The organism is Paraburkholderia silviterrae (assembly GCF_004353915.1).
Classification (GTDB): domain Bacteria; phylum Pseudomonadota; class Gammaproteobacteria; order Burkholderiales; family Burkholderiaceae; genus Paraburkholderia; species Paraburkholderia silviterrae.
In genome coordinates this window covers 217430-274472 of sequence record NZ_SMRP01000010.1, presented here as the reverse complement: position 1 = coordinate 274472, position 57043 = coordinate 217430, and the positions used below count along the sequence as shown (strand labels likewise).

The following is a 57043-nucleotide window of genomic DNA, read 5'->3' as shown; positions in this document are numbered from 1 at the left end:
GGCAGCACGTCCGGTTTTTCTTGCAGACCCTTCCGCCTGCGCGTAGCGCGTGGCGGGAAGGATGAGCCCCTTGTCACTAAGGCTGAATGTGCGAGGAGACGGATGCCCCGGAGCCGCTCCGATTTACAGGGCAGTGGTGGACTGCGTCACACTGGCGGTTTGAGCCGCTTTCTTTTGCCTACTTTTCTTTGCGGCTGCAAAGAAAAGTAGGTGCCGCCCCGCACAGGGGCAACGCTTGCGGCCCGCCGCGAATACAAGGAAATGCCAACGCCGCTCAGAACCACCTTCAATCAGGCGTGGACGACCGCGCTCCACGTTCAATAGCACTCCAGATCACGCTCACGATCCCCGGCAATTCGCGTCGGTCAGCGGCGCCTGCACCGTTTCAATCGTCTCGATTTTTTCCCGCTCCAGCAGCGGATACGCAAGCGCACAAATATGCGACTGAATCCTTACGAGGTCGCGCAGCACATCCAGATGCAACGAGCTCGATGCAATGCTGTCCGGCAGCCCCTCGCGCAACCGATCGAGGTGCCGGTCGCGCGCTGCACGTTCGAGCCGCCGCAGCGCCTGCTTGTCGGCGATAAGCTGCTCGGCGGTCTGCGTGCGCCCGGAAACGAGCAGTGCCTGGGCACGGTGGAAGCTGCCGGTCACCGACCGATGCATCATGCGCAATTCCTCGGCCCCCTCGGGCGAAAAGCTCAACTGCATCTTGATCTTTTTCTGCGCGATTTCCAGCAGGTTCTTGTCGATGATGTCGCCGATATGCTCGAGGTTGATCACCGCCGTCATGATCGCCGAGGCCCAGCGCCGGTCTTCTTCGCCGAGCGGCTCGCGCGTGATCTCCGTGACATAGTGCTTGATCGCGTCGTGCAGCATGTCCACGGTGTCGTCGCGGCTCGCGAGGTCGCTCACCGCGCGGCGGTCGTTGGCGAGCAGCACCGGCACGCTCGAGCGCAGCATCGCCTCCACCACCTCGCTCATGCGGATCACTTCGCGCGCCGCGCAGGCGAGCGCCTGTGAGGGCGTCTCGAGCACGCCTTCGTCGAGGTAGCGGGGCGCGTCGGAATCGTCGGCAGTGCCAGGCGCGGGCAGCAGCCGTTCGAGCAGCCGCGCCACCGGGTCGAGCAGGCCGATGAACACGACCGCGATGGCCACATTCAGGCCGGTATGGAAGTTGGCAATCGCGCGGCTTGCGTCGCCGGGCAGGCCGTCAAGCCACTGCCCGAGCGGCGCGCAGGCGCCAAGCATCAGGATGCACACGCCGCCGCGCAGCAGCAGGTTGCCGGCCGGCAGACGGCGGCGGCTGCGGTCGTCGCCTTTAGCGGCTTCGAAATACGGGTTCAGCGCGCTGCCCACGTTCGCGCCCAGCACCATGGCGATTGCGCTGTCCATGGGGATCGAATGCATGTTCGCGAGCGACATCACGAACAGCACGACCGGAATGCTCGAATGCGCGGCCCACGTGAGCAGGCACGCGAGCGCGGCGTTGAGGACGGGCTCGCCGGCCAGTGCGCCAAGCACCGTGCGCAGCGCGGGTGCGGATTCGGCGGGCTGCACGGTCGAGACGAGCAGCGTGAGCGCGAGCAGCATCAGGCCGAGGCCGATCGAGGCGCGGCCGATGTCGCGGTTGCGCGAGCCCTTGCCCTTCTCGAACAGCGCCATGCCCACCAGCAGGCAGGCGGGCGAGATCCAGCTCAAGTCGAGCGAGAAGGCCTGGACGATGAGCGTCGAGCCCACGTTCGCGCCGAGCATCACGGCGAGCCCCGTGACGGGCCGCATCAGCCCACGGGCCGCGAACGACGACGCGATCATGCCCGTTGCCGTGCTGCTCTGCAGCGCGCCGGTAATGGCGAGCCCCGCGCAGAACGCGTTGAAGCGGTTGCCGAGGCTCTTCGCCATGAAGCGCTTGAGCGAGGCGCCGAACGCGCGCATCAAGCCCGACTCGACCATATGCAGGCCCCAGGTGAGCAGCGCGACGCCACCCGCGAGATGAAGCACGATCAGGACCATTCGGCGCCTCCTTGGAGTTGTTTGTTTTCGCCTGCGCAATCTGTGTTCCAGCCGCAATTGCCCTCCTGCAATTGCGGCCTCGAGTATCTTCAGCCCATTACCGCACCGCCGCCTTGTTCGAGATGCGCGAGAGCCCGAGCAGCACGAAGAGCGTGCCCGCGCCAAGGACCATCGTGAGCGTCGAGGCATCGAAGATCGCACCGCGGTCGGAGAGCGCGAAGATGCCCACGGGCAGCGTCACCCATCCCGGCGGATAGATCATCAGCGTGGCGCCGAGCTCGCCCATCGAGAGCGCGAAGCTCAGGCTGAACGACGCCAGCAGGTAAGGCGCGACGAGCGGCAGCGTCACACGCGTGAGCTCGTAGAACGGCCGTGCGCCAAGACTCTCCGCCACCTCGCCGTACTCGGGCGCGACCCGCGAGAGCCCCGCCGAGACGTTGCCGTACGTGAACGCGGAGATCAGCAGGAAGTGCGCGAGGAACACGATCGTCGCCGTGCCGTTGAGCAGCACCGGCGGCTGGCTGAAGGCCACGAGGAGCCCGAGGCCGATCGAGACCGACGGCACCGCGCTCGGCACGAAGAAGATCACGTCGAGCACGCGCTTGGGGATGCCCTTCATGCGCCGCAGCGCGAGCGCCGCCCACGTGCCGCTCACGAGCGCCGCGCCGCTCGCGAGCGCGCCGGTGAGCACGCTCACGCGCAGCAGGTCGGCGGAATCGCCGTGCAGCGCCCGCGTGTAGTGCGCGAGCGTGAAGTGGCTCGGCAGGATGCCGTTCCATTGTCCGCTCACGCTCGCGAGCGCGATCATCGCGACCGGCAGACCGTAGATCGCGCAGAACAGCAGCGCGGTGGCGCTCCACGTCGACACTCTTGCCCACTTAGCCCAGAGCAGCACGGCGACCTCCGAAAAGTGACACGACTGTGCGGTAGCAGGCATAGAGCCCGAGCGACAGTGCGATGTTGATGACGGCAATCACGCAAGCGGTGGTGTAGTCGAACTCCTGGATGGCCTTGCCGTAGATGAGCAGCGGCAGGGTGATCACGTCCTTCGCGCCGATGAACAGCACGATGCCGAACTCGTTCACGGTGAGCAGCAGGCAGAGGCTCCCGCCCGCGAGCAGGGCGGGCAGCGCGGCCGGCAGGATGATCTGCCGGATGATGCGCAGCGGCTTCGCGCCGAGGCTGCTCGCCACTTCGATCTGCGCGTTGTCGATCTGCGAAAAGCAGGCGAGCAGGGGCCGCATGATGAATGGCGTGTAGACCGTGATCTCCGAGAGCACGACGCCCCACTGTGTGTACAGGAAGTCGACGGGCGGCAGATTGAGGTGGAAAAGCGCCATCAACGATTGATTCAGGAGTCCGGCCGATCCGTACACGAACGTGAACGCGAGCGCGACAAGAAACGTCGGCAGCGCGATGAACGTGTCGATCAGGCGTCCTACGAAACGCGCCCCCGGAAACGGCACGAACGCGATCACGAGCGAGAATATGAAGCCGAGCACGAGACAGCCCGCCGACGCGCAGACGGCAATCGCGATCGTGTGATACAGGCCGCTCAGGAACTGCCGCGAATGCAGCACCGTCGTGAAGTTCTCGAGCGTGAGCGTGTGCGTATCGCCGCCGAGCGCCTGCGCCACGATGAGGCCGAACGGGTAGAAGAAGATCGCCGCGAGCACGACGAGCGGCGGCGCGATCCACAGGTTGCGCGAGAGCGCACCTGAGCGGCCGGCGCGCGCCGGCGGCGCCATCACCGGGGTAGCGATATCAGCCATGGCCTTCGACCTCCGGGACGAGCGTGACGTCCGCAGCGTCGAAATGCACGGGCAGCACGGCACCCGGTTCGGGCGGGCTCGAAATCGGCGCGCGCGTGAGGCGCAGGGTCTCGTCGCCCACTTCGAGCACGATGCTGTGCAATTCGCCCAGCCACTGCACGCTGCGCACGATGCCCGTCACGCAGTTGGTCTTCTTCGGGCTCGGCTCGAAATGCAGGTCGTGCGGGCGCACGCATACATAGCACTCGCTGCTGGCGGTCAAACCATGATGGTTGCGCCCTTCGACTACGAAGTCGCCGCAGCGCACCCGCGCGAAACCATCGGCGAGCGGTTCGAGCTGGCGCGCCGGCAGCACGTTCGCGCGCCCGAGGAATTCGGCGGCGAAGCGGTTCGGCGGATGCCGGTACAGCCCCTGGGTGTCGCCGTAGGCGACGAGCTTGCCGTCGCGCATGATGCCGATGTGGTTCGCGAGCGTGAGCGCCTCGGTCTGGTCGTGCGTCACGTACAGCACGGTCAGCGAGGGCAGGCTGCGGTGCAGCTTCGCGAGCTCGTCGAGCATCGAGCGCCGGATCTGCGCATCGAGTGCCGAGAGCGGTTCGTCGAGCAGCAGCACCTGCGGGCGGATCGCGAGCGCGCGGGCAATCGCGACGCGCTGCTGCTGGCCGCCCGACAGCTCGCGCGGATAGCGCTTCGCATACTTCGACATGCCCACGAGGCCGAGGCATTCGGGCACGCGGGCGCGGATCACATCGGCGTTTTCGCCGCGTGCGCGCAGCCCGAACGCGACGTTGTCCTCCACGCGCATGTGCGGGAACAGCGCGTAGTTCTGCACGACCATGCCGATGTTGCGCGCATAGGGCGGCAGGCGCGTCACATCCTTATTGCCGATCACGATGCGTCCCGCGCTCGGCTGCACGAAGCCCGCGACCGCCCGCAGCGCGGTGGTCTTGCCCGAGCCCGAAGGGCCGATCAGCGCGACGATCTCGCCGGGCTTCACGGTGAGTGTGAGCGAGTCGAGGATCGTCTGCCCGCCGTACGCGACCGATACGTTCTCGAAACCGATACCGCTCGCGCCTTGCGCGAGAGCGGCCGGCACCGGGGAGGCCTGCTGCTGAGGCCCCCGTTCCATGGTGAGGGAATTGGCCATGAGTTGCTCGTTCAGTTGCTCGAAATCGCGTGGTTGTACGTCGCCACGTCGGACTTCAGGTCGCGCATGACCTGATTCCAGTCGGGCACCCAGATGTCGACGCCTTGCAGCGTCGCATTGAGCGTCTTGAAGTTGTTGTCGGTGGGATGCACGTCGGTGCGCACCGGCATGCCGTAGGCGGTCTTGCTGACCTCTTGCTGGGCTTCGGCGCTCAGCAGGAAGTCGATCAGCTTCTTGCCGTTCGCGGCATGCGGCGCGCCGTTGACGAGGCCGACGTAGTAGGGCAGCGAGAACGTGGTGCGCTTGCCATCGGGGCCGGCCGGGAAGAACACCTGAATGTTCGGGTTCTCGCGCATCTGCGAGAGGTTCATCTGCAGGTCGCCGTTGGCGACATACAGCTCGCCCTTGTTCACGAGCGCCGTGAGCTTGCCCGTGGAGGCGGACGGCCCGAGATTGTTCACCTGGAGCTTGCGCAGGTAATCGAAGCCGCCGTCTTTGCCGCCGAAGGCATGAAACGTTTGCAGCATGAGCGCGGTGCCGTCACCCGCCTGGCCCGGCGTGGAGTACTGCACCTTCTGCTTGTATTGCGGCGCGAGCAGGTCCGCGTAGGCCTTGGGCGGCGCCTTGAGCACCGCCGAGTTGTAGATGAAGGTCGGGTAGTTGTCGACCATCGCGACGTACATGCCCTTCGGGTCCTTGTCGCGCGCATCGATCTTGTCGGCGCCGGCCGGCGTATAAGCTTGCAGCAGGCCATCGGCGGCCGCCTTCTGCATGAACGGCGGGAGCGTCACGAGCACGTCCGCCTGAATGTTCGACTTCTCCTTGCCGAGGCGGTCCACCACGCCGCTCGAACCGGCCTCGATGTATTGCACCTTGATGCCCGTTGCCTTCGTGAAGGCCTCGAACTCGTTGCCGAACCAGCTCGGCGAGCCGTCGTGAAGACCGTCCGCGCTATAGATGGTCACGACGTTGGATTGCGCGTAGACGGGGGCCGCTGCGAGGGCGAAAACACAGGTCACCGCGGCGATCAGTGGAGTCTTCATATCCATCCTTCCTTGCGTTGGGTTCGGATGCTGGAAAAAGCTCTTGTGGCCGCGCTTCTGGCGGCGTGCGTCGCTTGTCTGCAGGTGCTGCCGTGTGACAATGGCGTGACAATGTTGCCTGTTCGAATTATTTGAAACCAGCCAGGGTTACTGCGCGGCCGTGCATGGAACCCCGTCCAGGCACAGCCGCGAATGCCTCACTCCCACGGCATCGACCACGTCCTCACGTTGGTGTAGCTCTTCATTGCCTCGACCATGCCCTCCTTGTACCCATTGCCCGAATCCTTGATGCCGCCGAACGGCGACATCTCCGTGCGATAGCCCGGCACTTCCCAGACGTTCACGGTGCCCACTTCAAGCTCCTTGACGAAGCGCGTCATGTAGTCGAGCCGGTTCGTGCAGATGCCCGAAGACAGGCCGTAAGCCGTCGAGTTGGAGATGCGGATCACCTCTTCGAGGTTGTCCGGCACGCGGATGATCGGGATCACCGGGCCAAACGTTTCTTCGCGCACGAGCTCGCAGTCGTAGGGCACGTGATCGACGACCGTGGGCGCGAAGAGGGCGCCACGGCGCGGTGCGCCATACAGCACGCGCGCGCCGTGCGCCTCGGCGTCGGCCACGCGGCGCTCGAAGAGCTGCGCGGCGGCCTCGTTGATCACGGTGCCCACGTCCACGCTCGGGTCCATCGGGTCGCCGCACTTGAGCTTCTTTGCGTGCGCAAGCACCCGTTCAACGAAGGCGTCCGCCACGCTCTCCACCACCAGGATGCGCTTGACCGCCGTGCAGCGCTGGCCCGAGTTCTTGGTCGCGCCCGTGACCGCGAGCTGGGCGGCGCGCTCGAGGTCGGCGTCCTCCATCACGATGAGCGGGTCGTTGCCGCCGAGCTCCAGCACCGTGCGGCGGTAGCCCGCGTTTTGGGCGATGTACTTGCCCACGCGCACCGAGCCCGTGAAGGTGATGAGGTCGCAGCGCGGGTCCGTGATCATGGAGTCGCCCATGGTGCGCGGATTGCCGGTGACCACGCTCAGCATGTCGGGCGGCAGGCCCGCTTCGTAGAGCACGTCGGCGAGCGCGAGCGCGGTGAGCGGCGTGAGCTCGGTGGGCTTGAGCACGACGCGGTTGTTGGTGGCAATGGCCGGCGCGAGCTTGTGGCTCACCATGTTCAGCGGGTGATTGAACGGCGTGATGGCCGAGATCACGCCGAGCAGCGGCAGGCGCGTCGTGAAGATCTTGCGGTTCTTGCCGTTCGGGCTGATGTCGCACGAATAGACTTCGCCGTCGTCCTTGATGGTGAGCTGCGCGGCGAACGACCAGACGTCGTAGGCGCGGCTCGCCTCGTAGAGCGAGTCCTTCCAGCACAGCCCCGACTCCGCAGTGATAAGGCGCGCGAAGTCTTCCTTGCGGTCGCGCAGCGCCTCTGCCGTGGTCTGCAGGATGCGCTGGCGCTCGAAGCGCGTGAGAGACGGCTTGACGGCATGGGCTTTGGCAAAGGCTTCCTGCACATGCTCGGGGCGGCCGGCGGGCACGGTGCCGACCACCTCGTTCGTGTACGGGTTCAAGACTTCGATCACTTCGTCGGTCGTGACATGCCGGCCGGCGATGCGCATGGACTCCTGCTTGAATGCGGGTTTGGTCATGACATTCATCGCATACCTCGTTGCGGGATCGCGTGAGTTTCCCGGTGACTGTGCTGTGGCCTGGGCGCGCCGTCCGCGAAGGCGGGCGGCGGCACGCAGGATGTGTTCGGTGCGTTCGGTTCCTGTAGTGCGTGTGGTGCGTGTCGTGCGTTTGGTGCCTGCAGTGCTTGCAGCGCGTTCGGCGCTTGCAGCGCCTGCAGTGCTTGAGTCCGTTAAGCGATGGCGGTCTGCACCACGCAGTTCAGCGCGACGTCGAAGATGTCGAAGTTGCGCAGCGCGCGGGCTTGCGGCCAGTCGATCTTGCGGTTGACGAGCAGTGGCACGTCCTGCTCCGAGAGCCCGCCATGCGAGCGCAGCGGCTCGGTGAGGCCCGAGAAGTCGTGGCGCGCGGCGCTCGTGCCCAGCACCTTATGGCGCGTGCCGATCACGACGAGGTCGCCGACGCGGTCGGGCGGCAGCTCGAAGCGCTCGCATGCCGCCGCGCTTTCGAGCGCCAGCTCCACGCCTTCGATCTTGCGCAGGCGCTCGAGCAGTGCCGCTTCATCCGCGCCTTCGGGCAAATAGACGGTGGCGAACGAGCCAAGTGCGCCGTGGTGCGCGACGTACGGGTCGGTGATCGGCAGGATCACGCGCGCCTGGCCTTGGCCGACCCACTCGTCGAACAGGTCCTGGAGATAGAGCACGTCGGGCTCGCCGTTCGCGCGGTGCTTGTCGTTCATGCCGTGGTCGGCGGTGATCGCGAGCACGCAGCCGGCCTCGTCGAGCTGGCCCACGTAGCGGTCGAACATCGCGTAGAAGTCGTTGGCCTTCGGCGAGCCGGGCGCGGCCTTGTGCTGCACGTAGTCGGTCGTCGAGAGATACATCAGGTCGGGACGGAAGGTGTCGAGCAGCTTCACCCCCGCCGCAAACACGAACTCGGAGAGATCGGCCGAGTAGACGTCGGGCAGCGGCTTGCCGACGAAGGCGAGCACCTCGCCGATGCCATTGCCCGCGCGCGTCGCCTGGTCGGCCTTTTCCGCGGAGAAGGCGATCGCGCGGCCGCTCGCAAAATCGAGCCCCTTGCCGAGCAGCGTGCGCAGCTTGTCCTTGGCGGTCACGACCGCCACCTTCGCGCCGGCCGCGTGGAAGGTCTCGAAGATCGTGGGGGCGCGCAGGAAGCGTGCGTCGTTCATCATCACTTCTTCGCCGCTCGCGCGGTCGTAGAAGTAGTTGCCCGCAATGCCGTGCACCTTGGGCGGGCGGCCCGTGAGGATGGACAGATTGTTCGGGTTCGTGAAGCTCGGAATCACGCATTGGGCGATGCGGCTCGTGCCCGTGCGCAGCAGCCTCGCGAGATTCGGGGCGCGCCCGGCCTTGACGGCCTCTTCGATATAGGCGGGCTCCGAGCCGTCGAGGCAGATCACCACGACGGGCGCGGTCGGGAAGCGGTATTCGCGGCCATTCACGGCCAGTGCGTTGTCGTTCAGCGTACTCATTGCATTTCCTCTCAAGCGGTTTTGGCGACCGGACCGGTGACACCTACGCCGGCCGCACCCATTTCTTCCAGCACCTCGCCGATCGCGGCAAGCGCCGCACGCATCTCCTTCTCGCCGATGCGGCCGATGCAGCCGATGCGGAACGAATCCGCCACCGTGAGCTTGCCCGGGTAGATCACATAGCCGCGCGCCTTGAGGCTTTCGTAGAACTGCGGGAAGACGAAGCGCGGGTCCTCGGGCATGTGGAATGTGACGATGATGGGTGCCTGCAGGGCGTCGGGCAGCAGCGGCTTGAAGCCGAGTGCGCGCATGCCTTCGAGCAGGATCCGGCAGTTATTGCGGTAGCGCGCGCCGCGCCCGGCCACGCCGCCTTCGGCGTCGAACTCATTGAGCGCCTGGTGGAACGCCACGATCACGTGCGTGGGCGGCGTGAAGCGGTATTGGCTCGTTTTCTCCATGTTGGTCCACTGCTCGTGCAGGTCGAGCACGAGCGTGGTGGCGTTGCCCTGGGTGCGCGAGAGCGCCTCGCGCCGGCAGATCACGAAGCCGAGGCCCGGCACGCCCTCGATGCACTTGTTGGACGACGCCGCGACCGCATCGATATGCATGGTCTGCACATCGAGCGGCAGCGCGCCGAACGCGCTCATCGAATCGACGAGATAGCCCTTGCCGTACTTGTGCGCAAGCGCGCCGATCTGCGCGATGGGGTTCAGGATGCCCGAGGTGGTCTCGCAATGAATCGTGAACACATGCGTGATCGACGGCTTGCTCGCGAGCAGGGCTTCGACTTGCGCGAGATCCGGCGGCGTGTCCTCGGGCGTTTCATGGACCACGGTCTTGCGCCCGGCAATCTCGAGAATGCGCTTTGCGCGCTTGCCGTAGGCGCCGTTGATCAGCACCAGCACCTCGCCGTTCGCGGGCACGAAGGTGGTGAGCATCGCCTCCACGGCGAAGGTGCCTGAGCCTTGCATCGGCACGGTCACCCAGTCGCCGGCGCCGTTGGCGATGCTGGCCAGGCGCGTGAGCACCGAGCGGTTGATTTCGATGAAGTTCGCGTCGCGCGATCCCCAGTCGTGAACCATCGCGGCCTTGACGGTGCGCGAGGTGGTGAGCGGGCCAGGGGTGAGCAGAAGCGGATCGCCGGTTTCAGAGGTGGCGGGCGGGCAAGACGTGGAAGAAGCCGTCATGAGGTGTCTCCGTGAAGGTCGGTTCTGACACTACGTCACTGCATTGTTAAACCCACTTTACGACTTGCAACAAAAACAGTCAATACGCCATAAATTGCCACATACCCAGGAGATATACCGATACGCCGAAGGCGGCGCTTCGAGCGCAAACGGCCAGCGGCGGCGTGCCTGTGCGGCACGCTCGCCGTGTTGGGAGCGCAGAGAAAAGCGGGAATCGATGCGGGGGAGAAGAGGCAGGCGGCGCCGGCCGCCGCGAGGGATTGCGATATGCGAAGGCGCGTCAGCTTTGGCCGCTGGCGACGATCACGCTCCACTGGTTCTGCGCGAACACGCGGGCCATGCGCGCGGGCGGCGGCGCATCGACGATCAGCCCGGCGATGTGCGGCACCGGGGCGATCCGCACCGGCGTGCCTTGCTCGAACTTGCTGTGGTCCGCAAGCACGTAGACCTCTTTACCCGCTTTCATCATGAGGTGCCGCTGCTCGGCGGCCAGACGCGAATAGTCGGTGAATTCGCCTTCGGGCGAGATGCCGCCCACGCCGAGAAACACGAGGTCGCAGCGGAAATGCGCGAGCGCCGCCATGGTCTCGACGCCGAATGCCGCCTCGTCGTTGGGCTCGATGTCGCCACCGAGCATGATGACCTTCACGCCCGGCGAGCGGCATAGCAGCAGCGCGATCGGCAGGCTGTTGGTGATGACCGTGAGGTCGCTGTGGTTCGCGAGCGAGGCCGCGAGACCGAGCGTGGTCGAGCCCGAGTCGATCAGCACGACCATGCCGTTGGCTACGAGCCGTGCGGCTGCCGCGCCGATCGCCGCCTTGCCCATGGCGTTGGCCGCCTCGCGCGTGGCGAGCGACGGCTCGTCTTGCGGCCGCTTCGCGGCGCCGCCATGCACGAGGGAGAGGCGGCCCTGCTCGGCCAGGGTCTTCAGGTCGCGCCGGATCGTTTCGCGCGAGACCCCGAGCGTGGCCGACATGTCCGCGACGCTCACCGAGCCGCTCGCGTCGAGGCTTTGCAGGATGTAATCGATGCGGCCGACGGCGAGACGCCGGTTCAGCAGTGCGGCCGGCGCAACGGGCGGGACTGAGTGGTTATCGGCCATGGTGTCGGTTCTCGGGAAAAGCTCGGGGCCGCCTAGGTGGGGCCGCCCAGGCGGGGTCGGCGAGGTGCGGCCGGCCAGGTGTGGCGCGGCACGCCGTTCCTGGTGCCAGCACGTGTTAAGCCACAAAATACCACAAAATGCCGCGAACTTCGATTCCGCCTGGCGGCTTACGCCAAATGACAGGGGTGGAAAGCCGTGAAATCCGCCACATCGGGAGCAAGCAGCACACCGCGGGCCGACGCTGCCGCGCAGCGGAGCGTGGTCATGACACCACCCGGATAGACGGGATACGCGGTTTCGATGTTGTTTTTTGTTGTTTTATGTTGCATTCTTTGGCTTGTCAAAATTCACTGCCAGAATTCCTCGCCACGTCATTTCCTTTCGCATCGAGGCCCATCCCCATGTCCACTCCAGTTCCCACGCATGCCAAAGTCGTCATCGTCGGCGGCGGTATCGTCGGTTGTTCCGTTGCGTATCACCTGACCAAGCTCGGCTGGCGCGACGTCGTCCTGCTCGAGCAAGGCACGCTCTCGTGCGGCACCACGTGGCACGCCGCGGGCCTCGTCGGCCAGCTGCGCTCCCAGCAGAGCATGACCCAGCTGATCCGCTACTCGACGGCGCTGTACGCCGAGCTAGAAGCCGAGACGGGGCTGGCCACGGGCTGGAAGCAGTGCGGGTCGCTCTCGGTGGCGCGCACGAAAGAGCGAATGACGCAGCTCAAGCGCACGGCGGCCTCCGCGCGGGCCTACGGTGTGGTCTGCGACGTGATCGGGCCGCGCGAGGCCGGCGAGCTGTGGCCCGTGATGCGCACCGACGACCTGCTCGGCGCGGTCTGGCTGCCAGGCGACGGCAAGGCGAATCCGACCGACCTCACGCAGTCGCTCGCGCGCGGGGCCCGGCAGCGCGGCGCGCGCATTGTCGAGAACACGCGCATCACTGCGGTCCACACCGCCCAGACGCCAGCGGGGCGCGCCGCCACTGGCGTGTCGTGGCGCAACAAGGACGGCGAGGAGGGCACGCTGCATGCGGAGATCGTCGTCAACTGCGCGGGGCAATGGGCAAAGGCGGTCGGCCGCATGTGCGGCGTGACCGTGCCGCTGCATTCGGCTGAGCATTACTACATCGTGACCGAGCGCATTGCCGGCGTGCATCCCGATCTGCCGGTCATGCGCGATCCGGACGGCTTCATCTACTTCAAGGAGGAAGTGGGCGGCCTCGTGATGGGGGGCTTCGAGCCCAATGCGAAGCCGTGGGGCATGAACGGAATCCCGGAGAATTTCGAGTTCCAGTTGCTCCCCGACGACTGGGATCAGTTCGAAATCCTGATGGAAAACGCGCTGCAGCGCGTGCCCGCGCTCGAAACCGCGCAGATCCGCCAGTTCTATAACGGGCCGGAATCGTTCACGCCGGACAACAACTTCATCGTGGGCGAGGCGCCCGAGTTGCGGCGCTTTTTCGTGGGGGCGGGCTTCAACTCGATGGGCATCGCCTCGGCGGGCGGGGCGGGCATGGCGCTCGCCGAGTGGATCGTGGCCGGCGAGCCGACCATGGACCTGTGGCCCGTCGACATCCGCCGCTTCGCGCGCTTCAACGGCAACGACACGTGGCTGCACGACCGCGTGAAGGAAACGCTCGGGCTGCACTATGCGATGCCCTGGCCGAACCGCGAGCTCGACACCGCGCGCCCGTTCCGCCGCTCGCCGCTCTATGCGCCGCTCGCGGCGGACGGCGCGTGCTTCGGCAGCAAGATGGGCTGGGAGCGCGCGAACTTCTTCGCGCCGAGCCCCGACGAGGCGCGCATCGACTATGCGTTCGGCCAGCAGAACTGGCTGCCGTGGAGCGGCGCGGAGCACCGCGCCTGCCGCGAGGGCGTCGCGCTCTTCGACATGACCTCGTTTGCGAAGCTGCTCGTGAAAGGGCGCGATGCCGAAGCGGTGCTGCAGGGGATCGTCGCGAACGACGTCGCGGTGCCGGTGGGCTCCACCATCTATTCAGGGTTGCTAAACGAGCGCGGCACTTACGAGTCGGATCTCACGCTCACGCGCCTCGCCGACGATCAGTACCTCGTGGTGACCGGCTCAGCCCAGGCGACGCGCGATCTCGACTATCTGGAGAAGGCGATTCCTGCCGATCGCCATTGCGTGCTCGTGGACGTGACGAGCCAGTACGCCGTGCTCGCCGTGATGGGGCCGCAGTCGCGCGCGCTGCTGCAAAGCGTGTCGAAGGCCGACTGGGGCCCCGAGGCTTTCCCGTTCGGTCAAAGCCGCGAGGTCGACATCGGCTACGCGACGGTGCGCGCGACGCGGCTCACCTATGTGGGCGAGCTGGGCTGGGAGCTGTACGTGCCCGTCGAGTTCGCGGTTGGCGTCTACGAGACCCTGCACGCAGCGGGCAAGGCGTTCGGACTCGTCAATGCCGGCTACTACGCGATCGATTCGCTGCGGATCGAAAAAGGCTACCGCGCATGGGGCCGCGAGCTTTCGCCCGACTGCAACCCCTTCGAGGCCGGTCTCGCCTTCGCGTGCAAGCTCGACAAAGACATTCCTTTCCGCGGCCGCGAAGCGCTCCTGCGTTTGCGTAACCAGCCGTTGCAGCGCCGGCTCGTCGTGCTCACAGCCGTTGGCGCGAGCGAGTGCATGCTGTGGGGCGGCGAGGCGATTCTGCGCGACGGCGAGCCGGTGGGCTCGGTCACGTCGGCGGCTTTCGGCCATACGCTCGGCTGCCCGGTGGCGATGGGCTTTCTGTCGCGCACGGACGGCGCAGTGGACGCTGCCTGGCTCGCTGGCGGACGCTATACGATCGACGTGGCTGGCGAGCAGATCGCGGCAACCGTGCATCTGAGCGCGCCGTACGATCCGCGCGCGCTGCGCGTGAAAGGCTGAGTCGTAGCGCACTGCGGGCACGGTCGATGCAGGCGTGCGGCGGGCCCGCACGCCAAAGCCGGGCGGCTTGCCGATGCCGGCGTGCTTATTGGCCGCGAGTGACCTATTCTGGATAGACACCAGCGTTTCATTCCCTTCCAGGTTTTCGACAGGAGGTGTGCCATGTCGATGTCGCCTACCCTGCAGGAGCGCCTGCGCAGCAAAGGTTCCCGCTACGAAGTCGTGCGTCACCCATACAGCCATTCCAGCATGGAAACGGCGGCTGCGGCGCACGTACCGGGTGACCGTCTCGCGAAAACCGTGCTGCTCGAAGACGAAGACGGCTATGTGGCCGCCGTGCTGCCCTCGACCTATGCCGTGCAGCTCTCCGAGCTATGGAGCAAGACGGGACGCCGGCTCTCGCTCGCCACCGAAGTCGAGCTGCGCGAGCTGTTCAAGGACTGCGATGCGGGCGCATTGCCGCCGATCTGCATGGCTTATGGCATGAAAACCTACCTCGAAGCGAGCCTTGCGGAGCAACCCGATATCTATTTCGAGGCTGGCGACCATGAAGAGCTGATCCACATGGACTCGGATCAGTTTCTGGCGTTGATGGACGACGCCGAGCGCACGCATTTCTCGCGACGCATGCGCGGCATGGCCGCCATGAGTGGCATGAGCAGCATGAGCGGACGGCAGTGAAGTGAAGTTCAGGCCTGCGGCGCCAGTTTTCGACGACTGGCTGCCGCAGTGCGATAATGCGCTGCGCCGGGGTTCCGGCGACGTCCTCGCACTGAGCCGCGCCGGTCGCGCGCGGAGCACGCCTTGCTACTCATGAATATCGATTCCGCCATCGTCGAAGCATTCGCGCCCACCGGGACGCTGCGCGCGTCCATCAATCTCGGCAATCCCATCCTCGTGAATCGCGACCCGGAAACGGGCGAACCGTTTGGCGTGTCCGTCGATCTCGCGCGGGCTTTCGCACAGCATCTTGGCGTGCCGCTCGAACTGGTCGTGCTGGACACGGCGGCCAAGTCGGTGGAAGCCGTGAGCGAAGAGCGCGCCGATTTCGGGTTCTTTGCCGTCGATCCCAAGCGCGGGGAGACAATCGCGTTCACCGCGCCTTATGTGTTGATCGAAGGATTCTATCTGGTGCGCGATGAATCGCCTGTACGTACCAATGCGCAAGCGGATCAGCCGCACAATCGCGTCGCGGTCGGCAAGGGCAGTGCGTACGACCTCTTTCTCACGCGTGAGTTGAAGGCCGCGCAAATCGTGCGCGCGCCAACGTCGCCCACCGTTGTGCAGACGTTCCTCGAGCAGGGCCTCGAAGTGGCGGCGGGCGTGAAGCAGCAGCTCGAAGCGGACGCGCGCAAGACGCCCGGGTTGCGTCTGCTCGATGAGCGCTTCATGGTGATCCGCCAGGCGATGGGCGTGGCGAAGAGCCGGGGCCCGCGCGCCGCTGCCGTGCTCGGTGAATTCGTTGAGGTGATGAAGGTATCGGGATTTGTTGCGGCGTCGCTCGCGCGGCATGGTATCGGAGGCGCTTGCGTCGCGCCGGCTGCCTGACGTTAGGTACGAACGCGCTGCGTGATGAGTAATCTCCGGACTCTTGCTTTGCTAACCGCGCTAACTGTTAAAGATAGTCAGGCATTCGTCGGTAATTGCAATGAGCGTAACCGTCCTCAAGAATCGAGGATCTCGGGCGCAAGGCTCGATATTGTGGGCCGTTGGCGTTGATTTTGGCCTTTCCTTGTTTTCATGTCGGTCTATTAGTGTTACCCCTGTGCGGGGCGGCACCTACTTTTCTTTGCAGCGGCAAAGAAAAGTAGGCAAAAGAAAGCCGCTCAAACCGCCAGTGTGACGCAGTGGACCACTAACCTTTAATCGGAGTGGCTCCGGGGCGTCTGTCGCCACTCGCCCTCCGCCGGAGTGACAAAGGGCTCATCCATCCGGCGGCGCTTCGCGCGCCGTGGGGCATAACCAAAACCAGTGGGATGCACTCGTATCAGTAGGACTCCAGCGTATTATCCCGGCAGCATTCCTGCGCAATCGCCGCGCAGCACGCCCGGTTTTCCTTGCAGACCCTTCCGCCCGCGCGTAGCGCGTGGCGGGAAGGATGAGCCCCTTGTCACTAAGGCTGAATGTGCGAGGAGACGGATGCCCCGGAGCCGCTCCGATTTACAGGGCAGTGGTGGACTGCGTCACACTGGCGGTTTGAGCCGCTTTCTTTTGCCTACTTTTCTTTGCGGCTGCAAAGAAAAGTAGGTGCCGCCCCGCACAGGGGCAACACAAATATACCTACATGAAAACAAGGAAATGCCAACGCCACCAAGAACCACGCCAACCCTAAGGAATAGCAATCCAAAAACACTCGCCAAGCAACTGCGCGCATGCCGTCGCGACGCCCGACTTTCACGAGCCGCCGCGCCGACAGCGGCTTTCTCACGATAGCCGTCCACTTGCCTCCGCAAATCCCGGCGCCGCCCTATCAATGCGCGGCACGGTCATTGTGGCTCGAAACGAATTGACTAAAGCGCGCCGAGCGAAGCTCATCAAACACTTCGCTGGGCGTACCATCGACATCAACTTGCCCCTGATGCAAAAACATCACACGGTTGGAAACATGCCGCGCAAACCCCATCTCATGCGTCACCACCAGCATGGTCCGACCTTCTTCCGCTAGCGTTCTCATCACGCGCAGGACCTCGCCCACGAGTTCGGGGTCGAGCGCCGAAGTCGGCTCATCGAACAGCATGACTTTGGGATGCATGGCAAGCGCACGCGCGATGGCGACTCGCTGCTGCTGCCCGCCCGACAAATGCGCGGGGTAGTGCGCACACTTTTCCGCGAGGCCGACTTTCGCAAGCAACGCCTCGGCTTCCTCGATGGCCTCTGCGCGGCTGCGTTTCAGTACACGCACCGGCCCTTCAATCAGGTTCTCGAGCACGGTCATATGGGACCACAGATTGAAGTTCTGGAACACCATGCCAATCTGCGAGCGAACCCGGTCGACCTGCTGTCGATTACCCGCATGCAGCTTGCCGTCGCGCCGGCGTACGAGCGTCAATTGCTCGCCAGCGAGCGCAATCGAGCCGTCGTCTGGCGTCTCGAGCAGGTTCATGCAACGCAGCAGCGTGCTTTTGCCCGACCCGCTCGCGCCCAGGATGGAGATCACATCGCCTTCGCGCGCATCGAGCGAAATGCCATTCAGGACGCTATGTTTGCCGAATGATTTATGAATGTCTTTGACCGACAATGCAATGGGGAGCGGCTTGCTCATGGATATCTCCGAAGATAAATCGTGGGTCAGGATGCGATGCGTTGCGGATCAGTGACAGGCGGTCCAGGATTCTGGCCAATTGCCTGGGAAGACGAACGATTTGGCATGGGCCGAAGATGACGCGACAGGCGCGATTCGAGCAAGCCAAAACACCGGACGATGATGAAGTTCAAGAGCAGGTAAATGAGTGCGGCGCAGAGAAAGACTTCGCTCGTGCGATAGGTCTGCTGGATGATTTGTTGCGCGACGCCCGTGACTTCCCATACCGTGACGAGACTGGCAAGCGCGGTCGATTTCACCTGCAGGACCGCTTCGGTCGTATAGGCTGGCAGGCACTGGCGCAGCGCAATGGGACCGATGACCCGGCGCAGCAGCGTGAAGCCCGACATGCCGATGGAATAGCCGGCTTCGATCTGGCCGACCGGGACGGCCAGCAGCCCGCCTCTGATGATCTCGGCGGTGTAGCCGGCCGTGCACAGTGCAAGAGACAACACCGCGCACATATACGGCTCGCGCAGGAGCGGCCAAAGAAAGCTCTGCCGGATCACGCCGAACTGCGCGAGTCCGTAGTAGACGAGAAACAACTGGATCAGAATCGGTGAGCCGCGGAACACGAGGATGTACGCGCGAGCCAGCCGATTCGGCAGCCAGTGCCGCGAGACGCGCATCGCCACGATCACGAGCGATAGCGTGCCGCCGAGCGCAATCGAGCAAAAGAACAGACCCAGCGTCACAGGAACGGCGGCGAGCAGGCGAGTCAAGGTGTCGAACAGAAAATCGAATTCGGAATGCATGTGCAGCGTCTCCGTCAATGGCGAGCGAAATTGGTGCGAAAGGTTCGCCCGACGCGTGCCTCCGCATGATTGAAGACCCGGTTCGAGATCATCGTCATCAGCAAATAGAGCGTGCCGCCCACGATGAAGAACACGAAATACTGATGCGTCGAACCCGCGGCCACCTGACTCGTGCGCAGCAGCTCCGCCAGGCCCGTTACGGAAATGAGCGCGGAATCTTTCAGGCTCAATTGCCAGACGTTGCCAATGCCTGGGAGCGCGAAGCGAAGGACTTGCGGAATGAGGATGCGTCGCATCATGAGCAACGTGGGCATGCCGACCGCTCGCGCCGCTTCGAGCTCTCCGCGGGAGACTGCAAGCACCGCCGCGCGATAGACCTCGGCCTGGTAGGCGCCGGAAATCAGGCCGACGGCCAGCGCGCCAACCAGGAAAGGCGGGACCCCGATAAAGCCCTGGGCGCCGAACCAGTGGCCCACGGTCGTGACGAATGTCGACCCGCCGAAGTAAAACAGATAGATCACGAGAAGCTCGGGAACGCCACGAAACACGGTCGTATAGCAGTCGCCCGCGATTCGAAAGATACGGACTCCAGATAGTTTTGCAGATGCGATGAGCGCACCCAGCAATGCGCCTATGAGGAGCGCCGTCAACGTCACCGCAACCGTCATCGCAGCGGCCAGCAACAGTACGCCGCCCCAGCCATCGGCACCGAAACCGAGTAATTCAAGCATGGACATTCATCGTGCTCCTGTGGATTTGTCTATACAAGACTGCACATTTCAGAATTGCTGTGCAAGCCATTTCAGTGCGAATGTGCCTGGTCATCGGGAAATCCCTATTCGCTGATAATCGTGGCACGAAAATATGGGCTCCGGCTTTAGAAAAATTGAGCCGTTGCGTTAGATTTAATCGCTTGATCGATGCTTGTCTGCGTTCCTATTCTGTCCACTATCCGACAACGAACTACACATGGAAGAGGTGGCAATGTATTTGCGCAACGCGTGGTATGTGGCAGCCTGGAGCGATGAGATCGGCGAGCGGCCGGTGGGCCGTGTCATCCTCGGCGAGCCTGTCGTGTTTTATCGCAACGCGGATCGAGCCGTGGTTGCGCTGGAGGACGCGTGTCCGCATCGAAAGCTTCCGCTTTCAATGGGAGAGGTGGTGGGTGACCATCTGCGCTGCGGCTATCACGGGCTCGAATTCGGAGCGAATGGCAAGTGCACCCGCGCACCGGGTCTCTCGCGCACGCCGCCGAACGCGTGCGTGAAGGCCTATCCGGTTGAGGAACGTTACGGTCTGGTCTGGATCTGGATGGGCCCCGCCGAGCTGGCCGATCCGGACACGATCATTGCGGTTGCGCATTACGACGACCCCGCATGGGGCATCAATCGCGGCCCGGCCATGGACGTCGACTGCAGCTATCTGTACATGACGGACAACCTGCTCGATCCCTCGCACGTCACCTACGTGCACAAGACGTCGCTTGGCAACGTGGCGACGGCCGATGTGCCGGTCAAAATGTCGGTTCTCGAAAACGGGGTGCTCGCGGCGCGCTGGATGCTCGATTGCGAGCTCGCGCCGTTCTTTTTGCCGTACGTGAATTTCACGGGTCGCGCCGACCGTCTCCAGCATTACGAAGTGCAATATCCGTCTCACGCGATCATTCGGGACATCATTGCACCGGCAAATTCAGGCGCACCGCAAGGCACGCTTCATCCGAGCGTATTCCTGATGGACTCTTACAACTTCGTGACGCCGGTTACCGAGCATACCTGTCGATATTTCTGGTTCCAGGTTCGCAACTTCCGTCCGGATTGCACGGCGACGAGTCGCGCATTGACCAACGATTTCATCGCCGCATTCAAGGAAGATCTCGTGGTATTGGCGGCCGTCGATCGCGGCATGGCGAACAAGCGCACGCCGAACACGGATATCGAAACCGACGCGGCTCCGCTGCGCTTTCGCAGAGTGCTGAAAAAGATGATCGATGCGGAGCAGGCATTGCAACTGGTGCTGCCATGATATCGGGGAGTGTGAAGGCATGAACGCTTGGGTCGAAACGATCGAGGTCGTTGTCCATGAAGCCGCCGGCGGAACGGACGACACACGCGTATTGCGGCTGGCGCGCCAGGACGGCGCACCGCTGCCGGCTTATCGGCCAGGGGCGCATGTCGACGTCTATCTCCCGAATGATCTGGTGCGCCAATATTCGCTTTGCGGGCCGAACCCACAGGCGTCCGATTACCGGATTGCCGTCAAGCGGTCGAGCGAATCGCGAGGTGGCTCCGCATGGCTGTGCAGCCACGCGGGCAACGGCACGCAATTGCGGATCGGTTTGCCGAGGCACGCTTTTGGTGTGGACGAGACGGCGGCGCATCACATCCTGGTGGCAGGAGGAATTGGCGTCACGCCGGTTCTCTCGATGGCCTATGCACTTCAGGCCTCGGGCAAGTCTTTCCAGTTCGAGTATTTCGTGCGCAGCGAAGCCGATACGGTCTTTCGGGACGAGATCATGCGCTCGCCTCTGGCCGCGCATACGCGAATCCATCCTGCGCTTGCACCGGATGCGGTGCGCGAGCGCGTGGCGGCGCTGCTGGCCGAATCGAAACCGCAGTCGCACCTGTACGTGTGCGGTCCAGCTGCGCTGATGCAGATGACCGCTGAGTTGGCTCGCGCCGCACTCGGTGACGGCAACGTTCACATGGAGGCGTTTGGGCCAATGGCGCCAGCGGAAGCCGGCGAGCGCGAGTTTGTCGTCAAGCTCGGCTCGTGCAGCACGGCGGTCGTGGTGCCGCCGGCCAGGTCCGTGCTGGCGTGTCTTCGCGACGCCGGGCATGAGATCGGGTCGTCGTGCGAAGTCGGTGTGTGCGGGTCGTGCATGATGCGCGTGATCGAAGGGGAGCCGGATCATCGGGACAGCTATTTGACGGACGATGAGCGCATGGCGGGAACGCATTTTCTGCCGTGCGTTTCGCGCTCGAAGTCGCCGGTGCTCGTGCTTGCGCGCGACACTTGATGGTGGATGTGACGCAATTCAATTTCAACAGCGACGGAGGAGATATGCATAGGATGATGAATAAGCGCAGCGTCGTGAAGGCGATAACAGGCGCGATGGCTTTCGCTGCCATCGTGGCAGTCGCGCCCGCGCAGGCTGCGCAGGAGAAGACGGTCAGTATCGCCCTCGAGGGCAGTTACGAGCCATGGAACCTGACGCGGCCCGACGGCAGGCTCGACGGTTTCGAGCCGGAATTGGCCCAGAATCTTTGTCAGCGCATGCACGTGCAATGCAAACTCGTTGCCCAGGATTGGGACGGACTGATTCCGGGCCTCAACGCAGGCAAGTTCGACGTGATCATGGACGCGCTGTCCATCAGCGACGAGCGCAAGAAAGCCATCGCGTTCTCGCGGCCTTACGCGAACACGCCTGCGGTTTTTGTCTCGTCATGCCCTGGGTTGCTTTCGAAGGCTCCGTCCAACGGGGCGTTGCTGAAACTATCCGGCAATCCGGCGCAGGACAAGCCGACAGTCGATCTGCTGAGAAAGAGTCTTCAGGGAAAGACGATCGGGATCGTGACGGGCTCCGTTTACAGCAACTTCATCAATCAGAATTTCAAGGACGTTGCGACGATACGTGAATACAAGAACGCGCCCGATCACGATATCGATTTGACTTCGGGGCGTATCGACGTCGCTTTCGACGACGCGGCCTACTATGCATCCGCGCTGTCGAAACCCGGTAATTCGTCGCTGTGCCTGACCGGCCCCAAGATTGGCGGCGCGATCTGGGGCGATGGCGAAGCGCTCGGCCTGCGCAAGAGCGACACCGATCTGAAAACGATGTTCGACAAGGCCATCGCCGGCGCGCTTGCGGATGGAACAGTCAAGCGCTTGAGCGAAAAATGGTTCAAGACGGACGTTGCGCCTTGAACCTGCAGATCGAGACGTTGCTGCATCAATAAGTTTGGGTAGTCTCCGGATTGCCGTCGTTCCACGTGGACGACGGCTTTTTTCGTGTTTGCGTGTTTGCGTGAGAAGAGCGTCAACTAAAAGCAAACGGTGCGGGAAATGGCGTCCTGAACTGCGCTACGGACGCTTTTCCCGCACCATCAGGGTTTCATCATCGCCGAGCGGCGGTCATGGCACGCGGCTTACGCGTGGAGCGTGCCCGCGATGCTCTCCGCAACACTGGTGAGATCGCCTTCAGCCACGAGCCGATGAATGGCGACCATGTCGGGATAGAAATAGCGATCGTCGTCGACCTTCGCCGCGACCTGCCTGATGCGGGCGTAGACGGCCGCGGTGGCGGGTGAGGCGTCGGCGGGATCGAAGAACTCCAGCGCCTGAGCCGCGGTCATCAATTCGATGGCGAGCACGTGCTGCAGCTTCTGCGAGACCGTGTAGGCCTTGCGCGCGGCGAGGTACGCGAAGCTCACGGGGTCTTCCTGGTTGCCGCTCGTGGAGACGCTGTCGACCGACGCGGGATGGGAGAGGGCGCGCATTTCTCCCAGCAACCCGGCGGCCGTGTATTGCGTGATCATATAGCCGCTATTCAGACCCGGGCGCGCGACGAGGAAGGCCGGCAACTCGCTGAAGTGCGGGTTGACCATGCGATCGGTGCGGCGCTCGGAGATCTTCGCGAGATTGGTCATGGCAATGCACAGCAGGTCGCTCGCGATGCCAACGAAGGTGCCGTCGAAGTTCGCGCCCGATATCGCGATCCCATCGCCGTCGCCCGGATGGATCATGGGGTTGTCGCCCGATGAGCGCACCTCATTGAGAATCGATGCACGTGCATCGTCGATTGCGCGTTTCGACGCGCCGTGCACCTGCGCCATCGCTCTCAGGCTGTACGTGTCCTGCAGACGGTAATCGACGAAGCGTTCGGCGAGCGCGCTGCCGGCAAGCAGGCGCCTCAGGTTGTCGGCCGCGTGGATTTGGTCCGCGTGCTGCTTGTTCGCGTGGTAGCGCTCATCGAGCGAGCGCGTGGTGCCTTTGAGCGGCTGCAGGGACATCGCAGCGGCAATGTCCGCGACCCTGGAGGCGTCGAGCGCGTTGTAGAGCGCGAGCATCGCGATTGCCGTGACCGAGGTGGTGCCGTTGACCAGCGCGAGTCCCTCCTTGCAACGCAGCGTGTGGGGCTTGAGGCCCGCGCCCTGCAGCGCCTGCAATCCGCTCATGCGCTCGCCGCGCCAGGTGGCCTCGCCTTCGCCGATCAGCACGAGCGCCATGTGCGCTTCCGGGCCGAGATAGCCCACCGAGCCGTCTCCCGGCGCCACTGCCGTGATGTCGTGGTTCAACAAATCGGCAATGGTCTGGAGCAACTCGAGAGTGACGCCGGAATAGCCTTTGCCCAGGCTAATGAGGATCATCAACTGGTTCGCGCGAACCACTTCGCGCGGCAGCGGCTCGCCCACCGAAACAGCGTGAGAGCGGACGATGTTGCACTGAAGCTGCTCCGCTTCCTCGGGGCGCACGAGGCGGGTGGAGTTGTCGCCGAATCCGGTTGTCACGCCATAAACGAGGCGATTCTCTTCAAGAAAGCGCTCGACCAGTGCGCGGGAGCGGCGCACGCGTTCGCAATACGCGGGCGAAAAATGCACGCGCGCGCCGTACTTTGCGACAGCGACGAATTGTTCAATCGAAATATCGTCGTCGCCGAGCAGCACTTCCGTGATTTGCTGCGCGCGAACGCGAAATTCGGTGCGAGGTGTGTTCATGTCGTTGCGTCGATCCTGTAGGGAAGTGGGAGTGAGCGCCAGGCGTGAATGCCTGCAACAACCCGCTTTGCAGGCGCGCTTGAGCCACGTTCGAGAATAGGAGGACGCAACGAGGCCGACAAACCATTTAATTTGTCGACCGTTTATAGATTATCTAAAACGCGGATGAGAGACGCTTATGGCGTGATCAGCCGAACATCGAATCGATCTCGCGATTCGTTTGCCCGGCCTCTGCAATGAGCCAGTCGATGAATTGCCGCGCGCCGGGTGTGTCGAGCGAGCCGGGTTGCCAGATCAAATAGTACGGGCGCGGCATCGGCAGCGAGATTCTGAATGGCGCAATCAGCCTGCCGCTAGTGAGCTCGTCGATCGCGAACAACCCTTGCCCGAGTGAAATTCCCCTGCCGCGTGTTGCCGCGTCAATCGCCATCGACGAAAGCGAATAGGTGAGCGGCGCGAGCGTATCGGGAACCGGAACACCGGCGGCATTGAACCAGTCGGCCCAGGTTGGCGGCGAGAGATCGGCCCAGCCCCATTCGACGTGAACGAGCGGATAGTTCAGCAGATCCGCGGGCTGTCTGAGCGGCAGCTGCGGCTCGGGCAGCGACGGCGCGCAAACCGGGGCGACACGATCGGTAAACAGCACCCGATGCGGTGTACCGTCCGTGGGCGGTGCGCCATACGTCAAGCGGATATCCGCGCGGCTTTCGCCCCGCTTGGGCTCGCGGTCGATTGCCTCGACGTGGATGCGCACATCGGGCGACAGCGCGTGCCATTGATCGAGCCGTGCGGCGAGCCAGTGCGTCGCCACCGAAGGGAACGTGCTGAGGGTCAAATGCGGGCCGTGACGCGCGGCGATCAACGCGGCATGCGCGTTGTGGAAGCACTCGAAGCCCTGCGCGACATGCTGATGGTAGAGCTGGCCAAGCTCCGTGGGACGCAACCCCGTGCTTTCCCGAACGAAGAGCGCCACCCCCAGCGCGTCTTCGAGCAGCCGGATCTGCTGGCTGACGGCGCCCGGCGTCACGTGCAGTGCTTCGGCGGCGGCGACCACATTGCCGTTGCGAACGACGGCGTCGAATGCTTGCAACGCGCGTAACGGGGGCAGGCGGCTCATTTCGAATTCCGTATGGGTAGGGACCGTCGGACCGGTGTGAAGACTGCGATTCTCCGTGGTTTTCGTGCGGGTTGTCTAGCTTTGCTTGCAGCACGCGCTGAGGGCTGGGCCGCGAGACGCACGCCCGGCCCCCTGCATCAGCGCCATCGAGACCCGCGCGCCGATGCGCATGGATTGCGCGAGCGAGATGCGGTGCGAGCCCCATGTGAACGGTGTCATGGCCCTCGCGCAGTTGCGCGATGAAACTCCCGCTGATGAACGGCAGCGACGCGAGCGCGACTGCCAAAATGGCTATTGCTTCGGCGCCATTACCTGACCGCGGACCTCGCCGTCCGGGTGGTCCTTCGTGTGGACATTGATGTATAGATTACCCGCGACGAAGTCCTTCGCTTGATCTGGCGTCAGCGTATGTTCGCCCTTGATGGGGCCCTCAATGGCGGTGCTGGTGCTACCCACTTTCGTCAGCCAGACGACAGGATCGCCATTCTTTCCCACTGCCCCGACGTGGAAATGCGCCATCGTTACCGGACTCGAGAGGTCGTTGCACGTTACGTTCCAGGTGACCTGGCGTGTGTCGGGATCGTAAGTGAGCCTGGCGTCACACGTGCCCTTGGTTCGTACGGGAGGCACCTGCTCCGATCCATTGAGTGGTACTGAGAATGACATGGGCGCGGCAAGCGCCACGCTCACCGCTGCGCCGCATGCGACGCCGGCAAGCGCGAGAATGGCGCGCCTGATCTTGAAAGTACTCATCTACTCGCTCCTTTCGGCTTGCCCCAGCCGGACGCCCGGTATGCAACGCCATCCGGCACGAGGGATCAGCCTTCAAAGGCCCCCGACGATTGATCTGATCGCCCAGAAAGGTCGAGCGTGCGGGTGGTCGATTGTGAAGGTACTGTCCGCTGTGTGATTCCGCTTATTTGTGCCCGCCACCCCCGTGCGATCCGCTCGCTCCCGACGCCTGAAAGTCACTGCCGAAACCGCTTGAGTCGTGCCCGCCGCCGTGGCCTTGACCACGCGCTGCACCGTGCTCGCCACCTGCCATGGCAGCGCCATGATGAGAGTCATGGTCATGGCCGCGATGAAAATCGAAGTCATGGTCATGATCATGATCATGACCATCGTGATGATCGTGAAAGTGATCGATACCGCCAAAGCCTCCTCCGTAAAGGTACCCATAGCTGGCGCCGCAGTAATATTCGGCACCTGCAGGATTGCTCATCACGTACTCCTGATCACAGAAGTTAGCCGATGTGTCGTAAGGCACCGTGGTACAGGCGCCCAGCACTGCGGCTGCAAATACCCCCATCAAAGGGGGCAATATCATGTGCTGCACGATAAGACCTCATCTAATTCGCGCTAAACGACAGCGACGCAAAACCTGGCGCAACAATCGCGACGGCTTTGCATGCCATGCCTGACCAATAAACGCTCGCGACGTCTGCTATATTCCAGCGCCTCGCGCGTGTAAAACCCTCATGCTTGCCGGTCCAGCTCCATCTGTGATCGGTGGCTCGACCGTGGCCGCCTGCTTTCGCGCGTGCTTCCGTTCCTCGAATACATCATGACAAGAAGAATCGTTCGACGAATTCATCAATAGCTCACGGCCCCGGCCGTTCCCTGACGAATTCGGCCTGGATTCTGATGTGGACGTCGTCCCCGAAAGCGGAGGACCCACTCGACAGCCCGAACGCAGCCCGGCTGAAGTGACCATCGGCGGAGATCGCCAGTGTTCTGGGGGCGCCCGGTGGATCACGCGGGTCTGCGTCGAACGTCACAGCGAGCGCTACGGGGCGCGTGGTCGCCCGGATCGTCAGATTACCGATCAAAAGGGCAGTGACGGTACCGGTGCGCTCGCACCGCGTGCTCACGAAGCGAATGGCCGGATAGTGCGCCACGTCCAGCATGTCACCGCCTTCGATGGATCCGGTGACGAACGGTACGCTCGTTTCGAGGCTTGTCGCGTCGATCGTCACCATGACGCGGCCCGCGCCGATACCATTGAACCCATCGATCTGGCCACGCATGTGGCTGAAGCGCATGGTGAGATTCGAGTGCCAGATGTTCGCAACGTCGAACGTGACAGCCGAACCGCGCGGTTCGAGTCGATACTGTACCGGCGGCGCGGACGCGTCGATCGCATCGGCACTCAGCCCGACAGCTGTCCACGCCGCGCAGACGAGCGCTACGATCGCGGTTGCGCATGGATTGCCACAACGCATGGCGGCGCCTCGTCGATGAATGGGATGGCAATCTCGCACGCTTCTCCCCCCACTTTTCGCGATGCCCGCCACGCTCGCGGCAGACGTCAACCGCTATACTGCGCAATTGGCCCTCCGCCATCAGTAAACGTGCGCCGCAGGAGGCATATTCCTGAATGAGCGCACAGAACCTCGACTGCGATCCACACATGCCCGACTTGCGCAGGGCAGCGTCTGTGGTCACATCAAGGTCGTATCAGTTCAGCTACTGCAATTGCTCGGAATCGCACGCGAAATAAGCCCTTCGTCGCCGGAATAAACCTCGCATCCTCCTCGTTCCAAAACCGTTACGTCCTTTGGACAGAACAAGGAGTACGGCCATGAAGTCTCTAGTCGACGTGTTCGGCGTCGTAGCATGCGGAGCGGCCATCGCGACGCTCGTGTCTTGCGGCGGCGGCGGCTCCGGTTCGAACCTGTCAATCGCGCCCATCCAGTCGTCGTTCACGGTGACGCCGCTCGTGTCGGATGGCGTGGTGAGCGCCGCGCACACTGATGCGAATCTGAAGAACCCCTGGGGCGTCGCCTTCAATCCGAAAGGCTTCGCATGGGTCGCGGACAACGGCACCAATGTCGCGACGCTCTATGACGGCAACGGGGTGCCGCAATCGCTGGTCGTCACAATGCCCAACGGCAAGAACGGTTCTGCGTCGCCCACGGGCATTGTCTTCAACGGCACACAAAGCTTCACCGTTACGGAAAACGGCAAGTCCGGCGTCGCTGCATTCATCTTCACTGGCGAAGGCGGCACCATCACGGCGTGGGCGCCCACGGTCGGTCCGACCGACGCATTCGTCATGTACGACGACGGCACGGGCGGTGCCGTGTACAAGGGTCTCGCGCTCGCCACGCTGAACGGCAGCAACTTCCTTTACGCGACCGACTTCCACAACAACAAGATCGACGTTTTCAATACCAGCTTCGCGAAGGTTGCGATGCCAGGCGCCTTCAAGGACGCTGCGATTCCGGCCGGCTTCGCGCCGTTCGGCATTCAGGCGATCGGTACGAATCTGTTCGTCACTTACGCGATGCAGGATGCGGCCAGGCACGACGACGTCGCGGGCGCGGGGCGCGGCATGGTCGATGTGTACGACGCGGCGGGCAACCTGAAGCAGCACTTCGCGACGGGCGGCTTGCTAAATGCGCCCTGGGGCATTGCGCAAGCGCCCGGTAACTTTGGCTCGATGAGCGGCGCGATACTGATTGGCAATTTCGGCGACGGCACGATCAACGCGTTCAATGCATCGAGCGGCCTGTCGATGGGGCCGCTCAATGGGTCGAACGGCAGGCCGATCGTCGAGCAGGGCGTGTGGGGCATCGCGTTCGGCAACGACATCAGCAATCAGCCTTCCAATACGCTGTTCTTCGCGGCTGGGCCGAATAACGAAGCCAATGGCGTCTATGGAAGAATCGATCTGAATACGATGCCGAACTCAGGCACAAACACGGGTTCGAACACGGGTTCGAGCACGGGCACAAGCACGAGCGGAGGGACGGGCATGGGTATGTAGTGCAGACTGAGCACTAGACCCTCGCGCAGATGGAGGACAAGACTCGAGTACGGCAACGTATTGCCGGTCCTTGCTAGATCGCATCGGCCACTGCGGCTTGCGGCGCGGTATGGGACGCATCGATCGCGCTGCGGTAGTCGGGATCGGACTCCACCTCGGCAATGATGCGGTCCATCATCGCCACCGCCTCGCGCGGGTATTGGCCCGACGCCGACTCGGCCGACAGCATCACCGCGTCTGCGCCGTCGTACACGGCGTTGGCCACGTCCGAGGCTTCAGCGCGAGTCGGCACCGGCGCGGCGATCATCGATTCGAGCATCTGGGTGGCCACGACGACCGGCTTGCCGGCAGCCCGGCAGGCCCTGACGATCTGCTTCTGAATCCGCGGCACCTGTTCGGCCGGCAACTCGACCCCCAGGTCGCCGCGCGCGACCATGATGGCGTCGGCGGCCTCGACGATTGCTTCAAGCGAGTCGATTGCCGCCGGCTTCTCCAGTTTGGCCAGTACGGCGGCGCGCCCCTCGACCAGCGCTTTCACCTCGAGCACACGACAATCTTGGCATTACGTTGGCGACGCATCAGGCTCACTCCGCTCAAAAAATGAAGTCTGTGTTGATGAACTTCGATTGATGCTCGCGCACGATGGCATTGAGCAAGGCCATGTTCGACTCGGTCTGTCGGGTCGCGATCATCGAGCGGATCGAGAACGCACGCAGCGCGTCGCTGACCGACAGCGTGCCTTCGGCCGAGTCCTTACGCCCGGCAAACGGAAACACGTCCGGCCCGCGCTGACACTGGCTGTTGAGGTTCACGCGGCAGACCTGGTTGACGAGCGGATCCACCAGCGCACCGATCTGCGCGGCGTCGTTGCCGAAGATGCTCACCTGTTGCCCGTGATCCGAGGTGATCACATAGTCGAGCGCCTCTTGCGCCGAGTCGAAGCTCATCACCGGGACGACCGGGCCGAACTGCTCCTCGCGATACAGCTTCATCCCCTCGCGCACGGGATAGACCACGGCCGGGTTGAACAGCGTGCTGCAGAACGCGCCGCCGCCCTCATTGACGACGCGCGCCCCCTTTGCCACGGCGTCTTCGATCGCCTCCGTCATATAGGCGCTGCGATGTGGGCCGGGCAGGGGCGTGATCTGCACGCCGGCCTCCCAGGGCATGCCCATCTTGAGCCGCGCCAGTTCGGCCGTGAAGCGTTCGAGAAACGCATCGACGATACTGCTGTGCACGATCAGCATCTTGAGCGCGGTGCAGCGTTGTCCGTTGAACGACAGCGCGCCGAGCAGGCATTCCTTGACGGCGAGGTCCAGGTCGGCGTCGGGCAGCACGATGGCTGCGTTCTTCGCGTCGAGACCCAACACCGCGCGCAGGCGGTGCGATTTGGGATGCTGCTTTTTCAGGTGATCCGCAACACGGCTCGATCCGATCAGGGCCAGCACGTTGACCTTGCCCGAGGCCAGCATGCGTGGCACCACCAGTTGGCCCGGTGCGTAAATGGTGTTGACCACCCCGGGTGGGAAGGCATCCCGAAACACTTCGAGCAGCGGCTCGAACAGCAGGGTGCCATATTGCGGCGGCTTGAGGACCACGGTGTTGCCCATGAGCAAAGCCGGGATCAGCGTGCAGAACGTTTCGTTGAGCGGATAGTTGTAGGGGCCCATGCATAGCACCGCGCCCAGCGGCGTGCGTCGGACCTGGCCAATGGTGCCCTCGACCACCATGAAGCGCGAATGACCGTTGTCCATGTCCTTCAGTGCCTCGATCGTGGCGCGGATGTATTCGATGGTGCGATCGAACTCCTTGCGCGAGTCGGCGAGGCTCTTGCCGATTTCCCACATGAGCAGATTGACGATCGACTCCCGGCGCTCGACCATGCCCTTCACGAACGCTTGCATGCAGGCGATGCGGCCGGCGGCCATCATCGTCGGCCATGGGCCCCGGCCGTTGTCGTAGGCGGCAACCGCGGCGTCCAGCGCGGCGTCGCTCTGCGCTTCGCCCATCAACGGGTAACTGCCGATCTCGACCTGGCTCACTTCGCCGCTCGCCGCATCGCGCGTGCAGACCGGCGACAGCACGGTTTTACAGGGGCCGTCCCACACGTGCATCTGACCACCGATCAGGTAGCCGCGCTGGTGAACGGGGGCGGTGAGACGCTGGTCCGCTGGAATCTCGTCGAGCGTTGGAAAATACTGGGCGAGTCGAGTATTGTGTCCGGTCATCATGAGGACTCCGAATGCGGTGGGGACGTTCAAAGGGTCGTGAAAAATCAAGGCGGCTCAGGCAGCCGAAGCCATGGGACATGCGTCGCTCACCGCTATTCCATCAGGACCTCGAATCGATAAGCAATTTCAACCGGCTGGCCAGGATCGACCGGCACCGCGGTCGGAATGCCTCGGGCATTGATTGGGTTGGCTGAGAGCGAGGGACGACAGCCCAGCTCGAACGCGCTTGCCACTGGCTCGACGCCGAGGCACAGGTTGCGGCCGTTCCACGGGCGGTAGGTGCGGCCGCGATTGCTGACCCAGAGCAGCAGCGATGGGAGCACGGAGGCGTCCCAGGTCAGACGATACGCCACGCTGGACGCGTCGTCCGTCAGGACGACGGAGCCGTCGATGCCGCAGAGCTGGATGATTTCTTCCGTGTCATGAGCGAAGGGCAGGCGGTCGAACGCCGCCGTTCCCCCGGCGCGCAGCGGTACCTGATCGAGCTGTTCGAAAACCGCGCCTGGCGCGGCACGGGAAACCCCAGGCTCCGGGCCGGCTGGATGAGCGACACCAAAGCGAAACGCGCCTGGCTGGATCCGCAGGGCGCCGGCTATCGACGGCAATGCCAGATTGGGATGCAGTCCCATCGGCCGGCGCGTCTTGCGGCGTGCCTCGACCTTCAGGGAGAAGTCGATTGCGGGGCCATTGGGGTCGGCGCGGATCACGCGAACGAGACGGGCAATCGACGAGGCAAGCGGATACTCGAGTGCGATCTCGATCGCGAAGTCCGTCTGCCGCACGAGGGACCATTCACCCACACAGGCGTAACCATGGAGCAGATCATCGCTCTCGTCGAGCGATGCATCGCGCTCGTCGACCGGCGCGGCAAGGCTTTTCCGCCAGCCATCCACAACGGCCTCGGGAGCATACGGCACGCCAAAAGGCACACAGGGAAATTCGCTTCTGAGCTGGCCGAGCAGTCCCGCCTGTTCAGGCGTGCCATCGTCGAGCCACGGGGCCTCGTAAAACGGCGCGACGCACCGCGTGCCGCTGCGCAGCGTGACGCCGCTCAACATGCCGCCCTTCGCGTGAACGTCGAGGCAGCCGTGAGCCCATTCGAGGTGCCAGATGGTGTCCATGCTCGTCGTCCTGGCAGCAAAGGCAATTGCGCTGTGTTGAGTCATCAGTTTTCTTCTTCCGGCCAGCAGGTGTTGTGGCGCGCGAGCAGCGCGCTGGCCGCCGCCGGTCCCCATGTCCCGGACGCGTAAGGCTTGGGAGGGCTTGCATTGCCGAGCCAGTCTTCGATGATCGGCGCGACCCAGCGCCATGCCGCCTCCTGTTCGTCGCGCCGCACGAACAGGGCAAGCCGTCCCCCGATCACGTCGAGCAACAAGCGCTGATAGGCCTCCATCCGGTCCTGCTGGAAGAACTGATCGAAGGCCAGGTCCAGGTGCACGCCTTGCAGGGTCATGCCCATGCCCGGCTGCTTGGCGAGGGCGCTGAGGCGAATCGACTCGTTCGGCTGCAAACGGATCGTCAGCCGGTTCGAGCCCGGGCGCAGCGCCGTCGGGCCCAACGCCGAGTGCGGCACCGGCCGGAAGTTGACGACAATTTCAGCAATACGGCCCGCGAGCCGTTTGCCGGTGCGCAGGAAAAACGGCACACCGGCCCAGCGCCAGTTTTCCACCTCGGCTTTCAGCGCAACGAAAGTCTCGGTCGTACTGCCTTGCCCGACACCGGACTCCGCGTGATAGGCACAAACGGAGGCGCCCTTGATGGCGCCCGCGTGGTACTGCCCACGCACCACGTTGTGCCGGATCTCGTCGCCGAGCACTGGTTTGAGCGCGCGCAGCACACGCAGCTTCTCGTCGCGCACCGCATCGGCGTCCATGGACCGCGGTGGCTCCATCGCGATGATGGAAAGCAGTTGCAGCAGGTGGTTCTGCACCATGTCGCGCAACGCACCCGTCTGGTCGTAGAAGTTGCCGCGGCCTTCGACACCCAGTTCCTCGGCAACCGTGATCTGGATGCTCTCGACCCATTCGCGGCGCCACAATGGTTCGAACAACGAATTACCGAAGCGCAGCGCGAGCAGGTTTTGCACCGCTTCCTTGCCGAGGTAGTGGTCGATCCGGTAGATCTGGTCTTCCTTGAAGATCTGACCGACCGCATCGTTGATCGCATTGGACGATTCCAGATCGTAACCGAGCGGCTTTTCCAGCACGATGCGGGAGCCTTCCGTGAGCCCGGCTGACGCCAGCGCCCGGCAGATCGGCACGAACAACGCAGGCCCGGTGGCCAGATAGAAAATGCGCCTGCCGTGTCCCGAGGCGAGCGTGTTACCCAGCAAGGAGAAGGCTTCGGGCTGACTGGCGTCGAGCGCGACGTAGGCAATGCGCTCGAGAAAGCTTCGCCACACGGAATCGTCGAGCGGGGTTCCCGCAATGTGCGGCTTCACGTGTTCGCCTACCCATCGCAGATAGCCGCTGCTGTCCAGCGCGGTATTCGCGACGGCAACGATTTGGCCCTCGGGCGCGAGCAGGCCGTCGCGGTGCGCGGCATACAGCGCGGGCAAGATCTTGCGCATCGCCAGATCGCCCGTGCCGCCGAACAGGACGAACGCGAATGGAGGGTGATCCGGCCGGCGGGTGGAGGGTTTCGTCATGGAATTCAGTGATCCTGAATATTGTGTCAAAAGCAAGTCAGTAGATCAGACCGCAACAGCGCTCACCTTGGGGGGCTTCAATGCAGGCGCCTTTTAGCATTTGCGCGAGCGACGCAATGGCGACACCCGCGGTGGTGCTGGTCGAGTTGGCTAGTCGACTCGACGGCGATTAATTAATTCACGTTGATTTATTTAAACCTGGGAGCGCGCGCGTGTCAGCCCAGGGAAATCCCGAGCCTCTCTGGAGGCGAGGCGTTGGGGTTTCGAGGCCGGCTTAGCGCGGCGAGATGACGATCGCGGCCCGGCGGTTCTGTGCGCGGCCGGCTTCGGTTCGGTTGTCGCCCACCGGGTCGCGCTTGCCTTTGCCGATGGTCTCGATGTCCCTGGCAGGAATGCCGACGTCAACGAGCTCGATTGCCACGACCTCGGCACGGCGTTTGGACAATTCATAGTCGTAGTCGTTAGAGCCCTCCGAGTCGGCGTAGCCATACACGCGCACGCTGTTGAGCCCGACCGACACCAGCGTGTGGCCGATGCGCTCGACGATCCGGCGGGCGTCAGGTCTGAGGTTATAACGGTCGAAGTCGAACAGGATCGGTCCGCTCGAGCCGAACTCGAAACCTTGCTCGGTCTCCTGGAATCCCGCCGTCTTGAGCGCCGTGACCTGCGTCGGCGTCAAGCCGCGGTAGAGCGGCGGCGCCTTGCAGGCCCCAAGCAGCAGGCACAGGAGCAGCGCGCTCCCCATGCTCGTGCGCCAGATACTTGCAGGAAACGAGTGTTTTTTCATTGCATACCCCTCGAGCGCGCTCGCCTCGCGCGCGTTATTTGGAATCCTTGCGACGGCCCCCGCTACTGGGCCAGGGCGGCCAGGCGATCGTGTCAAGCCGGTCCGGCGACGCCTTCCGCAAACTGCCACGAGCCCGGCCGCGCGCGCTTGGCCCGGTACATTGCCGCATCCGCAGCGCGCAACAGGCCGATCGCGTCGACCGCGTGATCGGGGTACAGCGCAATCCCGATGCTCACCATCGCGTTCACCACGCGGCCATCGGACAAGACGATCGACGGCGTCATGGCGCACAGTATGTCCTCGGCGATGCGGGTGGCGCTAGCCGTTTCGCGCATCGGCGCCAGCATCACGGCGAATTCGTCGCCGCCGAGGCGCGCCACCAGATCGGCCTCGCGCAACTGCATGCGCAGGCGTGCCGCGATCCCGATCAGCACCGCGTCGCCCGCTTCGTGGCCGAGGCAGTCGTTGATCTCCTTGAAACGGTCACAGTCGAGATAGAGCACGGCGACTTGCTGCTCCGGCACCGCCGCTTCGCCGAGGGCGCGCGTGAGGCGGGCCTCGAATTGTCCGCGGTTGGGCAGGCCGGTGAGGGCATCGTGGGTGGCCTTGTGTTCGAGCGATGCGTTTTCGTGGCGCAAGGTGTTTTGCCAGTTTTCGAATTCGTCGAGCAAGGCGTTGAAGTCGTCGTTGAGCTCGTTGAGCTCCGCGATCGCCGCAGGCGCGACGCGCCGCTCGAACGCGCGCTCGCGCCGCACCGCGTGAGCGACGCCGGCCAGCGCGCGCAGCGGCGCGACGATGTTGCGCAGCACGCGCTTCGAGCTGACATAGGCGCCAAGCACGCTGACCGAGAGGCACGCCAGGATGCCGCCGACGCCGCCGAGCAGGAAGCCGAAGAACTGGTGCCCCTGACCGCGCACGGTAACGTAGCCGACGACGATGCCATCGTGCACCACTCGTACGGTCACGGGTCCAGGCAGCGCAAAGTCGGCGACTTCGCGCTCGAGTTTCGCGATCGTGCTGGCCGCCGGCAGTTGCCAGGCCGCGAACGGGCGGCCCTTGCTATCCGTGACGACGATCTCGGCCACGTCCTCTTCTTTCGCGATCAGGCCGATCGCCTCGGTCGCCGCGATGCGGTCGCCGAACACGAGCGCCGCTTCGACCGTGTAGCCGAGCGAGCGGGCCAGCAGGTGCAGATTGTTGCCCGCGTAGGCGCGCAAGGCGATCACGGCGACCATGATCAACGACACCGCGGCCATTGCCACGGCGACGAACGCCAGTCGCAGGTGCGCGCGGCGCAACACGTTCTGCAGCGTCGGGCGCGGCGTGCGCGGAGGGGAGGCGGGCGGCACGGGATGCATCATGGCGTCACCGGTCGCCGCGCGAGATTGAGCACATTGGGATGAACCCGCACGCCGCTGCGCGCCACGGCGTCGAGATTGATGTCGAAGGTAACGCGATTGCCATCGACATTGAGGCAAAACATGCTGCCCGCCGTGCAGGACGGATCGTGTTCCGCAATCGTCAGGACCGGATGGCCCGCCACGGTGGCACTGACTTGCTGCCGCTCATCGTCAGTCAGGTTGCCGAGGTAGACGATTTCGCAGGCTTTGCCGAGGGCGGCATCATCGAAGTGCAGGCGCTGCACGTCCAGCGGCGTCGAGCCGGCCTGCAACGTGTCGACGAGAGCGTGCGCGTAGTCGGGCTGGCCCGTCACGCACAGATGCAGGCGTGCGGGTGGCGTCGGCCAGTGCGTGAAGCTGATGATGCCGAGCACGACCTGACGCACCGCGGCGTCGCGTGGCGAAATGGCGGGATCGGCGTGGCTCGTGGCGGTGACGGCACGCGCCGGGCTGGCTGGATCGACGGTATTGTCCGATGTGTCGGCAAGCACGGCCGTTGCCCCACACAGCACGCAAGCCATCGCGAGCAGAACACTACTGAGCAAGGCATGACGAAGCAAGGCCGCCCAGCCAGGCCGGGCGGACATAGCCTGCGCGGCGATCGCCGCCGCGCCCCCTGGCGTCATTGCGACTGCACGACAAGCAATCGCTGCGCGCACTCTCGCATGCATGATGAAAACACTCGCTGGCGTCCACCCGCGCGCTGCCTTTTGACTCCCGCCAGTCGCGGAGCGGCACCACGTGATGCGCCCTGAAATTCATCTTATGCACAAAGTCGCACGATCAACCAGTCGGCAACAGCTGCTTTTGTTGTGGCTATCGACGATGGCCACCTTGCGGCGAATTGATCTGCACATTGGCTGGTCGCAGCGCTGCGAGCGGGTCGATATGCTTACCCGTCACACGCTGCGTGAAGCAGATTATGAACCGATCACTGGGTACAACTGTGGTGGATCGAACCAAGAATGCCGTTACGTCACGTTTGTTTCGGCCACCCGACGATATGTGCCCAGCTCGTGGCCGCTGAACTGACCGCTCCCCAAAATGCTGGCGAATTTGAACGTGCCTGCAAGTTCACGAGTGGATATTTGTAGTACTAAAGGATCGAGCGGCAATCCGCATGCGGGGAAGGACGGGCGCAAAACCTATAATGAACTGGGCGGCGCCTGCCTTACGCGGCAAATCTCGAGCTGCGCAGCAGGGCGGGTACTGCTTCGTCCCCCTTTGCGCGAGGCAAATCATGGAACGCACCGATGCGATCCTCAAGCAGGTGATGGCGGCTTTCGAACGCGAATCGCACCTGAAGCTTCACCATTCCCCCATTCATATCAGCCTCGATGGCGGTGCCCTGACCGTTGCAGGCGAGGTGCCGGACGTGGCGTCGAAGAAACGGTTGATTCAGTTGACCCGGGCGCACAGCAACGGCGAACCGCTCGTAGACCAGTTGCGCGTGAGCGCTGGGCCGCCGATAGGTGATGGCGAGTTGCGCACGCGGATTTGCGAACGGTTGTTGCAGACCACGGAATTTCGTGACTGCGTGATCTGTGCGCGCGTGAAAGGCCAGCTCGAAATGCTGCGCGGCACCATGGATCAGGCCGGCGAGGAGGGCAGCGGCGTTGTGGAGGTGACGGTTGACGGTGGCGTGGTGACGTTGACGGGCCAGGTAATCAGCCTGTCCCATCGGCGGCTCGCGAGTGCGATTGCCTGGTGGGTCGGTGGGTGCCGCGACGTGGTGAATCTGCTGGAGTTGGTGCCCGCTGAAGCGGATGGCGACGAAGAGATCTGCGAGGCCCTCGCGCTCGTGCTCGAAACCGATCCGCGCGTGCACGCCGGCCAGATCACCATCAATGTGGAGGACAAGCGCATTACGCTCGCGGGGTGCGTGGCAACCGAAGCCGAGCGGCGCCAGGCGGAGATGGATGCGTGGTGTCTGGACGCCATTGCCGGCGTGGTCAACCGGATCGAGGTGCGAGCCTGATCGTAGTCAGGCTTTCAGCCGGTAGCCCGTCTTGAAGATCCAGCCGGTGATCGCGAGGAACATCGCGAGAAAAGCCGCTGTCATGCCAAGACTCACGCCGACGTCGACATCCGCGAGCCCGTAGAAGCTCCAGCGAAAACCGCTGATGAGATAGACGATCGGATTGAACAGCGTAATCACCCTCCACGCCGGCGGCAGCATGTCGACCGAGTAGAAGCTGCCGCCGAGGAAGGTGAGCGGCGTGATGATCAGGAGCGGCACGATTTGCAGTTTCTCGAAGTTGTCCGCCCAGATGCCGATGATGAAGCCGAGCAAGCTGAACGTCACCGCCGTCAGCAGCAGGAACAGCACCATCCACAGCGGATGCTGGATCTGGATCGGCACGAAGAGCGCCGCGGTGGCGAGAATGATGAGGCCGAGCAGCACCGACTTGGTCGCCGCCGCACCGACATAGCTGATCACGATTTCGACATAGGACACGGGCGCCGAGAGCAGCTCGTAGATCGTGCCCGTGAAGCGGGGGAAGTAGATGCCGAAGGACGCGTTCGAGATGCTCTGGGAGAGCAGCGAGAGCATGATCAGCCCCGGCACGATGAACGCGCCATAGCTGACACCGTTCACTTCCTTGATGCGCGAGCCGATCGCGGAGCCGAACACGATGAAGTAGAGCGAGGTCGAGATCACCGGCGCGACGATGCTCTGCATCAGCGTGCGCCTCGTGCGCGCCATTTCGAACCGGTAGATGGCGCGAATTGCGTAGAGGTTCATCGGGAGGTCACCTGGTTTTTGCCATTTTCTTCGAGCGACGGCGTAGTGGGCTGTGAGGCGGGTTGTGAAGCGGGTTGTGAAGCGGGCTGTGAGGCGGGCTGTGAAGCGGCCGTCGGGTCCTTGCTGACGAGACTCACGAAGATGTCCTCCAGCGAACTCTGGCTCGTTTGCAGGTCCGTGAAGCCGATGCCAGCTTCGCCCAGGCTCTTGAGCAAGGCAATAATGTCGTTGCGCTCGTTTTCGGCGTCGTACGTATAGGTGAGCTCGGCGCCGCCCTTGGACAGTTCGAGGCGCCAGTCGGCCAGCGCGGCCGGAATGGCGCTCAAGGGGGCGTCCAGCTGCAAGGTCAGTTGTTTGCGGCCGAGCTTGCGCATGAGCACGTCCTTGTGCTCGACGAGCATGATCTGGCCGGCGTTGATCACGCCGATCCGGTCGGCCATCTCTTCCGCTTCGTCGATGTAATGGGTCGTCAGGATGATCGTCACGCCGTTGGCCTTGAGCCCGCGCACGAGGTTCCACATGTCGCGGCGCAGCTCGACGTCCACGCCCGCGGTCGGCTCGTCCAGAAACAGCACCTGCGGCTCGTGCGCGAGCGCCTTCGCGATCAGCACGCGGCGTTTCATGCCGCCCGAGAGTGTCATGATCTTGTTATTGCGCTTCTCCCACAGCGACAGGTCGCGCAGCACGCGCTCGACCCAGGCCGGGTTGGACGGCTTGCCGAACAGGCCGCGGCTGAACGAGACGGTGGCCCAGACCGTTTCGAACGAGTCAGTGGTGAGCTCCTGAGGCACGAGGCCGATCAGCGAACGCGCTTTGCGGTAGTCGGCGACGATATCGTGGCCGGCTACACGCACGCTGCCTTCGCTCGCGTTGACGATGCCGCAGATGATGCTGATCAGCGTCGTCTTGCCCGCGCCATTCGGCCCCAGCAGCGCGAAAATCTCGCCGCGGTGGATGTTCAGGTTGATGTCAGTGAGTGCGCGGAATCCCGAGGCATAGACCTTCGAGAGATTCTCGACGGAGAGGATCGTTTGCATGTGCGTGACATTACCAGAAGCGCGTGCAAGACGTCGGCGCAGTCCGCCCTAACCCATCACCTTCGACAGCGTTCCGCGCACGGGTGTGCCCAACCGATCCACCAGTTCCCGGCAGCGTGCGCGCGCCTCGGCGATCACCTCATCCTGATCGGCGAACGTGGGCTTGCCGTGCGCGTAGACGATGCGCCCGTCGACCATCGTCAGCGACACATCCCTGCCGGACGCGCAATAGACCAGGTTGGCCACCACGTCGAAACAGGGCGCCATGTGCGCACCGGCGAGCGACACCACGGCCAGATCGGCCAGCTTGCCCGGCGCCAGTTGCCCCGCGTCGATGCCGGCGAGCCGGGCGCCTTCGCGCGTGGCAAGCTCGAACGCTTCCCACGCGTGCGTGGCTTGCGGGTCGAGCGTGGCCAGGCGCTGAACATATACCACCTGCTTCATGATCTGGAACAGATCCATCAGGTGCCCGGCGGCACCGTCCGCGCCGATGCCCATGGTGGCGCCGGCATCGCGCAGTGCCCGCAGCCGCACCGCGCCTGACGCGAGGTACTCATTCGACATCGGATTGTGCGCGATGCCGCAACGCTGTGTTCCAACCAGCGCCACCTCGTTGTCGTCCAGCCAGATCGCGTGCGCAAACGTTGCATCCGGCCCCAGCAGCCCTTCCTGTGCCATGCAGGTGAACGGCCTGATCCCGTACGTTTGCGCGTAAATCTCCGGATCGACACGCGCCTCCGAACAATGCGTGTGCCACTTGACACCGTATTCGCGCGCCAGCGCGACCGACCCGCGAACCAGTTCGAGGTCGTTGTAGATCACGTTGATCGGTGCGGGCCAGATTTTCACGCGTTCGCTGCGCCACGTGCTCATGCAAGCCCGCATGCTGGCCAATTCGTCGGCCGTGTCGCTGCGAAAGAGGGCGGGGCTCAGGCCGTTGTCGCGCGCAATCGCCGTATATGGACCGAACATGCCGCGCGCGACCACGCCGCGCAAGCCCAGTTGCTCGAGCATGGCGGCGATGTCGAGCGTGGTTTGCACGTCGGCCGGCGCGTAATGGTTATCGACGATGGTCGTGGTGCCGGCACTCAGCGCCTCCATGGCCGCCAGGCGCGCGGCCGCGAGCGCTTCGGCTGGCGTGATGCCCGCCGCTAGCGGCAGCATGAATTCGCCGAGCCATTGCCACAGCGCCATGCCGTCACCGAGCCCGCGCCCTGCCACCTGGAACAGGTGGTTATGGCAGTCGATCAGCCCGGGAATGATGACCTGTCCACGGCAATCCACCGTCGTGCCCGCCCGCCAGTGGGCCAGCGCGCTCGCGGTATCGACCGCGACGATGCGATTGCCGGTGATCGCCACGGCGCCTTCTTCGAGTACGCGGCGCGTGTCGTCCATGGTGACGACGATGCCGCCGCTCAGCAGCACATCACAGGTCGAAGTCATTGCACCACCTCGTTGCCCTCGGTTGCATCGAGGCGTGGCCGTGGTTCGCCCTCTAACTGAACCGAGGCGCCCTGCATGCCGTTGAAAAACAGATTGAGGATCACGGCCATCACCACGGTAAGCAGCACGCCGCTATGCAGCAGCGGGCTGAGCAAGGGCGGGAAGGCGTTGAAGAATTTGGGCGACAGCGTGGGAATCAGGCCGGCGCCGAGGCTGATGGCGAAGATGAACATATTGTGCTTGTTGGACTTGAAATCGACGCTTTGCAAAATGCGCACGCCCGAGGCCGCCACCATGCCGAACATGACGATCGCCGCGCCGCCCAGCACGTAGTGCGGAATCGAGGCAATGATGTGGGCCATCTTCGGCAGCAGCGCCAGCGTGACGAGAATGCCGCTGGCGGCCACGCACACGAAGCGGCTGCGCACACCGGTGATCCCCACGAGCCCGATGTTCTGGGCATAGGTCGTATAGGGAAACGCATTGAAAATGCCGCCGATGGTCGCCCCCAGCGCATCGGCGCGCAGGCCGCGCGCGAAATCGGCTGGGCTCAGGTTGCGGTTGAGAATGATGGCGAGAGAAAACAGCAGGCCGATGGATTCGACCATCGTCACGATCACCACCAGCACCATCGTTGCGATCGCGCTCATCTCGAACTTGGGCCAGCCGAACTGGAACGGACGAACCATCTCGATCCACGGCGTTTCGCTCAAGCCGTGGAAGGTCACCTTGCCCAACGCCATGGCGAGCGCCATGCCGGCGGCAATGCCCGCCAGCACCGCGATATTGCCGAGAAAGCCACGCGCAAAACGCGCCACCAGCAGCGTGACGGCCAGCACGAGCGCGGCCACTGAGAGATAGGCCGGATTGCCGAAGTCGGGCACGTCGTAGCCGCCGCCCGCCCAGGCGATGGCCACGCCGAGCAGCCCCACGCCCAGCGTGGTCAGCGTGGTGCCGGTCACCAGAGGCGGAAACAGCCACAGCAGCCGGATGACCACGGGCACGAGCAGGAAGCCGATCACACCCGCCGCGATGATCGCGCCGTAGAGCCCTGGCAAGCCCATGCCCGGCATCAGGCCGACGGCGATCATCGGCCCGATGCCCGCGTAGGAGACGCCCATCATGACGGGCAGCCGGATGCCGACCAGCTTGCCGAGGCCCAGCGCCTGGAGCAGCGAAACCACGCCGCAGCACAGCAAGTCGGCGTTGATCAGCGCAGCGAGCTCCTCCGTCGAGAGGCGCAGCGCGCCGCCCACGATCAGGGGCACGGTCACGGCCCCCGCGTACATGACCAGAACGTGCTGCAGGCCGAGGGTCAGCGTTCTGCCAATGGGCAGCTTTCTGTCGATATCGTCCGTGTCGCTTGCGGTATTCATGTGTCTCTCTCCACTTTTTTCAGGTCGGTATTGTGAGGTGCCCGAATTCAGTCCAGGAATTGTGCCAGCACCGCGGATAGCGCTGCGGGCGCTTCCAGTGCAACCAGGTGCCCGCTGCCGGCAATCTCGACAAACTCGCCGCGCTGGGACGACTCGGCCATCTGCCGCATCACGGCGCCGCGCACGAAGCTGCGCTCGCCGTGCACGAAAAGCGTCCTGCAGGCAATCTCGCGCAGCGCATTCCAGTGGTTGTCGCGCCGGAACGGCCAGCAACTAAGGAAGAACGGATCGTGCTTGCGCGCCCAGCCGCCGCCGGCGGGCCGCACGGAGTGGAACGCGTAGATTTTGAGCAGGGCGTCGGGGGCGGCCGGACTGGCCTGGCGCTCGTGGTTCAGGGCCGCCACGCGGTGCGGAAAACACGCAGGGCGCGCTTCGACCTCATGTTCCCCGCGCTCGAAACTGGGCTCGACGTCGACCACGGCCAACTGCCGTACGCGTGAGGGCGAGCGCGCGGCGTACCCGATGGCGATCAGCGCGCCCCATGACAGGCCGGCCAGATCGAAGCGCGGCAAGTCGAGCGAATCGACCAGCGTTTCCAGGTCTGCGATATGGTCTTCAGTCGAATACGCGTGCGATTGCGACCAGGTGCTCTCTCCGTGACCCCGCAGATCGAGGGCGATCACGCGCCGGGTCTTGCCCAAGCGCTGCGCCACGTCGTGCCACAACCATGCGCTGCCGGTCACGCCATGCAGGCACACCAGCGGGGGAAACTGGCCCGTGTCGCGGCCAAACTCGAGCGCATGCAGCGCGCCCGTGCCGGCCGGCACGAACACTTCGCGCACCGGGCCGCTCGCCGCCGCCCTCACGATGCCCTCGCATCGTTGAGCATCTCGAACAGCCAGCGGCGATATTCGACAGTCACGACGTCCGCGCCGCGCACGGGCGTCTCGCGCTCATGCTCGCCGCCCCCGGCGAAGCTGAACCAGACCGGCCGCTGGGACTCGATGATCGGCTTGTCCTGCTGCAGCACCTCGGCCTCGAAATCCATGAAGAACGCGTCGTAGCCGGGATCGGTGCCGAAGTCGCGCGCCTGCCACCAGAAGCTGCGGGTGCGGGTCGCGTCGATCGGCGAGGCCGCCATGAACAGCACATAGCGTTTGCCGTTCGGGAAGGTCCGCTTCAGGTGCACCGTATGCGGCATCGTCACGTGGTACTCGTTGATGGGCTCGATCCACTCGTCCTCGATGCCGAGCAGTTGCTTCTTGAGGCCGACGCCGGGCTCCTTCACGCCGCTGCGGTCAAAGCGCAGCACATGGCCTTCGCGCCAGACCTTGACCGGCTCGACGCGCGGGTTGGCGCGGCTGCCGATCGTGCCGTCGTGCACGTAGGCGAAATGCGAGAAGTCGACGAAGTTCTCGAGCCGTCGCGGCGTGCTCGTCGCCCAGTCGTAGGGCTCGCCGCGCAGCACCCGATACTCGCGATCGTTGAGCTCCGGAAAGTCCGGCAGCGGCATCGCGGGCGCCTCAAGGGCGACCCAGATGAGCCCCGCGTGCTCGGCCGCGTGGTAGCAGGCGACCGACGCGTTGATCGCGCCGGTCATTTCCTCGCGGGCGGGCACGCGCACGCAGTTGCCGGCGTCGTTAAAGCGCCAGCCGTGGTACGGACATTCGATCACGCCGTCGACGATCTCGCCAAGCGCAAGCGCCGTGCCTTTGTGCGGACACCGGCCATGCAGCGCGGTCACGACGCCGTTCAGGCGCGCGATCACCACCGATTCGCCGAGCAGCGTCACGCCAATCGGTTTGTCCAGCAGGTCGCCCGCATAGGCGACTGGGTGCCAGTACTTGCGCAACGCGTGATACAACGGCGGCTGCGCACCGGCTTCGTTCGCGACAGATACCTTGATATCGGCAAGAGCGGTCATGTCGATCTCCTGTTCTTTGCTTATTGGAAAAATGCGCCGCCATTGACGAGCAGGCTCTGGCCCGTGACGAAGTCCGAGCCGCTGTCGAGCAGATAGATGAGTGAGCCGACCATGTCGCCCGGCGTTTGCGTGCGCTTCAGGCAGCGCTGCGCGATGGTCTTTTCGTCGGCGGCGGTTCCCTGTTTCGCGACGATGTCGGGGTCCGGAATCAGGTCGGGGCACAACGTGTTGGCCTGGATATTGAACTCGCCGACTTCGCGCGCGAGCGCGCGCGTGAGGCCGATGATCGCCGCCTTCGACGAGACGTAATGAAGGAAGTTGGGTACGCCCTTATAGGGTGTGTTCGACGAAATGTTGACGATCTTGCCGCCGCCCCTGCGCTTCATGTACGGCACCACCGCCCGGCAGCAGAGCCACACGCCGCGCACGTTGATCTGGTAGCAGCGGTCCCATTCGTCGACAGGAATGTCCATGAACGAGCCGAACGTGCAACCCTTGAAAAAGCCGGCGTTGTTCACGATGCCGTCGATTGCGCCGAAGCGCTCGTACGCGGCCCTCGCCATCGCTTCGATCGATTCCGGGTCGGCCACGTCGAGCTTGATCGCGAGCGCCGAGCCGCCTGCCGAACGGTACTCCGCGGCGACGCCGGACAGGTCCGCGAGATCGGCCAGCACGACGTTCGCGCCGATACGGATCAGTTCGTCGCAATAGGCGCGTCCGATATTGCCGCCTGCGCCGGTCACGATGATGGTCTTGTCTTTCAGCGAGTCATTCATGGAAAACACTCTCCTCCTTTGGGTGGGTTCTCAGATATCGAGGGCAAGAAATTCGCCCTTGCAGCGCGAGACGCAAATCATCATCGTGCGGTTGGCCGCGCGTTCGTCCGGGCTCAATACGTGGTCGCGATGATCGGGCTCGCCGGCGATGACGGTGGTCTCGCAGGTGCCGCACACGCCTTCGCGGCACGAGCACATGACCGGCACGCCGTGGGCCTCCAGCACGTCGAGGATCGAGCGCTCCGGTGGCACGACGAAGCTTTTCTGCTGGCGCTCGAGCCGCACCGTGAAGGCCGCGCCGTCGCCGGCGTGTGTGGGCTCGGGCGCCTTGAAGTATTCGGTGTGGATGCGTGCCGGCGGGACGGACGCCAGCGCGGCGTTGAACGCGTCCATCAGTGCCACGGGACCGCAGCAGTAGTAATCGGCTTCGGCGCCGTGCCGTGCGAGCACGTCGCGAAGGTCCAGTGGCGCGCCGCCGGGCTCGCCATCGAACACGCAGTGCAGCGTGCCGCCTGAATGCGCCTCAGCCAGCGCGCGCAGCGCCGGCAGGAAGGCCGCGCGGCCTGCGGTGCGCGCGCAGTAGTAGAGATCCCAGCGGCGTCCGAGCGCGGTGAGGCGCCGGGCCATCGCAAGCAACGGTGTGATGCCGATCCCGCCCGCCACCAGGACCGAATGGCCGGCGGCCTCGTCGAGCGGGAAGTGGTTGCGCGGCGCGCTGATCGTCAGGCGCGTGCCCAGCGCGAGTGCGTCGTGCATATGCACCGATCCACCGCGGCTCGCCGCGTCGCGATTCACGCCGATCACGTAGCGGTGCCGCTCCAGCGGATTGGTCAGCGAGTACTGGCGGACGATACCGTTGGGCAAGTGCACGTCGATGTGCGCGCCGGCCTCGACTGGCGGCAGTTCGCCCATGAGCGGCCACAGCTCGAACGAGCGCACCGTCTCGGCTTCCACGCGCATCCCGCGCACCTCGACCTCCAGAGTCCCCACTGATTCCATCGCTCTCTCCGTTAGCTCCAAAACTTCTGGAACTCATTTGAGCGCGACAATTTATCCAATACAATCGATATAAACTGAACGATTGTTGAGAAACGCTGATGAATCTCACCCTACGCCAGCTCCGCGCATTCGTCGCGGTAGCCGAGTGCAGCCGGTTCGCGCTCGCGGCCGAACAACTCCATCTGACGCCGTCGGCGTTGAGCATGTTGATCAAGGATCTCGAAAGCGAACTCGGCGTGAAGCTGCTGGATCGCCATACCCGGATGGTTCGGGTGACGGAGGCGGGGCGCGAGTTTCTCGGCTCCGCGCGACGGGTCTTGCAGGATCTGGATATCGCCGTGCTGAACTCGCGCGAGCGGGCCGCCTACAAGCACGGCAAGGTCGCGGTCGCGAGCGCGTCCGTGCTGGCCGTCACGCTGCTCGTGCCGTTCATGCGCGAATTTCAGGCCGCGTATCCGGGCGTGCGCGTGGAAGTGCGGGACACGGCGGAGGAGAACATCAAGGACGCCTTGCTGGCGGAGGAGGCCGATATCGGCATCGGCACGTACGAGGAGGCCCAGTCTGAAATTACGGAAACCGAACTATTCCGCGACACGCTGGTTGCGCTGATTCCCGAGCAACATCCGCTCGCGCGCAAGCGCTCGGTCTCGTGGTCCGAGCTCGCGCAATGGCCGTTCATCGCGCTTTCGCCGGGCAGCCCGATCCGTCGCGACCTCGACGCGCATCTCGCCGCCCAGGGAATCCGGCTCAATGTCGCCTATGAGGCGTCGTTTCCGTCAACCGTGTTCGCGCTCGTGTCGAACGCGATGGGCATCGCGGTGCTGCCCGCGAATTCGCGACAGCTGATGAACATGCCAGGCATTGCTTATCGTCCGCTCGGCAAGCCGAAGCTCATGCGACGCGTATGCGCATTCCATCTCAAGCACAGGTCGCTGTCGCCGGCCGCCGAGCTGTTTCACAGGCTGCTGGTTGAATACGTCGAGGCTCATCGCTCGCGGTTGACCGTCCCGGTCGATCCGGCGTCCGGCTAGGCGCCTGTTCGTGGCGACACAGGGCCGCCGGCCGCTATTCATCAGACGAGCCGTGCCATGCCAGCGAGCAAAGGCGGCGCATCAGGTCACGCGTCTACGCCTGATCCGTCCCGCGCACCGAGTCTGCCAACGCGAGCGCCAGCTTTGCCCCGACTTCGGCATTGTGTTTGATGAGTGCGATGTTGGTCGCGAGGCTGCGTCCACCGGTCAGCGCCTTGATGCGGGCGAGCAGGAAAGGGGTGACGGCCTTGCCGGTGACGCCTTGCGCCGTGGCCTCCGCCAGCGCCTGCCGGGTCAGGGCGTCGATCTCTTCGGACGGCATCGCCGCCGCTTCCGGGACCGGTGTGCTCAGCACCACGCCGCCTGCAAGGCCCAAGTCCCATTTGGTGCGGATAAAGCGTGCCTGGTCCGCTGCGTCGTCCAGCCTGAAATCGGCGCGATAGCCGCTGTCCCGCGTGTAAAACGCAGCGAAATTGTCCTGCTCGCAACTGAGCACCGGCACGCCGTGCGTTTCCAGATATTCCAGGGTGAGCCCGATATCGAGAATGGACTTCGCCCCGGCACAGACTACCGCCACCGAGGTCCTTGCCAACTCCTGAAGATCCGCGGAGATGTCGAAGGTCTCCTGCGCGCCCCGATGCACGCCGCCAATGCCTCCGGTGACGAAGACCTCGATGCCGGCCAGCGCGGCACAGATCATCGTGCCCGCCACCGTGGTGGCGCCGAGGCCGCCGCTGGCGAGCACGGCCGGCAGATCGCGGCGGCTGACTTTGTGGACCTGATCCGAGCGGCCGAGCAGCTCCAGCTCGTCGTCGGAAAGGCCGATGCGGATTCGCCCAGCGATCAGCGCAATCGTCGCGGGTTCGGCGCCCAGCTTGCGGATCAGCGCTTCCACTTCGCGCGCGGTGCGAACGTTCTCCGGGTACGGCATGCCGTGGGCGATGATGGTCGACTCCAGCGCCACGAGCGGACGGCCAGCGGCCTTTGCAGCGGCTACAGCGGGGCTGAACGTCAACCAGGAGCGTGCGAGGTCTGTAACCATGTCCGTGGCTCTTCGAGTATCCTGAACTGGACTTGAGTATGCCGCATGGGGCCGCTTCACGGCTCATTGTCGAGCGCTCGGCGCCTTGTGCCTCCCAATCATGAAATCCCGCTCCGTCCCGCCCCAGAGTGAACGCATCTACGTCCTCGATGCGAAGAACCGGCCTGTCGAGGTGTTCGACCGCAGCGAGTGGTCGCGCTGGATGGCCGAGAACGATCTGGTCTTTCGCCGCACGCTGCTCGAAGAGTCCGGCGTGACGGTCACGACGCGCTTTCGCGGTGTGGCCGACGCGAAGGGTGGGGAAGCCGCGCTCTTCGTGACGCGCATCGCCGGAATGCAAGCGCCGGAGGACAACGAGAGCTATGGCGCGAGCACGCTCGCTGAGGCGCTCGAGCGCCACGAAGCCATCGTGCAGAAAATCCTTCGGCTGCTGAGCGGGCGGTGATCGGTGCGAGCTTCGGGCGCTGTGGCCAGCGAACGCGCGGGCTCAATCCCTCAATCCCTCACGCCCTCAATCGGCAGGAAGCATCGGCACGCGGTGCTGGCTTGATGTTCGCCTCAAGCCGCGAGCGCCGCATCGACCGCGGCCAGGTAGTGCAGAAAGCCCGCTTGCAGCAGCCCGGCTCGCACGCGCCCGAGCTCGCATCGCACGGCTTCGTCGGCGGGCTGGTGCAGGGTGGGCGCGAGCGCACGGCCGCGCGCCACGAACAGCTCGGCCCAGGGCAGCGGCTCGCGCCGCGTGTAGTCCTCGAGCGCGCTCGCGTAGCGCAGCACGCCGGCCGGATCGCAGGCCGAGAGCATCGCTTCGATGGCGTCACGGTAGAACCACAGGTGGTTGTGGCCGACCGCGCCCAGGTGCAGGAGGTTCTCGCCGTCCGCCAGGAGCCGCGCACGCTCGTCGTTCTCGTCGACCGCGCAGGCGAGGGCGCCCAGGACCTTCGGCGCGCAGAACTGTGTGCCCACTTCGTGCGAGATCGCGAGCGCCTCGCGAAGCGCTTTCACCGCTTCTCCGCGGCGTCCGTCGGCGAGCCATACACGTGCCTGCATTTCGCGGTTCTGCACTTCGAACCGCCGTGCGCCCAATTGCCGGATCACGCGCATTTCCTGCTCCAGATGGACCCGCGCACCCGGCCCATCGCCCAGCTCGTAGCAGGCGAACACGCCGAGCGTCTCGCACAGCAATTGCGCGCGCGGCTGCCCGATCAACTCGGCGGCGCGCGCGGCGGCAACGGCGTCTTCGCGCGCCTCGCGCGCATCGTTCAGGTAAATGCGGCTGAAGCCTTGCATCGGACGATTGGCGACTTCGATGCGGCTGAACCCGTGCTCGCGGCTCAACGCCACGCAATCGCTGAAATGGCGGAACGCGGTGCGCATCCGCCCCTGTGCGTACGCGGCATCGGCAAGGCCGCCGAGCGCCCGCGCCTCGGCTTCCGGCTGGCCCAGCCGCCGTGCGAAAGCGAGCCCGAGTTCGTGCTCGGCGCTGCAGGCATCGATCTTCCCGAGCGGAAAGAAGATGTTGCCGCGCAGGTAGTGAAGGCTCGCGAGCTCGGCCACCAGGTTCTCGCGCTCGGCAATCCGCTGCGCGGCCGCGAGCAGGTCTAGCGCTTCGTCGAGCCCTTCGCTCACGCGCAGGCCTTCCGCGAGCCCGAGCTGGCAGCGGCACAGACTGGCGTCGTCGGGGGCGGCTGCCAGCGCCGCGCGCCAGGTGGCAATCGATCCCGCGATGTCGCCGAGGTCGCGCTGGAGCTCGCCCTTGCAGCAGCTCAGCGCGTGGCGGTCCGCGTCTGTCTGCGCGATCTCGAGGCCTCGCTCGGCGAGCCGCAGCGCAGCCTCGACCAGGTGGGCCTCGCATTGTGCGCGCGCGGCGGCCAGATAGGCCCGCGGCGCGCGTTCGTCCTCGGCGCGGTCCAGATGCTGGGCGTGCAGCGTGGGGTCGCCGTGTGCGAACCAGTCGGCCGCGCAGCGGTGCAGCTCGCGCCGGCGCGCGCGCAGCAGCGTCGAGTACGCGCTTTCCTGAATCAGCGCATGCGCGAACAGGAAGTCCTCGCCCTCGGGCAGCACCAGCGCGTTGGCGAGCAGGCCGCCGCAGACGTAGCCAGGATCGTCGATGAGCCGGCGCAGCAGCGCGATGTCGAACCGCTGGCCGATCACGGCGGCCGCCTGGAAGGCCAGGCGGTCGTGTGGCGCGAGCCGGTCCATCCGCGCGAGCACGAGGCTGCGGATCGAGGCGGGCACCGCGCCGCCGCTGCCTTCCTCGGCGTTGCGCAAGAGCTGCTCGAGGAACAGCGGGTTGCCGCCCGCGCGCTCGATGCAGGCGAGCGCGACACGCTGCGTCGCGTCGATGAAGTTGCCCGCGAGGCTCAGCGCCTCGTCCTGGCGCAATGGCCCGAGATCGATCGTTGCGAACGGGGTGTCCCGGCAGCGCGCGCGCCAGGCCGCATCGATCGGATCGCCTTCCACGCGCGAGGTCGTCACGAGCAGGCCCGGGCCGTTCGCGATGCCCGAGGCGAAGGCCGAGAGATAGGCCAGCACTTCGGGGTCGGCCCAATGCAGGTCTTCGACGACGATCAGCGTCGCCGCCTGCCTGCACGCGTCGTCGACCAGTCTCGCGGCGAGCGCCTGCTTGCCGCGCTTGCGCGCGCCGTGGTCCATCGCGTCGTAGAGGGCCCGCCATTCGTCAGCGAGCGGCAGGCCGAGGAGGTCGTGGAGAAACGCCTGCTGCCCGGCCTTGACGACGCCCGCGGCGGCAAGGCGCGCGGCGGCGGCCTCGCGCGCGTCGCACGAGGCGCCGGCGGGCAGGCCGAGCAGGCTGCTGACGATCGCGTGCACGGGATCCTGCCCCTTGCCCACGCCGAAGTCGAGCACGAGACCCCGATGGATCGCGAAACCTTGCGAGTGCGCGTAGCGGCGCATCTCGTCGACAAGACGCGTCTTGCCGATGCCCGCTTCGCCGCGCACGTGCACGACGTGCCCGGCCTGCCTCGCGACGCACGCGTGGACGATACCGTGAAACTGCTCGAGCTCGGCCTGACGCCCGACGAAGCGGCTCTGCCTCGCCTTCGCCGCTTCATTGGCCGATTCGCTCTCGATGGCACGCAGCCGCCACACCCGCACCGGCATGTCGATGCCCTTGAAATGCTGCTCGCCCAGCGCGTCGCAGACGGCGGCGTCGCCGAGCGCGCGCGCCACGTCATCGGAAACCCAGGTCTCACCGGGCGCCGCCGTGGCCTGGAGCCGCGCGGCCAGGTTCACCGGATTGCCGGTCACGGTGTAGTCGCGCGCGTCGACGCAGCCGAGCGCGCCCGCGACCACCTCGCCGCTCGCGATGCCGATATGCGCCTGCAAGGCGCGCGCGGCCTGCGCGCTCAGCTGCGTGAGCGCGTCATGGATGTCGAGCGCCGCGCGGGCCGCGCGCAGCGTGTCCGTCTCGTGCGCGCGGGGCGCGCCGAACAGCGCCATCACCGCATCGCCGATGTGCCTGTCGGTCGTGCCGCCCCAGGCGAGCACGATGCTGTCGACGAGTGCCGTGTAGCGGCCGATCAACGCGCGCAGCTCTTCCGGATCGAGCGTGTGCGACAGCGCGGTGAAGCCGCAGAGATCGGCGAAGAGGATCGTGACTTGCCTGCGTTCGTCCGCGGGGGCGTCCTGGGCGCTGGGCGCGTGCGCCGCCGGCCCGGCTGCGGCCGCCGAGTCTGGCGCGGCGGCCGCGAGGATGCGTTTGCGATGGCCAAGCGACTGCACCCCGAGCTCTTTCAGGTCGGCATCGGTTAGCTGCGCGAGCAGCGGCAGATCGATATCGTTTGCCGCGAACGCTTGCGCGTACTGCTCGAGCCCGAGGACGTGCAGCCACTGCTCAATATCCATGTTCGCCGCCTGCATCCAATGCCGGTCGGCACGCGCCGCTGTGCCGCCCGGTTCCGCTTCCGGTTGCTTCCCGCAGGCTCAAAGTGCAGACGAAAAACGCGCCGGTTACCGATGCGAACGGCCCGAGCCTCGCAGGGAAACGTGCCGATGAATACCCAGTGTAGGCGCCCGCCAGGGGCGGCGTATGGCGTTTGACAGCGTTTCGGCCGCGGACGGATACTGAGCCGTTCCCCATCGCACCGCTGCATTCCACCGGGAATTCACGTGAAGCCGGGAAAGACCGTTTCCGTCTCCGACGTCCTGCCGCGCTCCCGCTCGCGCGTCGCGGGGCTGCCCGGCGATCTGGCCGCCGGAGCGGTATCGGCGCTCGTCATGCTGTGCTACGCGATGAGCCTCGGCACGATGATCTTCAGCGCCGATCTCGCCCGCTACGCAATGCTCGGCGTGCCCACCGCGCTCGTCAGCTGTGTCGTCACGGCGCTCGTGATTGCCTTGACGAGCTCGATGCGCCTGAACATCGGCGGCCCCGACAGCAATGCGGCGGCGTTTCTCGCGGGCGTGGCGGCAGGCGTCGCGAGCAGCGTGCGCGCGGACGGCGGCTCCTCGCAGACGCTCCTCCTGACCGTGTTGATCGCGATCGCGCTCTGTTCGCTCGTGACCGGCATCGTGCTCTACGCGATCGGCTCGTCAAGGCGCAGCCGCTCGCTGCAATTCCTGCCTTATCCGGTGCTGGGCGGATTCCTCGCCGGCACGGGCTACCTGCTCCTCGCCGGCGCGTTCCGCGTGATGACGGGCGAGGCGCTGCAATGGCACACGCTCGTGCTGTTGACGCATCTACACTGGCTCGCGTGGCTCCCTGCGCTCGTGGTTGGCGTGCTGGCCACCGTCCTGACGCGCAGCTGGAAGCACGTCGCCGCGCTGCCGCTCACGCTGGCCTTCGGGATCGTCCTGTTCTACGTGCTGCTGCGCGGCGCGGGCCTGTCGATCGACGAAGCGCGCGGCATGGGGCTGTTGCTGCCGCGCGCGGCGTTACGGCTCGCAGGGCTACCGGAGCTGCACCTGAGCGCGCAGCTCGCGCACGGCGGCATCGACTGGCAGGCGATCGCCGCGCACCTTCCGGAGAGCCTCGTGGTCACGTCGGCCTCGGCGGTCACCATCCTGATGAATTCGACGGCCATCGGCGCGGCAACGGGCGAGGAGGTCGACCTCAATCGCGAGATGCGGGCCGCGGGACTCGCCAATCTCGCGAGCGGGCTGTTGGGCGGAATGGTCGGCTATCAGTCGTTCAATCGCTCGATGCTCAACGCGCGCGTGGGCGCGACGAGCCGGCTGGCGGGCGTGTTCGCGTCGCTCGCGTGTCTTGTCGCGCTGGCCGCGTTGCCCGGTCTCGTTGCGCTCTTTCCGGTGCCGGTGCTCGTCGGCCTGCAGCTGTTCATGGGGCTGCGCCTGCTCGTGCAGTGGCTTGTCGGCGCCTGGGCGAAGCTCAGCTGGTACGAGTACCTGCTCGTGCCCGTCATTCTCGGCACGATCGCGGCTTGGGGTGTGATCATCGGCGTGGTCGCAGGCGTCGTTGCCGCGTGCGTGATGTTCACGCTGCTCTACGGCCGGGTCAGTTGCATAAGGATGGAGTTCGACCTGCGCGCCCGGACCTCGAACGTCGAGCGCAACATTGAGGAAACCGAAGCACTGCGCGGACTCGGCGCACAGGTGTGCGGAATGTGCCTGCAAGGGTTTCTCTTCTTCGGCACGGCCAATTCGATCCTCCAGCGTTTGCGCGAGCGGCTTGCCAAACGTCATGCGGCGTCGGTCCGCTTTGTCGTGCTCGATTTCGCGTCGACCCAGGGCATCGACGCGTCGGTATCGATCAGCTTCGTCAAGCTGCGGCAGCTCTGTGCGGCAATGGACGCGGACTTGATCTTGACCGCGTTGCCGCTGCGCTCGCGCGATCTGCTGACTAAAACCGGCACGCTCAATCTGCGGATTCGTGAATTCGACACGCTCGATGCGGGCCTGGAATGGATCGAAGACCAGCTGCTCGCCTCGAGCGCGAGCGCGCCGAAGCGCGGTGACGATCTGCACGCGATGCTTGCGCCACATTTCACGGCCAGTGCACTGAACACACTTTCCACGCGGCTTGAAGTGCGTGACCTGCTGGCGGGCCAGCCACTGTTTCTTCGCGGGGAGCCCGGCGATGCGCTGTACATCATCGAGCGTGGGCGAGTCGCGGTCTTGCTGCCGCGCGGCAATGGGCGGTCGGTGAGGCTGCGCGCCTGCCTGCCGGGCACGGTGGTTGGGGAAATGGCCATGTACACGCAGCAGCCGCGCAGCGCCGATGTGTTCGCCGAGATGCCGACACGCGTGCGCAGGCTGTCGCTGGCCGCGCTTGCCGCGCTCGAGCAAGACGACCCCGCGGCCGCGCAGCAATTTCATCGATTTATGGTGAAGGTCATCGCGTCGCGGCTTGCCCTTGCCAGTGAGGCGCTGCGCGCGGCCTACTGAGCGGCAGGCGCAGGGGGCCTTGTGCTCGGCTCGCCTCGGCTCCGCACCAAAGAAAATGGCGCCGCAGGCATTCAGCCTGCGGCGCCATTGCGTGGCGCTACGACGAGAATCTACAACAAAAACTTGCGACGAGAACCTCGCGCCGTAGCACGCCAGCGTGCTTTACATCTGCACGGTGTCGGCCACTTCCTTGAAGTCTTCGATCTGGTCGAAGTTCATGTACTGGTAGATCTTGTCGCCATTGGCGTTGATCACGCCGATGTCGGCCATGTACTCGTCCTTGGTCGGGATTTTGCCCAGACGCGAGCAGATTGCCGCCAGTTCCGCCGAGCCGAGGTACACATTCGTGTTCTTGCCCAGACGGTTCGGGAAGTTACGGGTCGAGGTCGACATGACCGTGGCGCCTTCGCGCACCTGTGCCTGGTTGCCCATGCACAGCGAGCAGCCCGGCATTTCGGTGCGGGCGCCGGCCGTGCCGAACACGCCGTAGTGGCCTTCTTCGGTCAGCTGCTTCTGGTCCATCTTGGTCGGCGGAGCGACCCACAGCTTGACCGGAATGTCGCGCTTGCCTTCGAGCAGCTTCGACGCGGCACGGAAGTGACCGATGTTGGTCATGCACGAGCCGATGAACACTTCGTCGATCTTCGCACCGGCCACGTCCGACAACGTCTTCACGTCGTCCGGATCGTTCGGGCAGGCGACGATCGGCTCGTGGACGTCGGCGAGGTCGATCTCGATGACGGCCGCGTACTCGGCGTCCGCATCCGGTTGCAGCAGTTGCGGATCGGCGAGCCACGCTTGCATCGCCTTGATACGGCGTTGCAGGCTGCGCGGGTCCTGGTAGCCCTGGGCGATCATCCATTTCAGCAGCGTGATGTTGCTGTTGAGGTATTCGATGATCGGTTCCTTGTTCAGGTGCACCGTGCAACCGGCGGCCGAGCGCTCGGCCGATGCATCCGAGAGTTCGAACGCTTGCTCGACCTTCAAATCGGGCAGGCCTTCGATTTCGAGAATGCGGCCCGAGAAGATGTTCTTCTTGCCTTGCTTGGCCACCGTCAGCATGCCTTGCTTGATGGCGTACAGCGGGATCGCGTTGACGAGGTCACGCAGCGTCACGCCCGGCTGCATCTTGCCCTTGAAGCGGATCAGCACCGATTCCGGCATGTCCAGCGGCATCGTGCCGGTGGCGGCCGCGAAGGCGACCAGACCCGAACCGGCCGGGAAGCTGATGCCGATCGGGAAGCGCGTGTGCGAGTCGCCGCCGGTGCCCACGGTGTCGGGCAGCAGCATGCGGTTCAGCCACGAGTGGATCACGCCGTCGCCCGGGCGTAGCGCGATGCCGCCACGGGTGCTGATGAAGTTCGGCAGGGTCTGGTGGGTCTTCACGTCCACCGGCTTCGGATAGGCGGCGGTGTGGCAGAACGACTGCATGACGAGGTCGGACGAGAAGCCCAGGCACGCCAGGTCCTTCAGTTCGTCGCGGGTCATCGGGCCCGTGGTGTCCTGCGAGCCGACCGAGGTCATCTTCGGTTCGCAGTACGTGCCCGGGCGCACGCCCTGGCCTTCCGGCAGGCCGCAGGCGCGGCCGACCATCTTCTGGGCCAGCGAGAAACCCTTGCCGCTGTTGGCCGGCTGCTGCGGCAGGCGGAACAGCGTCGACGGGGCGAGGCCCAGCGCTTCACGCGCCTTGGCAGTCAGGCCGCGGCCGATGATCAGGGGAATGCGGCCGCCGGCGCGCACTTCGTCGAACAGCACGTCGGACTTGACCTGGAACTCGGCGATCACTTCGCCGTTCTTGAGCGCCTTGCCTTCGTACGGGCGCAGTTCGACCACGTCGCCCATTTCCATCTGCGACACGTCTAGCTCGATCGGCAGGGCGCCGGCGTCTTCCATCGTGTTGTAGAAGATCGGGGCGATCTTGCCGCCCAGGCACACGCCACCGAAGCGCTTGTTCGGGATGAAGGGGATGTCTTCACCCGTGAACCACAGCACCGAGTTGGTGGCCGACTTGCGCGAGGAGCCGGTGCCGACCACGTCGCCCACGTAGGCGACCAGGTGGCCCTTTTCCTTCAGCGACTCGATGAACTTGACCGGGCCGCGCTTGCCGTCTTCTTCCGGGGTGATGCCGGGACGGGCGTTCTTCAGCATCGCCAGCGCGTGCAGCGGGATGTCCGGGCGGGTGGTGGCGTCCGGGGCCGGCGAGAGGTCGTCGGTGTTGGTTTCGCCCGTCACCTTGAAGACCGTGATGGTCAGGCTTTGCGGCACTTCCGGACGGCTCGTGAACCATTCGGCGTCGGCCCAGCTTTGCAGCACGGCCTGGGCGT

General features: G+C 64.7%; 46 protein-coding genes and 2 pseudogenes (1 of these 48 only partly in view). 11 read left to right on the top strand and 37 right to left on the bottom strand.

Features of this window, described 5'->3' with window-relative positions; genetic code table 11:
- Positions 1-339: 339 nt before the first annotated feature.
- The 10 genes from EYW47_RS21205 to EYW47_RS40960 all read right to left on the bottom strand — a co-directional run bounded on the left by EYW47_RS21205 (position 340) and on the right by EYW47_RS40960 (position 11705).
- The gene (locus tag EYW47_RS21205) at positions 340-2013 is read right to left on the bottom strand and encodes a Na/Pi cotransporter family protein (protein WP_133196789.1); all 1674 of its coding nucleotides are present in this window, start codon (positions 2011-2013) and stop codon (positions 340-342) included.
- Between the two features lie 97 nt (positions 2014-2110).
- The gene (locus EYW47_RS21200) at positions 2111-2908 is read right to left on the bottom strand and encodes an ABC transporter permease subunit (protein ID WP_133196788.1); all 798 of its coding nucleotides are present in this window, start codon (positions 2906-2908) and stop codon (positions 2111-2113) included.
- Complete coding sequence (locus EYW47_RS21195; RefSeq protein WP_133196787.1) at positions 2892-3785, bottom strand: 2-aminoethylphosphonate ABC transporter permease subunit; 894 nt, start codon at positions 3783-3785, stop codon at positions 2892-2894. The genes EYW47_RS21200 and EYW47_RS21195 overlap by 17 nt, the downstream gene beginning before the upstream one ends.
- Positions 3778-4932: an ABC transporter ATP-binding protein gene (locus EYW47_RS21190; protein WP_133196786.1), complete on the bottom strand. Its 1155-nt coding sequence runs from the start codon at positions 4930-4932 to the stop codon at positions 3778-3780. The genes EYW47_RS21195 and EYW47_RS21190 overlap by 8 nt, the downstream gene beginning before the upstream one ends.
- Positions 4933-4943: 11 nt before the next feature.
- Entirely contained in the window at positions 4944-5975 is a 1032-nt protein-coding gene (locus EYW47_RS21185) for a 2-aminoethylphosphonate ABC transporter substrate-binding protein (protein WP_133196785.1), read from the bottom strand.
- 197 nt (positions 5976-6172) lie between these two features.
- Complete coding sequence (gene phnY, locus EYW47_RS21180; RefSeq protein WP_133196784.1) at positions 6173-7621, bottom strand: phosphonoacetaldehyde dehydrogenase; 1449 nt, start codon at positions 7619-7621, stop codon at positions 6173-6175.
- 203 nt (positions 7622-7824) lie between these two features.
- Entirely contained in the window at positions 7825-9087 is a 1263-nt protein-coding gene (phnA, locus tag EYW47_RS21175) for a phosphonoacetate hydrolase (RefSeq protein ID WP_133196783.1), read from the bottom strand.
- Positions 9088-9098: 11 nt separating this feature from the next.
- Positions 9099-10274 (bottom strand): 2-aminoethylphosphonate--pyruvate transaminase, encoded by a 1176-nt coding sequence (locus tag EYW47_RS21170; RefSeq protein ID WP_133196782.1) that lies wholly within the window; start codon positions 10272-10274, stop codon positions 9099-9101.
- A 280-nt stretch (positions 10275-10554) separates the two neighbouring features.
- Entirely contained in the window at positions 10555-11376 is an 822-nt protein-coding gene (locus tag EYW47_RS21165) for a DeoR/GlpR family DNA-binding transcription regulator (protein WP_165976636.1), read from the bottom strand.
- A 167-nt stretch (positions 11377-11543) separates the two neighbouring features.
- Positions 11544-11705, bottom strand: coding sequence for a hypothetical protein (locus tag EYW47_RS40960; RefSeq protein WP_165976635.1), 162 nt, complete (start codon positions 11703-11705; stop codon positions 11544-11546).
- A 72-nt stretch (positions 11706-11777) separates the two neighbouring features.
- Here EYW47_RS40960 and EYW47_RS21160 point away from each other — a divergent pair, with 72 nt between their 5' ends.
- The 3 genes from EYW47_RS21160 to EYW47_RS21150 all read left to right on the top strand — a co-directional run bounded on the left by EYW47_RS21160 (position 11778) and on the right by EYW47_RS21150 (position 15806).
- On the top strand, positions 11778-14258 hold the full coding sequence (locus EYW47_RS21160) for a GcvT family protein (protein WP_133196781.1): 2481 nt from the start codon (positions 11778-11780) through the stop codon (positions 14256-14258).
- Positions 14259-14420: 162 nt separating this feature from the next.
- Entirely contained in the window at positions 14421-14939 is a 519-nt protein-coding gene (locus EYW47_RS21155) for an aminoacyl-tRNA deacylase (RefSeq protein ID WP_133196780.1), read from the top strand.
- 132 nt (positions 14940-15071) lie between these two features.
- Positions 15072-15806 (top strand): ABC transporter substrate-binding protein, encoded by a 735-nt coding sequence (locus EYW47_RS21150; RefSeq protein WP_133196779.1) that lies wholly within the window; start codon positions 15072-15074, stop codon positions 15804-15806.
- Positions 15807-16728: 922 nt separating this feature from the next.
- Here the strand turns inward: EYW47_RS21150 and EYW47_RS21145 are convergent.
- From EYW47_RS21145 to EYW47_RS21135, 3 genes are read right to left on the bottom strand one after another with little or no spacing between them, the layout of a single operon-like run.
- A complete protein-coding gene (locus EYW47_RS21145) occupies positions 16729-17520 on the bottom strand; it encodes an ABC transporter ATP-binding protein (protein WP_133196778.1) in 792 nt (263 codons plus the stop codon).
- A 26-nt stretch (positions 17521-17546) separates the two neighbouring features.
- Complete coding sequence (locus EYW47_RS21140; RefSeq protein WP_133196777.1) at positions 17547-18314, bottom strand: ABC transporter permease; 768 nt, start codon at positions 18312-18314, stop codon at positions 17547-17549.
- Positions 18315-18328: 14 nt separating this feature from the next.
- The gene (locus tag EYW47_RS21135) at positions 18329-19051 is read right to left on the bottom strand and encodes an ABC transporter permease (protein ID WP_133196776.1); all 723 of its coding nucleotides are present in this window, start codon (positions 19049-19051) and stop codon (positions 18329-18331) included.
- A gap of 232 nt (positions 19052-19283) precedes the next feature.
- Here EYW47_RS21135 and EYW47_RS21130 point away from each other — a divergent pair, with 232 nt between their 5' ends.
- The 3 genes from EYW47_RS21130 to EYW47_RS21120 are packed head-to-tail and all read left to right on the top strand — an operon-like array spanning position 19284 to position 22241.
- A complete protein-coding gene (locus EYW47_RS21130; protein ID WP_240763829.1) occupies positions 19284-20336 on the top strand; it encodes an aromatic ring-hydroxylating dioxygenase subunit alpha in 1053 nt (350 codons plus the stop codon).
- 19 nt (positions 20337-20355) lie between these two features.
- Complete coding sequence (locus tag EYW47_RS21125; RefSeq protein WP_165976634.1) at positions 20356-21330, top strand: PDR/VanB family oxidoreductase; 975 nt, start codon at positions 20356-20358, stop codon at positions 21328-21330.
- A 56-nt stretch (positions 21331-21386) separates the two neighbouring features.
- A complete protein-coding gene (locus EYW47_RS21120) occupies positions 21387-22241 on the top strand; it encodes a transporter substrate-binding domain-containing protein (RefSeq protein ID WP_205710119.1) in 855 nt (284 codons plus the stop codon).
- A gap of 221 nt (positions 22242-22462) precedes the next feature.
- Here EYW47_RS21120 and EYW47_RS21115 read toward each other — a convergent pair whose 3' ends face one another.
- From EYW47_RS21115 to EYW47_RS21090, 6 genes and pseudogenes are all read right to left on the bottom strand, one after another.
- Positions 22463-24031 (bottom strand): HAL/PAL/TAL family ammonia-lyase, encoded by a 1569-nt coding sequence (locus EYW47_RS21115; RefSeq protein WP_133196774.1) that lies wholly within the window; start codon positions 24029-24031, stop codon positions 22463-22465.
- A gap of 187 nt (positions 24032-24218) precedes the next feature.
- A complete protein-coding gene (locus EYW47_RS21110; protein WP_133196773.1) occupies positions 24219-25148 on the bottom strand; it encodes a LysR substrate-binding domain-containing protein in 930 nt (309 codons plus the stop codon).
- Between the two features lie 89 nt (positions 25149-25237).
- Positions 25238-25428, bottom strand: a pseudogene (locus tag EYW47_RS42675) (hypothetical protein); the annotation flags it as partial.
- Between the two features lie 11 nt (positions 25429-25439).
- Entirely contained in the window at positions 25440-25901 is a 462-nt protein-coding gene (locus EYW47_RS21100) for a CHRD domain-containing protein (RefSeq protein ID WP_133196772.1), read from the bottom strand.
- A 72-nt stretch (positions 25902-25973) separates the two neighbouring features.
- Positions 25974-26327 carry a hypothetical protein gene (locus EYW47_RS21095; protein ID WP_165976633.1) on the bottom strand — a complete coding sequence of 118 codons (354 nt, stop codon included), beginning with the start codon at positions 26325-26327 and terminating at the stop codon, positions 25974-25976.
- Positions 26328-26749: 422 nt separating this feature from the next.
- Entirely contained in the window at positions 26750-27370 is a 621-nt protein-coding gene (locus tag EYW47_RS21090) for a YceI family protein (protein ID WP_133196807.1), read from the bottom strand.
- A 359-nt stretch (positions 27371-27729) separates the two neighbouring features.
- Here EYW47_RS21090 and EYW47_RS21085 point away from each other — a divergent pair, with 359 nt between their 5' ends.
- Positions 27730-28917, top strand: coding sequence for a TIGR03118 family protein (locus EYW47_RS21085; RefSeq protein WP_133196770.1), 1188 nt, complete (start codon positions 27730-27732; stop codon positions 28915-28917).
- Positions 28918-28993: 76 nt separating this feature from the next.
- On the opposite strand, the pseudogene EYW47_RS21080 reads toward EYW47_RS21085, so the two are convergent.
- The 7 genes and pseudogenes from EYW47_RS21080 to yfiR all read right to left on the bottom strand — a co-directional run.
- A pseudogene (locus tag EYW47_RS21080) lies at positions 28994-29464 on the bottom strand (pyruvate kinase); the annotation flags it as partial.
- A 46-nt stretch (positions 29465-29510) separates the two neighbouring features.
- Positions 29511-31148, bottom strand: a complete 1638-nt coding sequence (locus tag EYW47_RS21075; protein ID WP_377785350.1) for an NADP-dependent glyceraldehyde-3-phosphate dehydrogenase — start codon at positions 31146-31148, stop codon at positions 29511-29513.
- Between the two features lie 92 nt (positions 31149-31240).
- Positions 31241-32269: a hypothetical protein gene (locus EYW47_RS21070; RefSeq protein WP_240763828.1), complete on the bottom strand. Its 1029-nt coding sequence runs from the start codon at positions 32267-32269 to the stop codon at positions 31241-31243.
- 44 nt (positions 32270-32313) lie between these two features.
- Positions 32314-33795: a glucose-6-phosphate dehydrogenase gene (zwf, locus tag EYW47_RS21065; RefSeq protein WP_133196768.1), complete on the bottom strand. Its 1482-nt coding sequence runs from the start codon at positions 33793-33795 to the stop codon at positions 32314-32316.
- 274 nt (positions 33796-34069) lie between these two features.
- On the bottom strand, positions 34070-34582 hold the full coding sequence (gene yfiB / locus EYW47_RS21060) for an outer membrane lipoprotein YfiB (RefSeq protein WP_133196767.1): 513 nt from the start codon (positions 34580-34582) through the stop codon (positions 34070-34072).
- Positions 34583-34674: 92 nt separating this feature from the next.
- On the bottom strand, positions 34675-35943 hold the full coding sequence (gene dgcN / locus EYW47_RS21055; RefSeq protein ID WP_133196766.1) for a diguanylate cyclase DgcN/YfiN: 1269 nt from the start codon (positions 35941-35943) through the stop codon (positions 34675-34677).
- Complete coding sequence (yfiR, locus tag EYW47_RS21050; RefSeq protein ID WP_133196765.1) at positions 35940-36653, bottom strand: regulatory sequestration protein YfiR; 714 nt, start codon at positions 36651-36653, stop codon at positions 35940-35942. Before yfiR ends, dgcN begins: the two co-directional genes overlap by 4 nt.
- A gap of 479 nt (positions 36654-37132) precedes the next feature.
- Between yfiR and EYW47_RS21045 the strand changes: the two genes are divergently transcribed.
- Positions 37133-37960 (top strand): BON domain-containing protein, encoded by an 828-nt coding sequence (locus EYW47_RS21045; RefSeq protein ID WP_240763827.1) that lies wholly within the window; start codon positions 37133-37135, stop codon positions 37958-37960.
- Between the two features lie 6 nt (positions 37961-37966).
- Here EYW47_RS21045 and EYW47_RS21040 read toward each other — a convergent pair whose 3' ends face one another.
- Genes EYW47_RS21040 through EYW47_RS21005 form a run of 8 tightly spaced genes read right to left on the bottom strand, consistent with a single transcriptional unit; the run spans position 37967 to position 46283 of the window.
- A complete protein-coding gene (locus tag EYW47_RS21040; protein WP_133196764.1) occupies positions 37967-38728 on the bottom strand; it encodes an ABC transporter permease in 762 nt (253 codons plus the stop codon).
- The gene (locus EYW47_RS21035) at positions 38725-39765 is read right to left on the bottom strand and encodes an ATP-binding cassette domain-containing protein (RefSeq protein ID WP_133196763.1); all 1041 of its coding nucleotides are present in this window, start codon (positions 39763-39765) and stop codon (positions 38725-38727) included. The genes EYW47_RS21040 and EYW47_RS21035 overlap by 4 nt, the downstream gene beginning before the upstream one ends.
- Before the next feature lie 48 nt (positions 39766-39813).
- Positions 39814-41208: an amidohydrolase family protein gene (locus EYW47_RS21030; RefSeq protein WP_133196762.1), complete on the bottom strand. Its 1395-nt coding sequence runs from the start codon at positions 41206-41208 to the stop codon at positions 39814-39816.
- On the bottom strand, positions 41205-42584 hold the full coding sequence (locus EYW47_RS21025; protein ID WP_133196761.1) for a nucleobase:cation symporter-2 family protein: 1380 nt from the start codon (positions 42582-42584) through the stop codon (positions 41205-41207). The genes EYW47_RS21030 and EYW47_RS21025 overlap by 4 nt, the downstream gene beginning before the upstream one ends.
- Positions 42585-42631: 47 nt before the next feature.
- Entirely contained in the window at positions 42632-43450 is an 819-nt protein-coding gene (locus tag EYW47_RS21020) for an alpha/beta fold hydrolase (RefSeq protein ID WP_165976632.1), read from the bottom strand.
- Complete coding sequence (locus tag EYW47_RS21015; protein ID WP_133196759.1) at positions 43447-44508, bottom strand: aromatic ring-hydroxylating oxygenase subunit alpha; 1062 nt, start codon at positions 44506-44508, stop codon at positions 43447-43449. Before EYW47_RS21015 ends, EYW47_RS21020 begins: the two co-directional genes overlap by 4 nt.
- A gap of 20 nt (positions 44509-44528) precedes the next feature.
- Positions 44529-45284, bottom strand: a complete 756-nt coding sequence (locus tag EYW47_RS21010; protein ID WP_133196758.1) for an SDR family NAD(P)-dependent oxidoreductase — start codon at positions 45282-45284, stop codon at positions 44529-44531.
- Positions 45285-45314: 30 nt separating this feature from the next.
- Positions 45315-46283 (bottom strand): PDR/VanB family oxidoreductase, encoded by a 969-nt coding sequence (locus EYW47_RS21005; RefSeq protein ID WP_133196757.1) that lies wholly within the window; start codon positions 46281-46283, stop codon positions 45315-45317.
- Between the two features lie 98 nt (positions 46284-46381).
- Between EYW47_RS21005 and EYW47_RS21000 the strand changes: the two genes are divergently transcribed.
- The gene (locus tag EYW47_RS21000) at positions 46382-47314 is read left to right on the top strand and encodes a LysR family transcriptional regulator (RefSeq protein ID WP_133196756.1); all 933 of its coding nucleotides are present in this window, start codon (positions 46382-46384) and stop codon (positions 47312-47314) included.
- Positions 47315-47408: 94 nt separating this feature from the next.
- Here the strand turns inward: EYW47_RS21000 and EYW47_RS20995 are convergent, their stop codons facing one another.
- Positions 47409-48356, bottom strand: coding sequence for a pseudouridine-5'-phosphate glycosidase (locus EYW47_RS20995; RefSeq protein ID WP_133196755.1), 948 nt, complete (start codon positions 48354-48356; stop codon positions 47409-47411).
- A gap of 100 nt (positions 48357-48456) precedes the next feature.
- Here EYW47_RS20995 and EYW47_RS20990 point away from each other — a divergent pair, with 100 nt between their 5' ends.
- The gene (locus tag EYW47_RS20990) at positions 48457-48801 is read left to right on the top strand and encodes a hypothetical protein (RefSeq protein WP_133196754.1); all 345 of its coding nucleotides are present in this window, start codon (positions 48457-48459) and stop codon (positions 48799-48801) included.
- Positions 48802-48914: 113 nt separating this feature from the next.
- On the opposite strand, the gene EYW47_RS20985 is transcribed toward EYW47_RS20990, so the two are convergent.
- Complete coding sequence (locus tag EYW47_RS20985; protein WP_133196753.1) at positions 48915-52220, bottom strand: adenylate/guanylate cyclase domain-containing protein; 3306 nt, start codon at positions 52218-52220, stop codon at positions 48915-48917.
- A 264-nt stretch (positions 52221-52484) separates the two neighbouring features.
- Here EYW47_RS20985 and EYW47_RS20980 point away from each other — a divergent pair, with 264 nt between their 5' ends.
- A complete protein-coding gene (locus tag EYW47_RS20980; protein ID WP_133196752.1) occupies positions 52485-54719 on the top strand; it encodes a SulP family inorganic anion transporter in 2235 nt (744 codons plus the stop codon).
- A 162-nt stretch (positions 54720-54881) separates the two neighbouring features.
- Here the strand turns inward: EYW47_RS20980 and acnB are convergent, their stop codons facing one another.
- Positions 54882-57043: the 3' portion of a bifunctional aconitate hydratase 2/2-methylisocitrate dehydratase gene (gene acnB / locus EYW47_RS20975; RefSeq protein WP_133196751.1), read on the bottom strand. The gene runs 424 nt beyond the window's last position; the window shows 2162 of its 2586 coding nt (coding positions 425-2586); its start codon lies off the right edge, out of view — the gene reads right to left on this strand; it ends in the stop codon at positions 54882-54884.

What these genes read in the sequence shown, in the direction of transcription:
- EYW47_RS21045 (WP_240763827.1), top strand. Translation starts at nt 37,133, where the DNA reads ATGAACTGGGCGGCGCCTGCCTTACGCGGCAAATCTCGAGCTGCGCAG.
- yfiB (WP_133196767.1), bottom strand. Translation starts at nt 34,582, where the DNA reads ATGAAAAAACACTCGTTTCCTGCAAGTATCTGGCGCACGAGCATGGGG.
- dgcN (WP_133196766.1), bottom strand. Translation starts at nt 35,943, where the DNA reads ATGATGCATCCCGTGCCGCCCGCCTCCCCTCCGCGCACGCCGCGCCCG.
- EYW47_RS21075 (WP_377785350.1), bottom strand. Translation starts at nt 31,148, where the DNA reads ATGATGACCGGACACAATACTCGACTCGCCCAGTATTTTCCAACGCTC.
- EYW47_RS21115 (WP_133196774.1), bottom strand. Translation starts at nt 24,031, where the DNA reads ATGAACACACCTCGCACCGAATTTCGCGTTCGCGCGCAGCAAATCACG.
- EYW47_RS20990 (WP_133196754.1), top strand. Translation starts at nt 48,457, where the DNA reads ATGAAATCCCGCTCCGTCCCGCCCCAGAGTGAACGCATCTACGTCCTC.
- EYW47_RS21160 (WP_133196781.1), top strand. Translation starts at nt 11,778, where the DNA reads ATGTCCACTCCAGTTCCCACGCATGCCAAAGTCGTCATCGTCGGCGGC.
- EYW47_RS21035 (WP_133196763.1), bottom strand. Translation starts at nt 39,765, where the DNA reads ATGCAAACGATCCTCTCCGTCGAGAATCTCTCGAAGGTCTATGCCTCG.
- EYW47_RS21145 (WP_133196778.1), bottom strand. Translation starts at nt 17,520, where the DNA reads ATGAGCAAGCCGCTCCCCATTGCATTGTCGGTCAAAGACATTCATAAA.
- EYW47_RS21090 (WP_133196807.1), bottom strand. Translation starts at nt 27,370, where the DNA reads ATGCGTTGTGGCAATCCATGCGCAACCGCGATCGTAGCGCTCGTCTGC.
- EYW47_RS21010 (WP_133196758.1), bottom strand. Translation starts at nt 45,284, where the DNA reads ATGAATGACTCGCTGAAAGACAAGACCATCATCGTGACCGGCGCAGGC.
- EYW47_RS21070 (WP_240763828.1), bottom strand. Translation starts at nt 32,269, where the DNA reads ATGGACACCATCTGGCACCTCGAATGGGCTCACGGCTGCCTCGACGTT.
- EYW47_RS21030 (WP_133196762.1), bottom strand. Translation starts at nt 41,208, where the DNA reads ATGACTTCGACCTGTGATGTGCTGCTGAGCGGCGGCATCGTCGTCACC.
- EYW47_RS20995 (WP_133196755.1), bottom strand. Translation starts at nt 48,356, where the DNA reads ATGGTTACAGACCTCGCACGCTCCTGGTTGACGTTCAGCCCCGCTGTA.
- EYW47_RS21120 (WP_205710119.1), top strand. Translation starts at nt 21,387, where the DNA reads ATGAATAAGCGCAGCGTCGTGAAGGCGATAACAGGCGCGATGGCTTTC.
- EYW47_RS21100 (WP_133196772.1), bottom strand. Translation starts at nt 25,901, where the DNA reads ATGAGTACTTTCAAGATCAGGCGCGCCATTCTCGCGCTTGCCGGCGTC.
- EYW47_RS21205 (WP_133196789.1), bottom strand. Translation starts at nt 2,013, where the DNA reads ATGGTCCTGATCGTGCTTCATCTCGCGGGTGGCGTCGCGCTGCTCACC.
- yfiR (WP_133196765.1), bottom strand. Translation starts at nt 36,653, where the DNA reads ATGCATGCGAGAGTGCGCGCAGCGATTGCTTGTCGTGCAGTCGCAATG.
- EYW47_RS21130 (WP_240763829.1), top strand. Translation starts at nt 19,284, where the DNA reads ATGGAAGAGGTGGCAATGTATTTGCGCAACGCGTGGTATGTGGCAGCC.
- EYW47_RS21110 (WP_133196773.1), bottom strand. Translation starts at nt 25,148, where the DNA reads ATGAGCCGCCTGCCCCCGTTACGCGCGTTGCAAGCATTCGACGCCGTC.
- EYW47_RS21000 (WP_133196756.1), top strand. Translation starts at nt 46,382, where the DNA reads ATGAATCTCACCCTACGCCAGCTCCGCGCATTCGTCGCGGTAGCCGAG.
- EYW47_RS21135 (WP_133196776.1), bottom strand. Translation starts at nt 19,051, where the DNA reads ATGTCCATGCTTGAATTACTCGGTTTCGGTGCCGATGGCTGGGGCGGC.
- EYW47_RS21140 (WP_133196777.1), bottom strand. Translation starts at nt 18,314, where the DNA reads ATGCATTCCGAATTCGATTTTCTGTTCGACACCTTGACTCGCCTGCTC.
- EYW47_RS21025 (WP_133196761.1), bottom strand. Translation starts at nt 42,584, where the DNA reads ATGAATACCGCAAGCGACACGGACGATATCGACAGAAAGCTGCCCATT.
- EYW47_RS21095 (WP_165976633.1), bottom strand. Translation starts at nt 26,327, where the DNA reads ATGGGTACCTTTACGGAGGAGGCTTTGGCGGTATCGATCACTTTCACG.
- EYW47_RS21085 (WP_133196770.1), top strand. Translation starts at nt 27,730, where the DNA reads ATGAAGTCTCTAGTCGACGTGTTCGGCGTCGTAGCATGCGGAGCGGCC.
- EYW47_RS21165 (WP_165976636.1), bottom strand. Translation starts at nt 11,376, where the DNA reads ATGGCCGATAACCACTCAGTCCCGCCCGTTGCGCCGGCCGCACTGCTG.
- EYW47_RS20985 (WP_133196753.1), bottom strand. Translation starts at nt 52,220, where the DNA reads ATGGATATTGAGCAGTGGCTGCACGTCCTCGGGCTCGAGCAGTACGCG.
- EYW47_RS21155 (WP_133196780.1), top strand. Translation starts at nt 14,421, where the DNA reads ATGTCGATGTCGCCTACCCTGCAGGAGCGCCTGCGCAGCAAAGGTTCC.
- EYW47_RS21150 (WP_133196779.1), top strand. Translation starts at nt 15,072, where the DNA reads ATGAATATCGATTCCGCCATCGTCGAAGCATTCGCGCCCACCGGGACG.
- EYW47_RS21015 (WP_133196759.1), bottom strand. Translation starts at nt 44,508, where the DNA reads ATGACCGCTCTTGCCGATATCAAGGTATCTGTCGCGAACGAAGCCGGT.
- EYW47_RS21040 (WP_133196764.1), bottom strand. Translation starts at nt 38,728, where the DNA reads ATGAACCTCTACGCAATTCGCGCCATCTACCGGTTCGAAATGGCGCGC.
- zwf (WP_133196768.1), bottom strand. Translation starts at nt 33,795, where the DNA reads ATGACGAAACCCTCCACCCGCCGGCCGGATCACCCTCCATTCGCGTTC.
- EYW47_RS21185 (WP_133196785.1), bottom strand. Translation starts at nt 5,975, where the DNA reads ATGAAGACTCCACTGATCGCCGCGGTGACCTGTGTTTTCGCCCTCGCA.
- EYW47_RS21195 (WP_133196787.1), bottom strand. Translation starts at nt 3,785, where the DNA reads ATGGCTGATATCGCTACCCCGGTGATGGCGCCGCCGGCGCGCGCCGGC.
- EYW47_RS21005 (WP_133196757.1), bottom strand. Translation starts at nt 46,283, where the DNA reads ATGGAATCAGTGGGGACTCTGGAGGTCGAGGTGCGCGGGATGCGCGTG.
- EYW47_RS40960 (WP_165976635.1), bottom strand. Translation starts at nt 11,705, where the DNA reads ATGCAACATAAAACAACAAAAAACAACATCGAAACCGCGTATCCCGTC.
- phnA (WP_133196783.1), bottom strand. Translation starts at nt 9,087, where the DNA reads ATGAGTACGCTGAACGACAACGCACTGGCCGTGAATGGCCGCGAATAC.
- EYW47_RS21170 (WP_133196782.1), bottom strand. Translation starts at nt 10,274, where the DNA reads ATGACGGCTTCTTCCACGTCTTGCCCGCCCGCCACCTCTGAAACCGGC.
- EYW47_RS21190 (WP_133196786.1), bottom strand. Translation starts at nt 4,932, where the DNA reads ATGGCCAATTCCCTCACCATGGAACGGGGGCCTCAGCAGCAGGCCTCC.
- EYW47_RS21125 (WP_165976634.1), top strand. Translation starts at nt 20,356, where the DNA reads ATGAACGCTTGGGTCGAAACGATCGAGGTCGTTGTCCATGAAGCCGCC.
- phnY (WP_133196784.1), bottom strand. Translation starts at nt 7,621, where the DNA reads ATGAATGTCATGACCAAACCCGCATTCAAGCAGGAGTCCATGCGCATC.